This window comes from Alkalicoccobacillus gibsonii (assembly GCF_016798245.1).
Classification (GTDB): Bacteria; Bacillota; Bacilli; order Bacillales; family Bacillaceae_D; genus Alkalicoccobacillus; species Alkalicoccobacillus gibsonii.
Genome location: NZ_JAEUZA010000001.1, coordinates 1 through 46,125 on the forward strand (window position 1 = coordinate 1; position 46,125 = coordinate 46,125).

37 protein-coding genes, 17 tRNA genes, 2 pseudogenes and 1 riboswitch are annotated in these 46,125 nt (G+C 39.6%); of the genes and pseudogenes, 44 read left to right on the plus strand and 12 right to left on the minus strand.

The genetic code is table 11. From position 1 onward, the window contains the following. Position 1: 1 nt before the first annotated feature. The 24 genes and pseudogenes from JNO66_RS00005 to JNO66_RS00115 all read left to right on the plus strand — a co-directional run bounded on the left by JNO66_RS00005 (position 2) and on the right by JNO66_RS00115 (position 9,985). Positions 2-76 (plus strand) — tRNA-Asn (locus JNO66_RS00005). A 7-nt stretch (positions 77-83) separates the two neighbouring features. Then, positions 84-178: transfer RNA gene (locus JNO66_RS00010), tRNA-Ser, on the plus strand. A 23-nt stretch (positions 179-201) separates the two neighbouring features. Next, a tRNA-Glu gene (locus tag JNO66_RS00015) sits at positions 202-276 on the plus strand. A gap of 26 nt (positions 277-302) precedes the next feature. After that, positions 303-378, plus strand: a tRNA-Val gene (locus tag JNO66_RS00020). 20 nt (positions 379-398) lie between these two features. Then, a tRNA-Met gene (locus JNO66_RS00025) sits at positions 399-472 on the plus strand. Positions 473-480: 8 nt separating this feature from the next. Beyond that, positions 481-557 (plus strand) — tRNA-Asp (locus JNO66_RS00030). A gap of 20 nt (positions 558-577) precedes the next feature. After that, positions 578-653, plus strand: a tRNA-Phe gene (locus JNO66_RS00035). Positions 654-656: 3 nt separating this feature from the next. Beyond that, positions 657-732 (plus strand) — tRNA-Thr (locus JNO66_RS00040). A 63-nt stretch (positions 733-795) separates the two neighbouring features. Then, a tRNA-Tyr gene (locus JNO66_RS00045) sits at positions 796-880 on the plus strand. 3 nt (positions 881-883) lie between these two features. After that, positions 884-957 (plus strand) — tRNA-Trp (locus JNO66_RS00050). 30 nt (positions 958-987) lie between these two features. Continuing rightward, positions 988-1,060, plus strand: a tRNA-His gene (locus tag JNO66_RS00055). A 5-nt stretch (positions 1,061-1,065) separates the two neighbouring features. After that, positions 1,066-1,140 (plus strand) — tRNA-Gln (locus tag JNO66_RS00060). Between the two features lie 6 nt (positions 1,141-1,146). Then, positions 1,147-1,218: transfer RNA gene (locus JNO66_RS00065), tRNA-Gly, on the plus strand. 7 nt (positions 1,219-1,225) lie between these two features. Further along, a tRNA-Cys gene (locus tag JNO66_RS00070) sits at positions 1,226-1,296 on the plus strand. Positions 1,297-1,318: 22 nt separating this feature from the next. Beyond that, positions 1,319-1,404, plus strand: a tRNA-Leu gene (locus JNO66_RS00075). A gap of 24 nt (positions 1,405-1,428) precedes the next feature. Continuing rightward, a tRNA-Arg gene (locus JNO66_RS00080) sits at positions 1,429-1,505 on the plus strand. A 3-nt stretch (positions 1,506-1,508) separates the two neighbouring features. Continuing rightward, positions 1,509-1,590: transfer RNA gene (locus tag JNO66_RS00085), tRNA-Leu, on the plus strand. A gap of 143 nt (positions 1,591-1,733) precedes the next feature. Further along, positions 1,734-1,919, plus strand: a pseudogene (locus JNO66_RS20965) (tyrosine-type recombinase/integrase); the annotation flags it as partial. A 213-nt stretch (positions 1,920-2,132) separates the two neighbouring features. Continuing rightward, entirely contained in the window at positions 2,133-3,101 is a 969-nt protein-coding gene (locus tag JNO66_RS00090) for a GIY-YIG nuclease family protein (RefSeq protein WP_203086188.1), read from the plus strand. A gap of 384 nt (positions 3,102-3,485) precedes the next feature. Further along, complete coding sequence (locus JNO66_RS00095) at positions 3,486-7,454, plus strand: P-loop NTPase (protein WP_203086189.1); 3,969 nt, start codon at positions 3,486-3,488, stop codon at positions 7,452-7,454. Positions 7,455-7,664: 210 nt separating this feature from the next. After that, complete coding sequence (locus JNO66_RS20970; protein ID WP_373367157.1) at positions 7,665-8,102, plus strand: HNH endonuclease; 438 nt, start codon at positions 7,665-7,667, stop codon at positions 8,100-8,102. Between the two features lie 113 nt (positions 8,103-8,215). Then, positions 8,216-9,090: pseudogene (locus JNO66_RS00105) on the plus strand (phosphorothioated DNA-binding restriction endonuclease). A gap of 133 nt (positions 9,091-9,223) precedes the next feature. Beyond that, positions 9,224-9,439, plus strand: a complete 216-nt coding sequence (locus JNO66_RS00110) for a hypothetical protein (protein WP_203086190.1) — start codon at positions 9,224-9,226, stop codon at positions 9,437-9,439. Then, entirely contained in the window at positions 9,440-9,985 is a 546-nt protein-coding gene (locus JNO66_RS00115; protein ID WP_203086191.1) for a DUF6241 domain-containing protein, read from the plus strand. Between the two features lie 62 nt (positions 9,986-10,047). On the opposite strand, the gene JNO66_RS20730 is transcribed toward JNO66_RS00115, so the two are convergent. Beyond that, positions 10,048-10,182, minus strand: a complete 135-nt coding sequence (locus JNO66_RS20730; RefSeq protein ID WP_273753080.1) for a hypothetical protein — start codon at positions 10,180-10,182, stop codon at positions 10,048-10,050. Between the two features lie 166 nt (positions 10,183-10,348). Here JNO66_RS20730 and JNO66_RS00120 point away from each other — a divergent pair, with 166 nt between their 5' ends. After that, on the plus strand, positions 10,349-11,059 hold the full coding sequence (locus JNO66_RS00120; protein ID WP_203086192.1) for an alpha/beta fold hydrolase: 711 nt from the start codon (positions 10,349-10,351) through the stop codon (positions 11,057-11,059). Positions 11,060-11,101: 42 nt separating this feature from the next. Here JNO66_RS00120 and JNO66_RS00125 read toward each other — a convergent pair whose 3' ends face one another. Continuing rightward, positions 11,102-14,110, minus strand: coding sequence for a 5'-nucleotidase C-terminal domain-containing protein (locus JNO66_RS00125; protein ID WP_246483138.1), 3,009 nt, complete (start codon positions 14,108-14,110; stop codon positions 11,102-11,104). A gap of 254 nt (positions 14,111-14,364) precedes the next feature. Between JNO66_RS00125 and JNO66_RS00130 the strand changes: the two genes are divergently transcribed. From JNO66_RS00130 to JNO66_RS00140, 3 genes are all read left to right on the plus strand, one after another. Then, positions 14,365-14,754, plus strand: a complete 390-nt coding sequence (locus JNO66_RS00130) for a DoxX family protein (RefSeq protein WP_369875111.1) — start codon at positions 14,365-14,367, stop codon at positions 14,752-14,754. 129 nt (positions 14,755-14,883) lie between these two features. After that, complete coding sequence (ggt, locus tag JNO66_RS00135) at positions 14,884-16,500, plus strand: gamma-glutamyltransferase (protein WP_373367144.1); 1,617 nt, start codon at positions 14,884-14,886, stop codon at positions 16,498-16,500. Between the two features lie 127 nt (positions 16,501-16,627). Continuing rightward, positions 16,628-17,242 carry a flavodoxin family protein gene (locus JNO66_RS00140; RefSeq protein WP_210340730.1) on the plus strand — a complete coding sequence of 205 codons (615 nt, stop codon included), beginning with the start codon at positions 16,628-16,630 and terminating at the stop codon, positions 17,240-17,242. Between the two features lie 49 nt (positions 17,243-17,291). Here the strand turns inward: JNO66_RS00140 and JNO66_RS00145 are convergent, their stop codons facing one another. Then, positions 17,292-18,761 carry an SLC13 family permease gene (locus JNO66_RS00145; protein WP_203086194.1) on the minus strand — a complete coding sequence of 490 codons (1,470 nt, stop codon included), beginning with the start codon at positions 18,759-18,761 and terminating at the stop codon, positions 17,292-17,294. Positions 18,762-18,924: 163 nt separating this feature from the next. After that, positions 18,925-19,031: riboswitch (SAM riboswitch) on the plus strand. 136 nt (positions 19,032-19,167) lie between these two features. Between JNO66_RS00145 and metE the strand changes: the two genes are divergently transcribed. From metE to JNO66_RS00165, 4 genes are all read left to right on the plus strand, one after another. Further along, positions 19,168-21,459 carry a 5-methyltetrahydropteroyltriglutamate--homocysteine S-methyltransferase gene (gene metE / locus JNO66_RS00150; RefSeq protein WP_203086195.1) on the plus strand — a complete coding sequence of 764 codons (2,292 nt, stop codon included), beginning with the start codon at positions 19,168-19,170 and terminating at the stop codon, positions 21,457-21,459. Positions 21,460-21,534: 75 nt separating this feature from the next. Continuing rightward, a complete protein-coding gene (locus JNO66_RS00155; RefSeq protein WP_203086196.1) occupies positions 21,535-22,146 on the plus strand; it encodes a DUF3298 and DUF4163 domain-containing protein in 612 nt (203 codons plus the stop codon). A gap of 74 nt (positions 22,147-22,220) precedes the next feature. Beyond that, on the plus strand, positions 22,221-23,633 hold the full coding sequence (locus JNO66_RS00160; RefSeq protein ID WP_203086197.1) for an NAD-dependent succinate-semialdehyde dehydrogenase: 1,413 nt from the start codon (positions 22,221-22,223) through the stop codon (positions 23,631-23,633). 106 nt (positions 23,634-23,739) lie between these two features. Further along, positions 23,740-24,789, plus strand: coding sequence for a M42 family metallopeptidase (locus tag JNO66_RS00165; RefSeq protein ID WP_203086198.1), 1,050 nt, complete (start codon positions 23,740-23,742; stop codon positions 24,787-24,789). Between the two features lie 38 nt (positions 24,790-24,827). Here the strand turns inward: JNO66_RS00165 and JNO66_RS00170 are convergent, their stop codons facing one another. Together JNO66_RS00170 and JNO66_RS00175 are read right to left on the minus strand one after the other, a co-directional pair. Further along, positions 24,828-25,268 (minus strand): Dps family protein, encoded by a 441-nt coding sequence (locus tag JNO66_RS00170; protein WP_203086199.1) that lies wholly within the window; start codon positions 25,266-25,268, stop codon positions 24,828-24,830. Between the two features lie 73 nt (positions 25,269-25,341). Next, a complete protein-coding gene (locus tag JNO66_RS00175; protein WP_273753087.1) occupies positions 25,342-26,010 on the minus strand; it encodes a B3/B4 domain-containing protein in 669 nt (222 codons plus the stop codon). 98 nt (positions 26,011-26,108) lie between these two features. On the opposite strand from JNO66_RS00175, the gene queG reads away from it, so the two are divergent. Both queG and JNO66_RS00185 read left to right on the plus strand, forming a co-directional pair. Next, positions 26,109-27,260: a tRNA epoxyqueuosine(34) reductase QueG gene (gene queG / locus JNO66_RS00180; RefSeq protein WP_203086200.1), complete on the plus strand. Its 1,152-nt coding sequence runs from the start codon at positions 26,109-26,111 to the stop codon at positions 27,258-27,260. A 63-nt stretch (positions 27,261-27,323) separates the two neighbouring features. Continuing rightward, positions 27,324-27,860 (plus strand): methylated-DNA--[protein]-cysteine S-methyltransferase, encoded by a 537-nt coding sequence (locus tag JNO66_RS00185; RefSeq protein WP_203086201.1) that lies wholly within the window; start codon positions 27,324-27,326, stop codon positions 27,858-27,860. Positions 27,861-27,875: 15 nt separating this feature from the next. Here the strand turns inward: JNO66_RS00185 and JNO66_RS00190 are convergent, their stop codons facing one another. Beyond that, complete coding sequence (locus tag JNO66_RS00190; protein ID WP_203086202.1) at positions 27,876-28,388, minus strand: GNAT family N-acetyltransferase; 513 nt, start codon at positions 28,386-28,388, stop codon at positions 27,876-27,878. Between the two features lie 114 nt (positions 28,389-28,502). Here JNO66_RS00190 and JNO66_RS00195 point away from each other — a divergent pair, with 114 nt between their 5' ends. Both JNO66_RS00195 and trmL read left to right on the plus strand, forming a co-directional pair. After that, on the plus strand, positions 28,503-29,387 hold the full coding sequence (locus JNO66_RS00195; RefSeq protein WP_203086203.1) for an amidase domain-containing protein: 885 nt from the start codon (positions 28,503-28,505) through the stop codon (positions 29,385-29,387). 58 nt (positions 29,388-29,445) lie between these two features. Further along, complete coding sequence (trmL, locus tag JNO66_RS00200) at positions 29,446-29,916, plus strand: tRNA (uridine(34)/cytosine(34)/5-carboxymethylaminomethyluridine(34)-2'-O)-methyltransferase TrmL (protein ID WP_203086204.1); 471 nt, start codon at positions 29,446-29,448, stop codon at positions 29,914-29,916. A gap of 74 nt (positions 29,917-29,990) precedes the next feature. On the opposite strand, the gene JNO66_RS00205 is transcribed toward trmL, so the two are convergent. Beyond that, a complete protein-coding gene (locus tag JNO66_RS00205; RefSeq protein ID WP_203086205.1) occupies positions 29,991-30,548 on the minus strand; it encodes a DUF5366 family protein in 558 nt (185 codons plus the stop codon). Between the two features lie 346 nt (positions 30,549-30,894). Continuing rightward, entirely contained in the window at positions 30,895-32,781 is a 1,887-nt protein-coding gene (locus JNO66_RS00210) for a transglycosylase domain-containing protein (protein WP_203086206.1), read from the minus strand. 195 nt (positions 32,782-32,976) lie between these two features. Between JNO66_RS00210 and JNO66_RS00215 the strand changes: the two genes are divergently transcribed. Both JNO66_RS00215 and lepB read left to right on the plus strand, forming a co-directional pair. Then, entirely contained in the window at positions 32,977-34,872 is a 1,896-nt protein-coding gene (locus JNO66_RS00215; RefSeq protein WP_203086207.1) for a PrkA family serine protein kinase, read from the plus strand. 216 nt (positions 34,873-35,088) lie between these two features. Further along, positions 35,089-35,622: a signal peptidase I gene (gene lepB / locus JNO66_RS00220; protein ID WP_273753098.1), complete on the plus strand. Its 534-nt coding sequence runs from the start codon at positions 35,089-35,091 to the stop codon at positions 35,620-35,622. 34 nt (positions 35,623-35,656) lie between these two features. On the opposite strand, the gene yidD is transcribed toward lepB, so the two are convergent. The 3 genes from yidD to JNO66_RS00235 form a co-directional block, all read right to left on the minus strand. Next, positions 35,657-35,911 carry a membrane protein insertion efficiency factor YidD gene (gene yidD / locus JNO66_RS00225; RefSeq protein ID WP_203086209.1) on the minus strand — a complete coding sequence of 85 codons (255 nt, stop codon included), beginning with the start codon at positions 35,909-35,911 and terminating at the stop codon, positions 35,657-35,659. A 52-nt stretch (positions 35,912-35,963) separates the two neighbouring features. Beyond that, positions 35,964-36,815, minus strand: a complete 852-nt coding sequence (locus JNO66_RS00230) for a M15 family metallopeptidase (RefSeq protein WP_203086210.1) — start codon at positions 36,813-36,815, stop codon at positions 35,964-35,966. 108 nt (positions 36,816-36,923) lie between these two features. Beyond that, entirely contained in the window at positions 36,924-37,148 is a 225-nt protein-coding gene (locus JNO66_RS00235; protein ID WP_203086211.1) for a WYL domain-containing protein, read from the minus strand. A 146-nt stretch (positions 37,149-37,294) separates the two neighbouring features. On the opposite strand from JNO66_RS00235, the gene JNO66_RS00240 reads away from it, so the two are divergent. From JNO66_RS00240 to JNO66_RS00265, 6 genes are all read left to right on the plus strand, one after another. Next, positions 37,295-39,070 carry a right-handed parallel beta-helix repeat-containing protein gene (locus JNO66_RS00240; protein ID WP_203086212.1) on the plus strand — a complete coding sequence of 592 codons (1,776 nt, stop codon included), beginning with the start codon at positions 37,295-37,297 and terminating at the stop codon, positions 39,068-39,070. 254 nt (positions 39,071-39,324) lie between these two features. Then, on the plus strand, positions 39,325-40,497 hold the full coding sequence (yhbH, locus tag JNO66_RS00245) for a sporulation protein YhbH (protein WP_203086213.1): 1,173 nt from the start codon (positions 39,325-39,327) through the stop codon (positions 40,495-40,497). Positions 40,498-40,784: 287 nt separating this feature from the next. Next, a complete protein-coding gene (locus JNO66_RS00250) occupies positions 40,785-41,660 on the plus strand; it encodes a 6TM ABC transporter family protein (RefSeq protein WP_203086214.1) in 876 nt (291 codons plus the stop codon). A 326-nt stretch (positions 41,661-41,986) separates the two neighbouring features. Next, complete coding sequence (locus JNO66_RS00255) at positions 41,987-43,216, plus strand: serpin family protein (RefSeq protein ID WP_203086215.1); 1,230 nt, start codon at positions 41,987-41,989, stop codon at positions 43,214-43,216. Further along, entirely contained in the window at positions 43,213-43,701 is a 489-nt protein-coding gene (locus JNO66_RS00260) for a hypothetical protein (protein ID WP_203086216.1), read from the plus strand. Before JNO66_RS00255 ends, JNO66_RS00260 begins: the two co-directional genes overlap by 4 nt. 120 nt (positions 43,702-43,821) lie before the next feature. Beyond that, a complete protein-coding gene (locus JNO66_RS00265) occupies positions 43,822-44,433 on the plus strand; it encodes a DedA family protein (RefSeq protein ID WP_203086217.1) in 612 nt (203 codons plus the stop codon). 28 nt (positions 44,434-44,461) lie between these two features. On the opposite strand, the gene exaC is transcribed toward JNO66_RS00265, so the two are convergent. Beyond that, the gene (gene exaC, locus JNO66_RS00270) at positions 44,462-45,979 is read right to left on the minus strand and encodes an acetaldehyde dehydrogenase ExaC (protein ID WP_203087450.1); all 1,518 of its coding nucleotides are present in this window, start codon (positions 45,977-45,979) and stop codon (positions 44,462-44,464) included. Positions 45,980-46,125 lie beyond the last annotated feature (146 nt).

Genomic DNA, 46,125 nt, shown 5'->3' on the forward strand with positions numbered 1-46,125 from the left:
TTCCACAGTAGCTCAGTGGTAGAGCAATCGGCTGTTAACCGATCGGTCGTAGGTTCGAGTCCTACCTGTGGAGCCATTATTCTGGAGAGCTGTCCGAGTTTGGCCGAAGGAGCACGATTGGAAATCGTGTAGGCGGTGTAGAACCGTCTCGAGGGTTCGAATCCCTCGCTCTCCGCCAGCTAATCTCTTACTTATATAAATGGCCCGTTGGTCAAGCGGTTAAGACACCGCCCTTTCACGGCGGTATCACGGGTTCGAGTCCCGTACGGGTCACCATTGATTTCATACATAATTATTACCCAGGAGGATTAGCTCAGCTGGGAGAGCATCTGCCTTACAAGCAGAGGGTCGGCGGTTCGAGCCCGTCATCCTCCACCATTTAAGAAATTTGATAACGTCGCGGGATGGAGCAGTCTGGTAGCTCGTCGGGCTCATAACCCGAAGGTCGGAGGTTCAAATCCTCCTCCCGCAATTACCATTGGTCTGGTAGTTCAGTTGGTTAGAATGCCTGCCTGTCACGCAGGAGGTCGCGGGTTCGAGTCCCGTCCAGACCGCCATTATATTTTTAAAGCAATATGGCTCAGTAGCTCAGTTGGTAGAGCAACGGACTGAAAATCCGTGTGTCGGCAGTTCGATTCTGTCCTGAGCCACCATTTGCCGGCCTAGCTCAATTGGTAGAGCAACTGACTTGTAATCAGTAGGTTGGGGGTTCAAGTCCTCTGGCCGGCACCACTTATTCTTTGAAAAGTGGCTGTTGACTAACAGAATGGAATTGTGTATCATTGTTATTGCTTTGGAGGGGTAGCGAAGTGGCTAAACGCGGCGGACTGTAAATCCGCTCCCTACGGGTTCGGCAGTTCGAATCTGCCCCCCTCCACCATTTAGGGGCATAGTTTAAAGGTAGAACAGAGGTCTCCAAAACCTCCGGTGTGGGTTCAATTCCTACTGCCCCTGCCAATTTAAAACTTAAACGATTTGCAAAATATGGCGGTTGTGGCGAAGTGGTTAACGCACCGGATTGTGATTCCGGCATTCGTGGGTTCAATTCCCATCAGCCGCCCTTTTTGGGCTATAGCCAAGCGGTAAGGCAACGGATTTTGATTCCGTCATTCCCTGGTTCGATCCCAGGTAGCCCAGCCATTATTTGCGGAAGTAGTTCAGTGGTAGAACACCACCTTGCCAAGGTGGGGGTCGCGAGTTCGAATCTCGTCTTCCGCTTTTCTACGGCGGTATAGCCAAGTGGTAAGGCACGGGTCTGCAAAACCCTTATCCCCGGTTCAAATCCGGGTACCGCCTTTTTTTTGTTTTTTATCTGCCTGCCGGGGTGGTGGAATTGGCAGACACACAGGACTTAAAATCCTGCGGTAAGTGATTACCGTGCCGGTTCAAGTCCGGCCCTCGGCATCAACTTAATTTTAAATGTCTCATGCGCCCGTAGCTCAATTGGATAGAGTACTTGACTACGAATCAAGAGGTTAGAGGTTCGAGTCCTCTCGGGCGTGCCATTTGCCGGTGTGGCGGAATTGGCAGACGCGCACGACTCAAAATCGTGTTCCTTCTGGAGTGCCGGTTCGACCCCGGCCACCGGTATTTATTTTTTAAAACGTCAATTACAGAAGAATTAAATATTATCAGCGTTTAACGTCTTTCTACAGTTTTGTAGGAGGGCGTTTTTTATTGTTTTAATGACTTATATTCACATGACATTTTAACTTCAAATCGTGTTCACTTTAAATTTTTTATATAAACAGAAATAAATCGCTAAAAAGCCTTTTGAAAACAATAAGCTATTTAAAGATCGCAAAACTATAATAGCTACCTTTACTAAAGATCAGTTAATGAAGCTGTTCAAACAATCAGATTTAAGAACTTTTACAGGGAATAGGGATTACACAATCATTGTGTTGATGCTTGAGACTGCGAAGTGATCTAATGGTTACAAAATATAAAAGATATTTTTTAATGTTTCTGTGGTAAGATTTTGTAATAGTGACTGTTAGATTCTGTTATTATTAAACTGGAAGAATAGTTAAAAAGAGCGTGAGTGAAAATGAATTTAGCTAATATCGTTTCTTTATTGTTAATAATCTATATTAAAGAAATACATAAAGCTTTATGATAGGAGAATAAATATGAATCTTTCTCAAACTACTAACCAGCAGGAGCCTTTAGAACTTAGATCTGACTTCTTTTATGTATATGAGTATTACATTACAGATTCAGGAGATGTGTTTTATGTTGGAAAAGGTGCTACTAAACGTGCTTGGAAAGATACTCGAAATGCTGCCTGTGAACAAATAAAAAAAGATTATAAATGGGATGTCCGAATAGTCCAAGAAAATTTAACTGAAGAAGCTGCTTTAGCGATGGAAAAAGGCCTTATATTAAAATATAGAGAAGAAGGTGATCTGCTAACAAATATACTTCCAGGTGGAATAAAAGCAACTGATACCGAAATTGTAGCAAATTTAAAGTATTTACTCTTCCTTTTAGAAAAAAAAGTTATTAACGTTAGTTTAAGCGAACTCGCCAATTTCTTCTTAATGAGTAGTTCTACTGTTTGGCACATTGCAAATGAGGGACATTATAGAGAAGTCGAACCAACAATACCAGAAAGTATAAACGAGATTATCAAACAATTTCATTCTAATGCTTATAATGAAGATCGCACACGTGCAGGTAATGCAAAGTATGTATTATCACTTCTTGAAAAAGGTGTAATTAGATGTAGTCAAGCTAAGATTGCAGAACATTATGGTATGACTCCATCAAATATTAGTAGTATAAAAAAGGGGCAGACATATAATGATGTTCCACCTCTCATACCTGACGATATAGGTATTATTTTAGAAAAATTTAACCCATTTTATTTATCGGAAGAAGAAAAACTAAAAGGTAGAATAGCTTTTATAGTTAGATTAAGAAATGAAGGTATTATCTCAATAACTAACACAGATATAGCAACACTCCTTAGCACTACTTCCTATTTAGTTGCAGAATTCACTCGTACCAACGAAGATCGAAAATATATTTATAAAGAAGTACGGCCAACTAATGAGATAATGCAAAAGCTGATACCGTACTTTGTGTTAAAATCTTAAAAAGTTGCAATATCCTTTCTAAAGGTCCGTTTTGACCTTTCCATCGGTATTAGATTGCTAAGTGTAGTTGTTTTTTAATTTTTTTGCTTGTAATTCTTGATATGTTAAGATTTATGAGCTTTTTCTATTTATAGTATGAATTAATTGTTTCTTTTTCATCATTCTATAGTTATTTTATAATAAGTTAAAATCAATTAAGTCTAATTTACTTAATTATTTATTTAATAGAAATGTGTGTTCTATCAGGATAATGTAAGAGTGCATTGTGAATTAAACCCAAAAGGGTTTGAGAGATTAAAAGCAGAGAATATTAAAAAGGAAGAAGAAGATAGGATAAGAGCAAAGAAGGAAAAAATATCACAAACTTGATAGTGAGGTAATAGAATGGCAAGGAAGACAAAAAAGAAACAGAATAAGAAAAGAAGAACAGGAGCAGAGATAGAAAGAGCAAGAACAGGTGGACAAATAGCTTTATTGGGATATGATTATCAATTAGTTTATTCTTGCTATAGAGCTTTAGAATTTTTGGATAATGAAGAAAAGAGTTTAAAACTAGAGGGCATTGAGGATGTGGATACTTTTAGCTCAATGCTTAATGACCAATTGATTGTTGAACATGTACAATTAAAGCATTCAAAAGAAAAGCAAGATGCTAGTTTTTTTGATAGTATCTTATCGAATTTTTTAGAGGTTTATTTAACAGATAAACATAATACTAATAGATATTTTAAATTAGTATATGACATGCAAATTGCAAAAGGTAATCTTTCAAAGTTAATAGCTAACAAGTTAGATGAAACAGTCATCCAATTCTGGACAAAAAAAATTGATAAAATTAAAGGAGAGAATCCCCAATGGGATTGGAACAATTTTAATTTTCAAGTTTTTTGTAATCAATTAAAATTTGAGAAAGTAACACAGAATGAACTAGAACAAAAAATTATCTGTCTTATGATTGATAAATATAAAATTAGCACAGGTAATGAACAGCTATTTATAAACTCTTTGTTTTACAGTATATTCCAAAATGCAAAGAATAGAAGAAAGATAACGTATCCAGTGTTATGTGAAATTGTTCAAAGCGTAAAAGATGATGTAGCAAAAGGGTTCCAAAATCCAGCCTTTCATTGGTTTGAAAAGATAGACTTTAATAAATTAAAAGCAGCAAAGGAAAATATGGAATATTACGAGGGGAAAAAAGCATCTCCTGCTGATATTATAAATGGTTTGCCTATTAGAAGAGAAAATTTAGAAAAAGAAATAGAAGAGTCTATTTTAGAAAATAAAATTACGGTAATAAAATCATCTAGTGGTCAAGGAAAAACCACTCTAGCTTGGCAAGCAGCATATAATTTATCTAAAGAATTTACAGTCTATAAACTGAATTGGTGTAAGGAAACTAAAGAGATTGATAATATTATTGAATTTATAAATTCAAGGTCAAAGCTTGGGGAGAAAACATTAATTGTTCTCGACAATTTAGATGTTGATTTAAAAGAGTGGAACAAACTTGCCCAACTGTTAGAAGAAAAGATTACTTTAAACTATCGTTTATTAGTTACTACAAGAGAAGATGATTGGTACACATTCGCTGGTGACCAAAGTAACTTAGTAAAATTAAAAATAATAAATATAAGCTTAAACAGAGACCAGGCAAAAAAAATATATAAAAATTTAAAAGAAAGAAATAAAATACATGATGAGATAAGAAATTGGCAATCTGCTTGGGAGCTAGTTGAGGAGAAACAAATTTTAATTGAATATATTTATCTGTTAACACATGGTGAAATGTTAGAAGACCGTCTTTCTCAACAATTGAAAAACATAATTACTGATAAATCCAATATTAAACTAGAAGTATTAAGGCTAATTTCATTAGCCGATGTTATAGGTATTCCATTACGAAGTGATAAATTAATAAATGAAATTACTAGCGAAGCAGGCTTTAATGCCGATACAAATGGAATTCTCGAAAGCTTAGAAAATGAATTTTTCTTAAAAGCGGAGGTAGGATCTTATGTTGAAGGTTTGCATCCAGTACGATCTCAACATATATCGGATATGCTTCACGTATATTTACCGACTTCAAGGACACTTTCCAAATTATTAAGCATCGTAGATGAAAGTTATATAGCAAAACTTTTTTCGCAAATTCCACTTCATGTAGATATAGAACAAGATGAGTTTTATTCTTCATTATCTAAGAAAATGAAACTTAAATCTTATGCCTTTATTGTAAGTACTATAGAAGGTTTACTTTCTGGCTCAGTATTAAAATATTTTAAAGAAAATAAAACATACTTTGATAATGCAAATGAACGTGGTGGTTTAGTACTTTTTTTAATGGAAATCGGCCCGTGGAATTCTAGAAGTGAAATAGATTTTGAACTTAAAACATTAAAAAGAATGAACGAGATAGTGCCGGAAAATGAAAATATCAAGTATTTACTGAACATGGCCGAGGAAATCAAAAAACTTGATATAGAAAAATCTGATTTATATATATACGCTTATTATCTATTTAATGAATTAAATAGTGGAATTCTAAAAAGGGATATAAGCAGTTATAGTATTCTAGCTAGTTGGCTGTCTCGATTAAATAAGAAGTTTGATATCGTGACCTCACTGAATTATGAGGAAATTTGGATGAACAGAGAGAAATGGAATTTAGATGAACTATCTTTATTAATGCATGAATTTCATTCTCTTGATCCGTATAAGTACAAAGAATTTATAGAAAAGAACAAGGATTCAATATTTAGATTTTTAAAAGTAAAAACAAATTCAATCAAAATTTTTGAGTTGGAAGGGGATTTGTGTATTGAATACATTCTACTACCTCAAGATGTAGGTAAAGCTAATGACTATAGCGTGAAGCGCATTAACGAAGTTTGTCGTTTTTTGCCTATTTATGACAAATACATTACTACTGGTATTAAACCAGAAATAGAGTTATATAGTGGGTTTAATTTTCCTGATGAATCCAATAAAGCTATGCCTATTGATAATATAAAATTAGGATTCAACACAGACCTGACTGTGTTATGGAAAAAAAGTATTTTATCACATTATGAGTTTCCGTCTATTTATGAGTGGCAGGAACACTGGATGAATATTCGTTCCAGCATAATTACTTTTATAAAATTAAATAGTCGTGTTTTAGAATATGTTCTTAAACAAACTAAGTTAACTCCAGAAGTCAGAATGATAGATAAAGTTAGAATGGAGATACTTCAATCATTGCTAAAAGAAAAATTATTTCCTCAAGAGAATAGACCTTTTGAAAATCCTATATTCCTAAAGAAGGATATTTCTAAGGTACAGCAAGGATATTTCGTCGGAATAAGAAATTATATAGTAAATTATCTAAATGTTATAAGTAGGAAAAAAGAGAACAACGCTAATGATATAGCTATGTATAATTTAAGAGATGCTAAATACAAATTACGTGAGATGCAACTAGGATTTCGTCATATTTTCGATCGTACAACATGTTATTTTGACCTAGATGAAATCGAGGAACAAGAAACTTTGTGGTTAGATAGATTGATAAATATGAATGAATTTTACTTGAACCACTTGCCAAGAGAAGGAGGCTTTACTCGTTCGGCTATTAAAGAATGGAACAAGGAAAAAGAAATTGCTAAAATGAGAAAAATCATTAATAGAATAAAAAAAATAGCTGACGAGAGTAATTTTAGTTTTTTGAATACAAAAAGTTTTTATTGTGAGAACAATATGAATTACTTACCTCTTGGTGTGACTAATGTTGATGTTAATAATGAAGCTGAAATGGGGAAATTGATTTTTAATATTACTAATTTAACTGATGTATTAGGATCAGATGTACATTATATTGAATTAATTTTTCTAAATAGTAATTTTGAAATTGTTGGCAATGGTTTAAGAGTTTCTATACCTTACTTAAAACATCTCAAGGAAAGTATTGTGAATGGCAAGGATTTAACTGCTGATAATTTCCTTCAACCTCTTCCAATTGTGATTAATCAGCAGCAATTAGACTGTTTTGAGGAAAAAATTAAGGTTCTAGTATCTCCAAATGAATACTCTTATGAAAATGTAGATATATTTTTAACTCTTCTATGGGACTATTCTCAATACCAAATTTATTTTGATATAACGGATGACACTGAAAGGAATTTTTTATTAATTGAGAATCGAAGAAAGAGTTTGAAGTTAGATCAGTTATTAAATGAACTACAACAGAACTGCGGTCCACAATTATTTGACAGGTTAACCAGACTTAAAAATGACGTTCTTGAAAATAAAGCCGAATTTAATGACACCCAATTAAATGATTGGATAAATGAACTTACTCTAATGTTAAAATAATCATTTATGAAGCAGATGAAAAACGAACACTTCACCTGTGCTTGAAAGATTTGCTTATTATTACTTCTTTGCACAACACGTCACTCTCACAAATCCTTATTAAATAAATATCTTTTAATTTATTTTGATACAGGTTGATAAGTTTAGTATGAATTCATCCTAGATCCATAACTTTCATAAGTCGAAAAAAATTTTAGGAGGGAGATTACTTTGGAATCTTATAATAAACAAGATAATTTAATTAGAGCAGCATTATTTTTAGAATACAAAGGGGAATGCTTTTATGAGGGAAAGACTTTAAGGTTTAATAAGATGCATATAGATCATATTATACCCGAAGCAACAAGTGAACAAAGGTTGAAAGAAATAATAAATATTTTAGGACTTCCGGATGACTTTAATATAAATAGTCTATATAATCTCGTACCATGTAACCCTAATATTAATCAAATTAAAAACAAGAACGAGTATCCTATTAAATTTTTAGGTCATTGTATTCATGATGGCACTTATAAAAACGTATCAAAGCAGAATGACGTCGTTTTAATAGCAGGAAAAGGGCATGAGACGTATCAAATTTTTAAAGATGAAACCATTCACTTTGACGACAAGGAAGTGGCACAAGCAGCAATCTCATATTACAAATAGAATGAAAATACAAAGCTTTAGCAACGGGCGTTGTTATAGGTGTTACAAGCGCGAATAAACCGAAATGATTAAAATACAATTGTATTTTGCGCTAGAACTGAGAGGATACGTCTATGAATCAAGATGAACTACTCGAAAAGATCAAACGACTAACCATCTGGAAACAAGGGAATGTAAGAGCACCGCATAAGCCGCTCTTGATTTTATATGCATTAGGCCAGCTTCAAACAAGTCAAACTCAATTGCTTCCATATAGTCAGGTAAAAACGGATCTAACGAATCTTTTAAGGGAGTTTGGTCCCCAACGTAAGTCATACCATCCAGAACAACCATTTGTTCGACTTTCAAATGATGGGATCTGGGATATAACACTTCCTTTCGAGAAGAATCAATTTACAAGTAGTTTATTACTTAAGCATGATATTAAAGGTGGATTTAAAAAGGATATTATCAATCTTTTTAATTCAAATCATTACTTAATACAGCAAGTATCTGATTTTCTTTTGCATGAGCACTTTGCTGAGTCTCTACATGAAGATATCTTACAGGCTGTAGGTTTAACTTCTCTTTATGTGAAACGAAAGCAAAGGGATCCTAGATTAAGAGAGAGAATCCTGCAGGCTTATGAGTATAGCTGTGCTATTTGCGGATTTAATGTGCGCCATGGACATCGATTAGTTGGAGTAGAAGCAGCTCACATAAAGTGGCATCAAGCAGGGGGACCCGATATTGAAGAGAACGGGCTAGCACTCTGTACGATGCACCACAAGTTATTTGATCAAGGGGTGTTCACTTTTTCTGACCAGAAAGAGATTCTTGTTTCGACGTTAGCTCATGGTACTCATGGCTTCCACGACTGGCTCTTGAGATATCATGGAAAAAAATAAAGTCTCCAATCGACCCGCACTATCAGTCAAACGAATTCTATCTACATTGGCATGTAAAAGAAGTATTTAAAGGCCCAGCCCGATATATCGTAGCTCATTAACCTAATCACACACTTTCACACATTCACTCGACACAAACTGACAGAAACCTGCTAATGACCTAGATATAATGGGTGTTTAAAGTCCCTTGTTTGACTTACATAGCTTCAAAGATTGGAAAAGGTGTGATGTGGAATGTACGGTAAATCAGCGAATGAATTAGGTGTAAAGTCCCCTGGAAAGAAGAATATTTATAAGAAATCTCTTGCCATCGATCTAATTAAATGTGGGCATGACTTTTTACATACGATGAGGAATAAGCACAATCAACGCTATCAAATTTACGTATTCACGGAGACACCTGAACTGATTCAAGACATGCAACGTCTAACGAAAAGAGAGGATTCTTAAATGAAGAAGCTACTTACGATCAGTGGAATTACGGTCGGTACTTTAGCTCTGACTGCGGCTCTGGTTTTTGGTTTACTTGAATTTGCAAATAAACCGGTTAACACGAAAACCGCTGAGGCAGAGGAAGTTGACCAGGTTGAGGCTGAAGAGGTTGATGATATTGATGTACCTGAAGTTATATTAAAAGAAACAGCGAATGAAGATTTGGAAGAGTTATTTCCAGACTCAATGACGGAGTCTACTATGCAAACGACGATCCATCACATGGCACATGGGCTCATCTACGCGGAACAGAAGTGGGGAAAGATTGAGATTACAGAAGACCGGTTAGAACGACTGCTACAGGTTGCAGAGCAGAAAGAGAGTTCTTACAAGGAAGGTTCCTTATATGTATCAATTCTTACTTATTGGAACGATGGTGACTTTTCAAACGCAGTAGCAGATCATAACTCCATTTGGAAGCTACAAAACGGAACGGTAGGGAAAGCCACACGTTTATTAACGGCTGACGAAATAAACGAGTATAATGAAAAGCATTTTGAATAATAAGTTGGAAGAGCTCACTTATGAAAGTGGCTCTTCTTTTTTAGGTAACGTTGTTCATAAAGTTAAAGGTTTAATAATACTGTTACAACACTGGTTGCCGCAGCAGCTACAGCAATGATAAATGGAGCAGGTATTTCGATCATTGTTTCTTTTTTACGATTTGAACTACCATCCTCCTTTTTAATGTAAAACTTCATAAGAGTCCCTCCTTTCTTATGAAATACGTGCGTATTTGTAGCTTTTCCAAAAGTATGGTTGTCCTATGATGAAATTAATAAATTATTTATTTTCCCAAGTAAATCTAACAAATCTTTTTTATTCGTTATAATAAAAGTAGTAAATGATATGAAGGCGCGGTGACATATGGAATCGAAACAAGCTTTAATTGTATTTATCCATGGAGCTGGGGTAGGTGGATGGATGTGGGATAAGCAGGTGGACCATTTTAGCCAGTCATTTGATTGTTTTGTGCCTACTTACACCTTCTCAAAAGATCAATTAGTAAATGAGTGGGCAGACCTTTTTCTTACTGAGTTACAAGAACGCATGCAAAAGGATCAACACGTGATTCTTATCGGGTTCTCTATGGGGTCACAGATCGCGCTTGAAATGTGTGCTCGTAAGCCAGATTGGTTCCATCTTGTCATGTTTAATAGTGGATATATAGAACCGAGACGCTTTCTTAGAAAAATGGTTGTGCCGCTTATGCTATTATTTAATATCCTCCCTAAAAGCAGAGCATTCTCGCAAAAGCAGGCGAAAGAGTTATATATTCCTGATGAACATTTTGAAGCGTATTTTGCTGGGGCTAAAAACGTAACAAATGCTGAACTACAACTGATTATGAATGAAAATCTAAGCTATGATCTTCCGGATGGGTTGGATCGGTATAAGGGGAAATTCTTGATTACGATAGGAGAGAAGGAGGAGAAGCTTCTCGCAAACTCTGTTCAAAAAATTCAACAGGCAGTATCTCAGTCTGAGCTCAGATCAATTCCTAATGTCAAACATGGTTTCCCACTTGCAAAGCCAGATGAATTTAACACAATTCTCGAAGAATGGATTAATAAATAAAAGCCAGCACATTTTACTTTCATGTGCTGGCTTTTCGTTTTACTACTTAATCTTTTTCCACACGTCCCAGTTCCCTGAGTTGTTGTGTGGGCTTTGGTTTTGAGTCCACCATTTGGCTTCGTAAAGCTTTCCTTTGTGTGTTACTCTGTCACCTTCTGTATAAACGGCTTCAGCATTCCACTCTTGGGGGCCTTCTGGCTCTGAATCGTTAATCTTTTTCCAAACATCCCACTGACCAGAGTGATCAGCTGGATTTTGTCCTTGCGTCCACCATTTCGCTTCGTACACTTGACCATCAACAATGACTTGATGGCCAGTGTCGTAAATCGTGTTCGCATTCCATTCTTGTGGACCGTCTGGAATCTCGTAGCAATCCATTACCTTTTGCCAAACTTCCCAGTTTCCTGAGTTGTCTGCAGGGTTCTGGTTTTGAGTCCACCATTGTGCTACGTAGAAATCACCATTATGTTCTACTTTATCACCGGCTACATATGTTTTCGCTGCATCCCATGCTGCAAATTCACAAGCGGGCGCTTCAGGCTCTTCAGGAACCTCTGGCTCTTCGGGTTCACCTGGAACTTCAGGTTCTTCCGGAACTTCAGGCTCTTCAGGTTCAGGCTCTTCTTCAAACGTAAATGTTGTTGGAGCTCTCATTCCAGGTGTTGAAAAGTATGCTTCAAGTGAACCTGTTACTGTAATTAGTTTTCCAAGGTTCTCTGGATGTGAAGGCAGGTTTAATCCGTTACGGACAGCCGTTCCATTCACAAGCTGTACAGGAAGCATTTTTGAACGATCGGTTTCATCAGGCGAATCAGCTAGTAGAAGGTTCGAAGGTGCGTGTGTACCTTCTCCAAGAACAGGAGAAGAGTTCACGATCGATCCAACGATATAGCCTTTTACTTTCGCTGTTCCACTATTGTTTGCAATGGCTTGTGCTACTGTTCGCAATCCAGATGGATCATCCTCAGAACCTTTACCATTAATTGTTACACGACTTCCTTCTTCATGGTTAATCGGTGCTTCTTGTGCTGCAACATAGTCTACGACTGAAGTCCAGACAGGACCTAAATCTGATTCAATTGTTTCTGAATTCAGATTATAGAATGCTGCACCATGCATGTAATCGTTATAAGCCACAGTGTAACTAGCATTTACGTCAAATGCATCGCCATTTTCATGTGTGATTTCAACGTCAGTGATCGCTCCACTTTCGTTAGTAACTAGGTTATAAGCGAGTCCAGAGACTTGAACATCTACACCACGACGGTATTTTGCTTGCTCTAAAATAACATCCTTAATTTTTGATCCAGTTGTTTCAACGGAGACAATGACGTTTCCAAATCCATCTAAAGATTCGATTTGTTGATCGGTAATGGGTCCAGGTTGAATCTCTCCAGTTACAGATGATCCATTAAGAAGACCGATATCTGTTCCTGCTTTTGCGCGAATAGAGTCAGTGTAAAGATTCCCTATTCCAACGTCGTTTCTGTTTTTGTTTGCAGAGTAAAGTCCAGTTTCAGTTGATCCGATAATTTCACCTGGCACAGGTGCAGTAGGGTCAACTGAAAGCTTAATGCGACCTTCTCTTGCATAATCAAGCGTTTTTCCTTCAGCAGTAAGCTTATAAGCAAAATTTTTCATTGCTTCTGTCATAAGTCCAACGGTTTCAGAAAGGACCGTTCCTTCAAAGTTATATCCAGAACCACCCGTTCCAATATAATCGGCAACAGCAACAGTATACGTTTCTTCTAAATTAAGTGGTTGATTATCTTTTGTAAGTGTGACATCTTGATAACTACCTGTAGGGCCAGTTAAGATGTTGTAATGTAAACCAGATACCTGTAAGTCAATTTCATTACGGTTGTCGCGCGAATAAGAATAAGCAAGTACATCTTTAATTGCTTGTCCCGTCATTTCAATAACCATAACCTCATTGGCAAATGGCTCAATTTGATAGATATCTCCGAGTGTTACTTCTCCAGCTCCAATGCTTGCACGGATCCCGCCATTGTTTGTGAAAGCAAAATCACTGTCTGCCATATCACGCATGGCGTCTGTCCAGAAATTACCAAGTGGTGCATCTCCGTTAAAGCGTCCATCTCGTGTTAAGCCATTGTTAGACGTACCAATAACTTCTCCTAATAAATCTTCCATTTCTGCATTATATCCATCAATTACAGCTTGAACTTCCGCGTCAACAGCTGTTAATGAGGAAACAGAAACAAGGCCACCTGTTGTATTTACAACAGAGTCAGTAGCTTCGTCGTACGTAAGCGTTACTTTCCCAACATTATTTAAATTTGAGCCTGTTTGAACGATTGGTGTACCATTCACTATGTTTGGTGCATTTAACGTTGTATGTGAATGTGCCCCAACAATAAGATCAAAGTAATCTACTTGTTCTGCAAGACGTCTGTCATTATCAAATCCAATGTGAGTCATAGCAATAATGATATCTGCTTGTTCTTCAAGTTCAGTTTGATAGCTTTTAGCAACCTCTGCGTAGTTCCCGTCAAACGTCATTCCAACCGTATTTGCTGGAGCCGTTGCAGGTGGTGCTTGCGTAACTGTAAAGACAGCAACAGAAAGTCCATCTACATCAAAAATTTCGTATGGCTTCGTTTGTTCGACCCCGGTATCACCAACATCAAGGTTAGCTGCTAACCAAGGGAACTCAGAAATATTCATATTTTCAATTATTGCTTCTTGTCCAAAATCAAATTCGTGATTCCCAATTGCTAAGGCATCAACTCCTGCTAGGTTGAAAACTTCGTAAATTGGCTTTCCTAGATTTAAGTCAACAACCGGATTCCCACTCACTGCATCTCCAGCATCTAAATAAAGAAGATGATCAGCCACTGCACGTTGCTCCTTAACATAGGCTGAAACCTTTGCATATTCATCAAACGTTGCATGAATATCGTTGGTATGTAGAATGGTTAAATCAATTTCTTCGTTTGCCTGCGCTTGATTCAAAAAAGAAAAAAGAAGAAACAACACAGCAACCATTGAAAAGACTCTTGGAATTCGCCAAGATAATGCGCTATCCATAAACTACCTCCATTGGGTTTTATTATAGTAGACAAATAGAAATTCTATCTGTCTCTCGTATAATGGTATCAAAATTTGAAGTGATATCTACTAAAATTCTATAAAAATTATGTAAAGATTTCTGACTGACTATGTAAGCCTAATATTATCAATTAGTATCAAATCTATACTATGTTACACAAAGGTGCGTACTTTTCATTTGTAGCTCAATATAGGAAACTAGCAGATATTATTGCTAGAAAGGAATGTGGATAATGAAAACAGAAATAGGTTTACTCATTTTACGAGTGGTAGTAGGTATTACATTTCTAATTCATGGAATGGACAAATTTAACGGTGGAATTGATGGGACTGTCACGATGTTTGAAGGAATGGGGTTCCCTGGATTTCTAGCTTACCTTGTCACTTTTGCTGAAATTTTAGGCGGACTTGCGTTAATTCTTGGGTTGTTCACCCGTGTTGTAAGCATCATCTTTGCTGCTATTATGGTAACGGCGATTTTTCAAGTGAAAGCGGATGGAGGATTTTTAGGTGGGTTTGAATTAGATCTTGTTCTTCTGGCATGCTCAATTCTTCTCGCTTTATCAAGCAGCCGCCTGGTCGCACTAAACAGAGTATTACCTGGAGCACTAAAAAATATGTAATGGAAATAAACCAGTGGCTATTGCTGCTGGTTTTCTTTTTAATCGGAACTGTTTCGCAATTTGGACAAATGTCCGATTTACCACTATACTTAAAAGATACATACTATTAGAATCAATTAATCTATTGGAGTGAAGAACGTGACAGATTTAGCTTATCCTTACGCATCAAAACGAAATGTTGTATATGGAAAAAAAGGGATGGTAGCAACATCTCAGCCTTTAGCCGCTCAGGCAGGTCTTGATATCATTAAAGCAGGAGGGAACGCAATTGATGCAGCGATTGCGACAGCTGCCTGTTTAACAGTGGTAGAGCCAACGTCGAATGGAATCGGCTCAGATGCATTCGCTCTCGTATGGACAGACGGTAAGCTTCACGGGCTGAATGCAAGTGGGCAAGCGCCGATGGGGTTAACACCAGAAGCTGTGAAGGCAGCGGGGTATACGGAAGAGCTTCCAACTTACGGAGTATTACCAGTAACAGTTCCAGGAACGCCACGCGGTTGGGCTGAGCTCTCTAAAAAATTTGGTAAGCTATCACTGAAAGAGGTATTAAAGCCAGCAATTGATTACGCGGAAAATGGCTATCCTGTCTCACCTACACTTGCTAAGTATTGGGCAAAGGCGGCAAAAAGCTTCCGCACAAAGCTAACAGGCGACGAGTTTAAGCATTGGTTTGAAACCTTTACACCAGACGGTCGTGCCCCTCGTGAAGGAGAGGTTTGGAAGTCTCCTGGTCATGCTGAAACCTTACGTCAAATTGCAGAGACAAACGCGGAGTCCTTTTATACTGGGGAAATTGCCGATAAAATTGATGCCTTTTTCGCCAAGCATAACGGACACTTAACGAAAGAGGATCTACAAGCCTACCAGCCTGAATGGGTTGAGCCTATTAAGTCAGAGTATCGAGGCTACGATGTATGGGAGATCCCGCCAAATGGTCAAGGTCTGATTGCTCTAGAAGCTCTTAATATTTTAAAAGGGTTTGATTTTGCAGTCAAAGATTCAGTCGATACGTATCATAAACAAATTGAAGCAATGAAGCTGGCTTTTGTTGACGGTATGGCATTTATTACAGATTCAAGAGAAATGCAGGTATCTAAGGAAGAGCTTTTATCCGATGAATACGCAGCACAGAGAAGAGCATTAATTGGTGAGGAAGCGATCATGCCTGAGCCAGGAACACCGCCTTCTGGTGGAACGGTTTATTTGGCTGCAGCTGATGGGGATGGCAACATGGTTTCATTTATCCAAAGTAACTATATGGGCTTTGGATCAGGAATTGTGGTTCCTGGAACAGGAATTGCTATGCAAAATAGGGGACATAACTTCTCACTAGATGAGAAGCATCATAATTATTTAAAACCAGGTCGGAGAACGTATCATACGATTATTCCTGGATTCTTAACGAAGGGCGATGAAGCAGTTGGTCCATTTGGTGTAATGGGTGGTTTCATGCAGCCTCAAGGGCATGTTCAGGTTGTGATGAATACGATTGATTTTGGATTAAATCCACAGGCTGCACTTGATGCTCCTAGGTGGCTTTGGACGAAGGAGAAAACGGTACAAGTGGAAGCGAGCTTTCCTATTGAGATGACTAGAGCACTTGCAGCGAAAGGACATCAAGTGGAAATTGCCGTTGATGAAGGTGGGTTTGGACGAGGTCAGATTATTTGGCGGGATCCAGTAACCGGCGTTTTATCAGGAGGAACCGAGCATCGATCCGATGGAGAAGTTGCAGCCTGGTAAAGAAATAGAGTTTAAGACCTCTTACGTGGTGATTTAGCCGCATAAGGGGTCTTGTTTTATTTAAACGATGTTTTAGGTTCCTTTTGAATGGTAATAGAAGACTAGTCAAACAAAAGGAGACCTGAATATGTCTATTCACGCATTATTTTTAAATTGCTCTTTAAAAAAGAGTAGCGAGGACGAGTCGAATACTGAAGCATTAATCAAAGAAGTATCAAGTCGACTTGAAGAAAAGAAGGTCACAACGGAAGTGGTAAGGATAGCAGATTATCAAATAGGCTATGGAATCGTTGATGATGCTGGAGATGGCGATCAGTGGCCAACGATTATTGAGAAGATAAAAGCAGCAGACATTGTTGTGATTGGAACACCGCTTTGGCTAGGAGAGAAATCGAGCATTGCTACGAAGGTGATGGAGCGATTATACGGAAGCACAGGTATTACTAATGAAAAGGGACAACCATTTTTATATAACAAGGTGGGAGGAGTCGTTGTAACAGGAAATGAGGATGGGGCTAAAAATGCTATTTCATCCATTGTATTTGGACTCTCTCACATCGGATTAACGATTCCACCAGCTACAGCGGCGTACTGGTTAGGAGAGGCAGGTCCAGGTCCATCATTTATTGAAGCGGAAGGACACAAGCATGAATTCACGATGAATCAAGTCCAAACCATGGTACACCACCTACACTATTTTGCGAGTCTGCATCAGCAGCATGAGATTCCAGTACAAGAATAAAATGAAATGGCGAACGCTACCCGTTGGAAGGGACGTTCGCCATTTTTTATTATAATCCAAAAACAATCGGCATCCAAAAGTAAACGGCAAGTGTAATAACAATGATAGAAAAAAGATTCAGCCATACACCTGCTTTGGCCATGTCTGCTACATCTAATACGCCTGCACTAAATACCGCTGTATTAGGCGGAGTTGCAACAGGTAACATGTAGCATGAACCAGCAGATAAAGCAGCTGCTGCCATCAATAGAAGCGGATCCATACCTACAGCAATTCCAAGTCCCACACAGAGTGGAAGAACCAGATTCGCAACAGCAGTATTCGATAGAATTTCAGTAATAGATAGAACAATAACAACTAGAAGCAAGATAATAATGAATGGAGTAAAGGCCTCTAACAATTGTAATGTTTCGCCAATCCAGTCGTTTAACCCAGATGCTCCAAAGCTTGAGGCAAGGGCGAGTCCTCCACCAAATAAAATCAAGACATTCCAAGGTAGCTCTTTAAGATCTCTCCATTCTAAGATGCGTTCACCCTTTTTACTACTAGGAATAAAGAAGAGTGATACGGCTCCAAAGACAGAGATTGCACCATCATGCATATTCGCTGCGATATTATCAGGGAATACGAGTGATTTAAAGACCCATAGGAAGACAGTGATTCCAAAGATAATTGCAACCCAGATCTCATCACGAGACATCTTGCCTAATTTTTTCTTATCTTCCTTTATGAAATTAATGGTTTGATCCTGATTTTCAGTTTCTACTTTAAATTTCATTTTTGTTAAATAGAAATAAAGAAATACTAGAATAAGAAGAGCAACCGGGCCGGCAAACAGTAGCCATTCATAAAAGGCAACCGTTCGATCTAGCTGTGTTCTAGCAATTTCAGCAAACACGGCATTTGGTACAGCAGCGACAAGCGTTGCTAGACCACCGATGGTTGCGGCATATGCAACGGCTAATAAAATACTTTTTGAGAAATGGCTTAAGCTTTTTCCTTTAAGAATTTCTTTTTCCTTTACCTCTGAAATCAAGGCTAGCGCCACCGGTAACATCATTAAAGCGGTTGCAGCATTTGAAACAAAGAGGGATAAAAATGCTGTTGAAATAATAATTCCGAGCACAATTCGCTGACTTTCTGTTCCAATCATATCAATGATATTAAGCGCAATTCTTCTATGTAGATTCCATTTCTGTAAAGCGATCGCAATGACAAAACCTCCACCATACATAAAAATGGTTGGACTACTGTACGATGCGGCAATCGTATCAATATCAGCTGCCCCAACCAGTGGTATGACTACCAATGGAATAAGGGAGGTCACAGCCATCGGAATGGCTTCTGTCACCCAGAAGGTTGCAATCAAAAGTGTGATTGCAAGTACAAATCTTGGTGCATGGTCCAATTGGCTTGATGGAATGAGAAAATAGGCCAATAAAAATAGCAAAGGTCCTAAAATAATTCCAACGATAGCTCTCTTCGGATAAGTCGGTTCAACCGTTTGTTCCTCAGTCATATGTTCACACCTTTCAAAGATTAATAGACAATCAAGATAATTTTCCCACACATCATTCCTCTAATGCAAATATTGACGAATAATCGCAAACTTTCAAAATTGTTTTGACAGTTTACTTTTCTCGTGCTAAAGTAAATTCAATTCAACATAACATAATGAAATGCTCTTATAACGAGAAGCGGAGGGACTGGCCCGGCGAAGCTTCAGCAACCATTCTGAATTGAAAAGGTGCTAAATCCAGCAAGGTGGAAACACTTTGAAAGATAAGGGGAACGTTTATTGAGATATTCAATGCCTCTTTCTTTTATTAGAAGGAGGCATTTTTTATTCCCTTGGAGTGATCTGCTTAGATGGTTTGTAATTAGAGTTTGTTAGGTTGAGAGACAAAAAAGAGGAGTGAGCGAAGATGCCAAAGGTGAGAAGTTCAAACATTGGATATCCGAGAATTGGGGAAAAGAGAGAATGGAAAAAAAGTCTTGAAAGCTATTGGGCGAATACCACTTCCCAAGAAGAACTACTAGCGTCTCTGAAAGAAATTCGTCTAACAAATATTCAAAAGCAGAAGGATGCAGGGATTGATTTGATTCCTGTGGGAGATTTCAGTTTATATGATCACGTTCTAGACACTGCAGTTTCATTTGGCTTAGTTCCTGATCGTTTTGAGTATAACGGTGGTAAGGTAGATCTCGACACATACTTTGCAGTGGCACGTGGTACGGATTCGGCTGTTGCCTCTGAAATGACAAAATGGTACAACACGAACTACCATTACATCGTTCCTGAGATCACAAAGGCACCGACAACACTCGTACATAACCGTGTTTTGGAATTATATAACGAAGCAAAAGCAGAGCTTGATATTGAAACAAAACCAGTCATCTTAGGTCCTGTTAGCTTTGTAAAATTATCAAAAAACCAAACGGGACTATCTGAAAAAGACTTAATTCGCTCATTTGTACCTTTGTATGCAGAATTATTGAAAGAACTTGAGGCAAGTCATGTAGCTTGGGTTCAAGTAGATGAGCCATTTTTAAATGGTGAAGTGACAGATACAGACCTGGACTTGTTGCAAGAAGTATATGCACAGCTTGATGTAGCAGCACCTAAGGTGAATTTGTTGCTCCAAACCTATTTTGAAGCAGTAGATGATTATGAAGCCATCGTTAATTTACCAGTACAAGGAATTGGCTTAGATTTTGTACATGACGAAGGAAAGTCCCTACAGCAAGTAGCAAAGTACGGATTACCGTCTGGTAAAATTCTAGCTGCTGGTATTATTGATGGACGTAATATCTGGAAGGCAGATCTTCAAGAAGTGAAGCACATTGTTGATCAGCTGAGTGTATTAGTTGGTGAAGGGCAACTGATTCTTCAACCATCATGTAGCTTACTTCATGTACCGGTAACTGTGTCATTAGAAGAAGAGCTTCCTGAGTTCTTAAAAGCTGGAATTTCCTTTGCGGATGAAAAGCTTGAGGAGCTTGTTGCTTTAGCTGATGTGGCGAATGATGTACGTGATGAAGAGATCCTTGAAGCAAGTGCTGAAGCTGTAAGAACACTTAACGAGTCTTCAAGCCGTAACAACGAAGACGTACGCGCATTGCTTGAAGAAATTGGAGCTTCTGTGCCAACTCGTGCGGTGGAGGCAACTGAGCGTCTGCGCTTACAACAAGAGAAGTATCAATTCCCGCTACTTCCAACAACAACAATTGGGAGCTTTCCACAAACAAAAGAAGTGCGTCAAAAGCGCTTGAAGTGGAGAAAAGGAGAGCTTGAATCAGCTCAGTACGAACAGTTTATTCGTGATGAAATTGATAAGTGGATTAAGATTCAAGAGGATCTTGATATCGATGTTCTTGTTCACGGTGAGTTTGAGCGTACGGATATGGTTGAGTTCTTTGGTGAAAAGCTTGCTGGTTTTCAATTCACCAAATTTGGCTGGGTACAATCGTACGGCTCACGTTGCGTAAAGCCACCAGTAATTTATGGAGATGTTGCATTTATTGAGCCAATGACTGTGAAGGAAACGGCATATGCACAAAGACAGACAAACCGCCCTGTTAAAGGAATGCTTACAGGTCCGGTGACGATCTTTAACTGGTCCTTCCCGCGTACTGATATTTCTGAAGGTCAGGTTGTTAATCAAATTGCTCTGGCTCTTCGCAAAGAAGTGGAAGAACTCGAGAAGGAAGGAATTAACCTAATCCAAGTGGATGAGCCAGCGATCCGTGAAGGACTTCCTTTGAAAAAGGAAAAAACAGAAGCGTATCTTAAACAGTCAGTAGAGGCGTTCCGTTTATCTACGATTACGGTTCAACCAGAGACGCAAATTCACACGCATATGTGCTACTCGGATTTCGAGGCAATCATTGAATCAATTGATGCATTAGATGCAGATGTCATCTCAATTGAAACATCAAGAAGTCATGGAGAGCTAATCTCCGCATTTGAAGACTTTACGTACAATAAAGGAATTGGCCTTGGTGTATATGACATTCATAGCCCACGTGTTCCGGCTCAAGAAGAAATTGACCGCAACATTAGTCGCGCCCTTTCTGTACTTGATCCAACGTTATTCTGGATTAATCCAGACTGCGGACTCAAAACACGCAAAGAGAAGGAAACAGTTGAAGCACTAAGAGTAATGGTAGCTGCTGCCAAACAAGCTCGTGAGCAACTTGTGACTTCACCTGAATAAGAAGATTTTAGAAACCCGCTGCTATCAGCGGGTTTCTTTGCATACACTTCTAAAAACATAAAAGGAAGTGAATGCATGAATACATCTGTTCTCCCTGCTCAAGTGGTTACGCGGCATATGCTATCTAGTAGGCTGGATATCTATTATCCTGAGATTATTCAATTACCAACCCCACGTTTGCAGCATGAGCTGAATCAAGCTGTTAACCAACAAGTGCACCAAATGATCCATGATTCAGGATATAACGATCCTCCAAGAGATACGACATTGACCGGAGGGTATGAAATGAAAAACAATCAACGCACTATTTTAAGCCTAATGAACCGGTTGTATTATTATAGTGGTGGCGCCCATGGCATGACGGTTCAAGAAACATTAACTATGAATATTGATACAGGACAAATCTATACACTTAGTGACTTGTTTAAACCTGGTTCTTCCTATGAGTCGACATTAAATCGTATCATTGAAGCGCAAATCAAAATGAGAGATCTTGATCTCTTAAATCCATTCACGGGTATTACCAAAAATCAAAAGTGGTACATTGCAGATAAATCACTTGTCCTGTTTTTTGATCTATATGAGCTGCAAGCTTACGTGTATGGGTTCACCTATTTTCCGATTTCTGTTTATGACCTGCAATCCATCATTCGAGAGGATGGTCCACTCGGCGAAATGATCTATTAACCTTTGTTTAAGATCTCACTGAAACAGGAATAGTGAGGTAGTGAGGTAGAGATGAACAAAGGAGGCAACATCAAATGAACTTTTATATAAACGGTGAATGGATCGGAGAAGAGCTTGAAAAGACAGATGTCTATAATCCTGCTACGGGAGAGGTAGTAGACCAGGTACCGAAGGGCGGAGAGCGCGAAGCAAGGGCGGCCGTTGATGCGGCGCACGGAGCATTCCCTGACTGGGCAGCAAAAACGGCGTATGAACGCAGTGAGCTGTTAGAGAAATGGTATGCCTTAATTGAAGAGCATCAAGATGAGCTTGCACGTACGATGACTGAGGAGCAAGGGAAGCCATTAAAAGAAGCGTCTGGAGAGATCGCCTACTCTAATTCCTTTATTAAGTGGTATGCAGAGGAAGGCAAGCGTGTATACGGAGAAACGATTCCTGCATCAGCTACAGACAAACGATTATTTGTCATCAAGCAGCCAGTCGGAGTGGTCGCAGCGATTACGCCATGGAACTTCCCGGCGGCAATGATTACTCGAAAGATAGCACCAGCCCTTGCAGTAGGATGTACAACAGTGCTAAAGCCATCAAGCCAAACACCACTTACAGCATTAAAGCTTGTTGAGTTAGCTGAGCAAGCTGGTATCCCTAAGGGTGTGATAAATGTCGTAACGGGAAGTTCAAGTGAAATTTCTGAAGCGTGGCAATCAGATAGTCGAGTTCGCAAGCTGACATTCACCGGTTCCACCGAAATCGGAAAGCAGCTGATGAGTGGAGCATCTGAAACAATGAAGAAGCTGTCGCTTGAACTTGGTGGACATGCACCGTTAATTGTGACGAGTGATGCTGATCTAGATCTCGCTGCGGAACAGGCCGTTGCTTCTAAGTTTAGAAATGGTGGACAAACGTGCGTATGTGCTAATCGTATCTTTGTAGCCGAAGAAATTGAAGAAGCCTTCACAGAGAAATTCGCGGATGCTGTTTCCAAGCTTGTTGTAGGTGAGGGATTAAATGAAGAGACAGATATTGGACCATTAATCGATGAAGACGCTGTTGAGAAAGTCATGGAGCATATTAAAGATGCAACCGAAAAAGGGGCAAAAGTTGTAGTTGGCGGTAATCGCAAAGATGGGCAATTTATTGAGCCAACAGTGATCTCTGGTGTAACAGACAATATGGTTTGCATGAAGGAAGAAACGTTTGGACCACTTGCTCCAATCTCAACATTTAAAACAGAAGACGAAGCGATTGAACGTGCGAATGCAACGCCATACGGACTTGCTGCTTATTTATTTACTCAGAACTTAACAAGAGCAATTAAACTAGCTGAAAAGCTCGACTACGGAATTGTGGGCGTAAACGATGGCGGTCCATCTGCTGCTCAAGCACCATTTGGTGGCTGGAAAGAAAGTGGACTTGGACGCGAAGGTGGTCATCAAGGAATTGAAGAATATCTTGAAACCAAATATGTGTCTGTGAAACTAACGTAAGAGAGTGTACTCCAAAGCTTAGTCGCTTTGGAGTATTTTTTGTGATAGTTGAAACTTCTTTTTTAAAGCGGTATCGTATACATATGTCCATACAGGGGGAATGAATATGACGGAAGATCGTGTCACGGAAACAGTAAAGTTAATTAAAGAGCTTGTGCAGATCCCAAGCCCAACAGGGAATACATATGAAGTCATTCAATTTGTAAAATCATATTTAGACGAATTAGGGATCCATAATAAGCTTAATCGTAAAGGTGGACTTTTGGCAACAATCCCTGGAGAGGATACAAGCCAGCATCGGATGCTTACAGCGCATGTCGATACATTAGGTGCGATCGTAAAAGAGATTAAGCCGAGTGGACGCTTACGTATGGATTTGATCGGAGGCTTTCGCTATAACGCCATTGAAGGAGAGTACTGTCAAATTGAGACCTCATCAGGGGAGACGTTTACAGGAACCATTCTCATGCACCAGACTTCCGTTCACGTCTACAAGGAAGCAGGTACAGCTGAGCGCAATCAAAAGAATATGGAAATTCGTTTAGATGAACGTGTTCACTCAGCTGATGATGTACGAAAACTAGGGATTGAAGTGGGGGACTTTATTTCATTTGACCCTCGTGTAGAGGAAACAGAAAGTGGCTATATTAAATCGAGACATCTTGATGACAAAGCAAGCGTTGCTCTGTTGCTTCAGTTAATGAAACGAGTAAAAGAAGAAGGTCTTACCCTTCCTTACACAACTCATTTCTTAATTTCAAACAATGAGGAAATCGGATATGGAGGAAATGCAAGCATTTCACCGGAGACGGTCGAATATCTTGCGGTGGATATGGGAGCAATGGGAGATGGTCAATCAACCGATGAATACTCCGCCTCGATCTGTGTGAAGGATGCAAGTGGGCCATATCATTATTTGCTACGTAAGCATCTTGTTAGGTTAGCCGAAACACATGGAATTGACTATAAGCTTGATATTTATCCATACTACGGTTCAGATGCATCTGCTGCCATCCGTTCCGGTCATGATATCGTCCATGGACTGGTGGGACCAGGTATTGATTCCTCGCACGCGTATGAGCGTACTCATCGAGATTCCTTAGATCATACAGGAACTCTGCTTTATCATTATGTTCAATCCAAATTAGTGATCTAAAAAAGCTGGCCCGCTTGTGCGGGTCAGCTTTTGTGTCATTAACGTAAGAATGAACGAAGCATCCAGTTGTGCTTCTCAAGCGATTGGTGAATCGCAAGCAGCATGTCAGCAGTTGTTTGGTCGCCAAGGTTCTCGGCCGCTTCCATACCTTCCTTCAGCTCATCAATTAAGATCGTAAAATCGTGAACGATATCTTCTACCATTGATTCTGCAGACAGATCATTTTCAGCTTCCTTCACTGTTGCTGTTTCAAGATGTTCTTTCATTGTTGCAAGTGGTTTTCCTTTTAGAGCGAGTAAACGCTCAGCTAGTTCATCAATATAGCCAGACGCTTCATTATATAATTCCTCGAATTTTTCATGTAGAGTAAAGAATTGAGGTCCTTTTACATACCAGTGATAGTTATGAAGTTTGGTAAAAAGAACGCTCCAGTTCGATACTTGATTGTTTAGAATGTGTGCAATTTTTTCTTGTGACATGATGATGGCCTCCTATTATGATTTCTCTATAATAGTTTCCCTCAAAACGCGTTTTTTAAACTTAATGTCTATCTCATTGGACTATGATCCACTCAGCTTCTCCACCGTGAACCTGAGTGAACATTTGAGCAGCACGACTTAAAAGCTGCCCTGCTTCGTCAGCGGATAACGCAGGATTTAAATAAAAAATCTGGATTGCTTCAGTTGTTGTTGTCTGTACAGAAGACTGCACGGAATCAACAATTGGACTTCCAAACGGACCTTGCTGATCAGCGCTGATTAACTTTCCTTCAACTTGGAACACTCGTCCATTTAATCCTTCGTACGTTTCTCCTGCTTTTCCTAAACGAAAGCTTATCGGACCAGACAACTTAGACGCATCATAAATGCCAACAGGAATCTGATATTCTAATGAAAAAAAGTTATTGAGATCAATGGCGGAATGAGGAGCTTCAAGAAATTCTCCTTTTTTCACCCGACGGTAAAGTGCTTCATGCGAAGGACGATACCGAGAAGCCGGAATGCCAAATGCTTTAAACACTTCTCGCCAAGCAGCGATGCCTTCAATGTCAGTTAGGTCACCCTCTTCTAAAGAAACAGAAAGTACCTCTTGAAAATACCTAATACGACCTTGTATCATTTGAGGTGAAGTACTTATGGCAATTGATTTGTAGGATATGATTCCAAATGTTAAGGTTGGATATGTATTTGTAATAGTTGAGTCAATTGTAGCTTCTAGCACGGGACAAACCCTCCTTTAAGAATAAAGCATAGCATGATTATTGTTGGATATTAACTGAAATGCACTATGAAAAAAGTGTAGGAAAAGGTGAGTAGGGCATGACGTACGCCCAGTTAAAAGAAGAACTGATCGCATACAGTAAAACAATTGGAATCGATAAAATTGGGTTCGCTTCGGCGGATGCATTCTTAACATTAAAGGATCGACTTTTAGTTCAACAGGAGCTCGGATACCAATCGGGCTTTGAAGAACCAGATATAGATAAACGAGTGAATCCAGAACTTAGCTTACCCAAAGCAAGATCTATTATCTCAATCGCGCTTGCTTATCCGTCGCGCATGAAGGATCCGCCCAAAAGTACAAAAGGGGACCGAAGAGGCGTTTTCTGCCGGGCTTCATGGGGTAAAGATTATCACCATATTCTAAGAGATCGCCTAAAAAAGCTAGAGGATTTTTTAAATGAAAAGGTCCCAGAAGCAAAGACACTATCAATGGTTGATACGGGTGCTCTTTCGGACAGGGCCGTTGCAGAGAGAGCCGGTATTGGCTGGAGTGCCAAGAACTGTGCCATCATTACACCGGAATTTGGCAGTTATGTGTACTTAGGCGATTTGCTTACTACATTGCCATTTGAACCGGATACGCCAATCACAGATCAATGCGGTACATGTAATAAATGCGTAGATGCCTGTCCAACTGGCGCCTTAATTCAAGGTGGTCAGCTTGATTCGCACAAGTGTATCGCCTTTTTAACGCAAACAAAAGGATTTCTGCCTGAACAATATCGCAAGAAGCTTGGAAATCGCATTTATGGCTGTGATACGTGCCAGCAGGTTTGCCCTAAAAATAAAGGGATCGATGTGCATAATCATCCTGAGATGGAGCCGGATCCGGAAATCGCTAAACCACGGCTGATTCCTTTACTGACGATGAGTAATCGTGAATTTAAAGAGAGATTTGGCGATATTTCAGGCTCATGGCGTGGAAAGAAACCTATCCAACGAAATGCGATTATTGCTCTAGCTCATTTTAAAGAAGAAAGTGCACTACCTGTTTTAAAAACATTGCTTACCTCTGATCCTCGCCCAGTGATTCGGGGAACAGCAGCATGGGCAATCGGCAAAATCGGTCGGACGGATGAAGAAGAAATGATCCTGAAACATGCAGAAAAACTCGAAAAAGATGAAGATGTGTTGAACGAGATCAAGAAAGGTCTGGATTTGTTGGAAACAAACGTAACAAGGAACTAGCTTGTCTTGGGAACCTGGGTTAGAATGATAGGGACCTAAGGAAAGTGAGAGGAGGAATCTGATATGAACCAACGCTCAGCTTGTTTTGTAGACGAAATGACAAGTCCCATTGGCCCATTAACGATTGTTGCATCCGAGCAAGGAGTATGTCATCTCCACTTTGGAACCATTGAAAGTATCCACTCAACCCTTAGAGCAAAGCTCTTGAAACTTGGAATGAGCGGGGAATGGCAGCAGTGTTCAGATACGTTATCATCTGCAATTGAACAGTTGTCCGAGTATTTTTCCGGTAAACGTCAAGCGTTTGATCTGCCCCTTGACTTATGTGGGACACAATTTCAAAAGCGAGTTTGGAAAGAATTAAGTGTGATTGAATTTGGGCAAACAAGGTCCTATAAGGAGATTGCTGAAGCAATTGGCGCACCGAAGGCCGTACGGGCAATAGGAGGCGCGAATAACCGTAACCCCGTTCCTATTATAGTGCCGTGTCATCGTGTAATTGGTAGTAACGGTTCAATGGTCGGTTATGGTGGAGGACTTGATAAAAAGGAAATGTTATTAATTCATGAAGGTTCAAGAGAAGAAGTGTTAGCACTTTAAGTAGATTAGACAGCATCACCTCAGGACAAAAGAGGCAATGCTCGTCTTTTTTTTGTCCATTTTTACAAGCTCTTTTTCTAACAGAAGAACGGGTGTGGAATGGTTTTGATCAGGGATAAACTGTTGATCCATTTGATACCCGTTTTTTTGATAAAAAGAGATGTTTTGCTGGAGATTCTTTCTAACCTTACACGTCGTATGCGTTAAGCCTCTCTCAAGTGCGTAGGCTTCAAGCCTTTGAAGGAATACACTGCCAAGACCTGTGCCCTGCAAGTCTGATTTAACCGCAAATCGGAAAAAGTATAAGCTGCTTTCATTTTCTATAAACCTGCACATAGCAAGTAATTGTTGATTCTGATCAAAAAGTAAAGCGGCATATTCTCCTGTCTGAAGTGCCTTTTTTAAGGTGTCTTCGGTTTCAAGCAATGCACTTGACGGTGGATCCGTGTAAATAGAAAACGCTTCATGCATGAGCTGGCACATGGCTTGCGCATTCTCGATGGTCGCAAGTTGAAAGGTAAAAGTCATCAAAGACACCTCTTTGTATATTTATAATATTATATGTATTAATATACGTTATCTCTACTGAATGAGTCAAGCCTTTCTCGAATAGCCTGTATAAGATATAGGAGGAGGGTGCGAATGGACCAATCTATTGTAAACGCCATTCATCAACTGGCAAAAAATCGAAATCAATCGTTTATTGATCCGGCTTTGTATCAGCCTACAGATTTAATGAGAGGGAGGGATGCGCTTGACCGTCGCCAAGTCAGGCTAGTTCATTCAAAGGCTGCTGGAGACATCGTAAGGGTGCAGCGCATTGCTGATCAAACCATCGTTGATTACGTTGTACAGTACGAATGGTTAATTAAACAAAAGGATCAGCTTTACGTAGAGGAAAGACAGGAGAGAAGAAGAGCTCAACTACGCGCGGGAGATGTAGAAATAGATGAAGAGATGATGCTAGATGAACAAGAGCTTGAGCCTACAAGTCCACTCCTGCCTAACGTAGTGGAGGAACTGGATGAGTCCAGACAAAAGAGTCGTTACAATCGCCGAACAGCCGTTCGTTATGCCGAGCGTTGGTGGAATGACTATAATCCTGAGTACAACCGGTTCACAGACAATTGTACAAACTTCATTTCCCAGTGTCTTTACGCGGGAGGAGCACCCATGAATAGAACGGGACAGAAGAGTAAGGGATGGTGGACAGATGGGGCAAGCTGGAGCTTAAGCTGGACCGTCGCTCATTCCTTGAGGTGGTATTTAAGCGGATCTTCAAAAGGCCTTAAAGGAGAAGAGAAGGAGACAGCTTCAGAGCTTGAACCAGGTGATGTCATTTGTTATGACTTTACTGGAGATGGACGGTGGCAGCACACAACCATTGTTGTAGCAAAAGATGAAAACAACGAACCACTTGTGAATGCACAAACGGTGAACAGTCGAATGCGTTATTGGACCTATGAGGATTCAACGGCCTGGACACCGGAGATTAAATATAAGTTTTTTAAGATTGTCGTTATTTAGGAAAACCGATGATTCGTGGTATACTACAATCTGAACTTATCAGAACGAGGTGTACCAATTGGGCTTAAATATTGTTTTATATCAACCTGAAATTCCTGCAAACACAGGGAATATTGCTAGAACATGTGCTGGTACGAATACATCCCTGCATTTAATTCGTCCGTTAGGTTTTTCAACAGATGACCGCATGCTTAAACGGGCGGGCTGTGATTACTGGCCAAATGTTAAGATCCATTACTATGATTCATTTAAGGAACTGACTGATCGCTTTCCAGAGGCATCCGTATATTTAATTGAAACGGTTGGCACAAAGAATTATTGTGATTATGATTACTCAGATGTTGATGAAGAGATCTTCTTTGTATTCGGACGTGAAACAACTGGTTTGCCAGATGACATTATTGAAGCGTACAAAGATAACTGCTTGCGGATTCCGCAAACAGATAAAGTGAGATCGTTAAACTTATCAAACACTGCGGCTATTGTTATCTATGAAGCCATTAGACAACAAGGGTTTAAGGGGATTTAATGGCTCCGGTTTTAGTGTATGTAAAAAGCCTAATGACTCTAAACGGAGTCATTAGGCTTTAATCATATGTACAATTAAAACGGTATACTTTGAATAAAACTATTGTATAAGCGTAAGCTCGTATAGCCTACTAATAAAATAAAGGCTCCCCAGAACACAACATGGAAGAAGATAAATCCTATTAAGCTTAATACACTAAGAGAATCATAGATTTTGTAGATAAAGAACATAAAATAAACGAGGCAGGCTGCAATAAAGAGAACAGCGATAAAAAAGATCTCCTGCATCAGTAAAAGAGAAAGTAAACTGGCCACGAGGAAAATCCACGATCCTGCTCGGACTTTATTTAATTCAGATCCATCTTCGTCCTTCGAGAAAAAAAGCATGGAGAGCTGAACGGTAGTATCAGAAATGAGTTTAAGAGCAGAAAAAACCATGAAGAAGATTAGTAAAAAGACAAATAGAATGGCAAGTTTGATTCCACCTTCAGTAAAAAACTCAAGCATTCCTTCATACACACCTAAGTCCTCAAGTTGATCTAAAACAAAGGATTGGGCATAAAAAGACAAAGATAAACTAAACAAAATGATAGAGATTAGTGCAAAGTGCCCTGTTAAATATCGGTTTGACATTAGTAAAAAACTCCTGTTCTATACGCTGTAAATCGAATCTTATCTAGTTTAGATTGTACAGAGATTGGTAGTATTAGGCAAGATAATCTTTCCTTTGGCTGACGCGGTATAACATGTTTGATAGAGTAAGCCTTTTCAATCCTCCCAGAATTCAGTATAATAAACCGTAAGCAATGGGTTTTCCGTTAAGGAGGAAGAAAAACATGGGAACAGCATTAATTTTAGGTGTATGTGCCGTTTTTTTAGTGGCAATCTTCACAGCGGGCTACGATAGTAACCCTCACAAAAAGTAAAGGCATGAAAGAAAGTGGCGAGCGTTCCAATCTAATGGAGCGCTCGCCATTTTTTAGTTCATAATATCATTAAAAATTCGTTGATGAGGATTTGACTTTGCGAAGCTTTCAATGCTTTTAGGTCCTTCCTGCCCCTGATCGCGGCCAATTAAAATACCCGCTGTATATTGATCGGTTAAACCAACAAACCAAATCTCATGGTAGCTATTTGAAGTACCGGTCTTACCTCCAACATATGGAGCATTGACATTAATCGTACGCCCCGTTCCGCTTTTAACAACATTGGCAAGCATTTGTCTCATCTTATCATTTGTCGATTGACTCCATACTTGCGTTTCCGACTCGTCCCAGCTATACAACACATTTCCACCACCGTCTACGACTTCAGTGATTCCATGTGCAGGAGAGTATACTCCATTATGTGCAAAGGTCGTGTAGGCACGGGTTAACTCAAGAGGGGAGACCCCTTTACTAAACCCTCCTAATGCGGTAGGCAAGTAATTTCTATCTGAATCCTCGACCTTTTCAAATTGGAACGCATCAAGATAAGAATACGCTTTTTCTAACCCTACACTATTTAGTAATGCTACTGCCGTCGTATTATACGAGCTTGCCAATGCTTGGTTTAACGTGACAGAGCCAATTTCTTTATCGTTATAGTTTTTAGGACAATATCCTTCACTCGTTCCATCAGGGTAACACTTATTCTTAGAATCGATTTTTGCAGATGGTCCAACCCCGGTTGTGTCAATATACGGGGCGAAGGAAAGTAACGGCTTAATGGATGATCCTGGCTGTCTAAAATCTTGATAGCCTCGGTTAAAGTTAAATTTCTCATAGCCTTTTCCACCTGTTATGGCGATAAGCTTGTTCGACTCATTATCGATAACTGCAAGAGATCCTTGAATGTCCTCGTTGGGAATGCGGCTAACTACTGATTGGACAGCTTTTTTCTGCATTAAAGGCTTTAAGGCCGTATGAATAGCGATGCCTTCTTCGTAAAGTCTCTGAATCCGTGCATCCAGCTCCGCGTTAATGTCTTCTTTTTGTTCTGGTGTTGTTGCATTCTTCAGTTGATCCGCAAAGCCCTCTTTCTCAGCTACAAGATCTCTAAATTCATCACGCACATATGTCACATAATCCGGAAACATATCGGTCCGAGTCTGAACGGCTAGTTCGATCGTTTCCTCGGTCGCTTCAATGTATTCTTCTTCTGTGATGGTTTCTTCTTCAAGCATCTTTTTTAATACCCACTGTTTTCGCTCTTCCGTACGATCCTGGTGGTTAACGGGATCATAGAAGCTTGGGTTATTTGGAATGGCTGTAATAAAAGCAACCTGTGCAAGGGAGAGGTCATTGCTGCTTTTACTAAAATAATATTGGCTTGCTGCTTCAATACCATAGGCCTGATGACCAAAAAAAATGGAATTTAAGTAGAGTTCAAGAATATCATCTTTCGTATAACGTTTTTCAAGCTCACGCGAGTACAAGATCTCGCTTAACTTTCGTTGATACGTTTGTTCATGGCTTAAGTAAATGTTACGAACCAGCTGCTGCGTAATGGTACTTCCGCCTTGCTCTGTTTCGCTACTAGATGTGTTCGCTACAAATGCACGAGCGATCCCAGCCGTATCATACCCTTCGTGTTCATAAAAACGACGATCTTCGGTTGATACAAATGAATCAATAAATAACTGAGGAATCTGATCAAATGGTTTATAAATTCGGTTGGTATCCTTATAGATCTCAGACACTAAGCGACCTTCAGAATCAAGGATGTAGCTATTAGATGAAAGAAACAACTCACCTAATTCGATATTCGTATCAAACGCCTCTGATAGTGTTTCTACTTCATTTACTTCTGCACCAACGCGGGTTAACAGCAGGACAAATGAAGCACACAGTACGACGATGATAATCCAGCCTGTACTTTGTCTCATACTAATCTCACTTTCTTTAAGTCTACTTTTGCTAAAGTATACCATTGATTTGATGGAATTTACAGTTCACTAGGCGAATTTACTGCGACTTTATATGGGTTCGTTTTATGAGTGGGTTTACGAAAAAGGGGCATGTTCAACTAGGCTAATGCATAGAATACATTAATCTCGGATTCACGAGGATGGAGGGGTATTATGAGTATACTAAAAAAGATTGAGCGCTTTCGTGAAGAAGAAGAACGGTTGAAGTGGGAAGGAACATTTGAAGATTATTTAGAGCTAATTAAAGAAAAACCTTATGTGACGCAGACCGCTCATTCCAGAGTGTTTAATATGATTGAAGATGCTGGAGTGGAGGAGAAAGACGGCAAAAAGACATTTTCCTTTTTTAAAGAGCAAATCTATGGGTTAGAAGAGTCAATTGAACAGTTAGTAGAAGAGTACTTTCACTCGGCGGCAAAACGATTGGATGTACGAAAGCGAATTCTGTTACTCATGGGACCAGTAAGTGGAGGTAAATCGACTCTTGTCACGATGTTAAAAAGAGGATTGGAGCAATATTCCAGAACAGATCGTGGAGCCGTTTATGCCATTAAAGGCTGCCCAATGCATGAGGACCCGCTTCATTTGATTCCTCAACACCTTCGTGCCGAGTTTCAAGAAGAATACGGTGTAAAGGTTGAAGGTCACCTATCTCCATTAAATATGATGCGACTTCAGGAAGAGTATGGAGGAAGAATAGAAGATGTACTCATTGAGCGTATTTTCTTCTCCGAGGATAAGCGGACCGGGATTGGAACATTCAGTCCATCAGATCCTAAGTCACAGGATATCGCTGATCTCACTGGAAGCATCGACTTTTCAACGATTGCCGAGTATGGCTCTGAATCAGACCCTCGTGCCTATCGTTTTGATGGAGAATTAAATAAAGCAAACCGTGGAATGATGGAGTTCCAAGAGATGCTGAAGTGTGATGAGAAATTCTTGTGGCATCTTCTGTCTCTTACGCAGGAGGGGAATTTTAAAGCAGGAAGATTTGCTCTCATCTCAGCGGATGAGCTAATCGTAGCCCATACCAACGAATCAGAGTACAAAACCTTTATATCCAACAAGAAAAACGAGGCGCTTCACTCACGGATCATCGTGATGAAGATTCCATATAATTTGAAGGTTAGTGAAGAAGAGCGCATTTATAAAAAGATGATTGATGATAGTGATCTATCACACGTCCACATCGCCCCGCATGCTCTTAAAGTAGCAGCGATCTTTACGATCCTTACTAGATTAAAGGATACAACGAAGTCTGGTGTCGATTTGATTAAAAAGCTGCGCTTGTATGATGGAGAAAGTGTAGAGGGCTTTAACTCACAGGATTTGGCTGAACTGAAAAACGAGCACACAGATGAGGGAATGAGCGGAATTGATCCACGATATGTCATTAACCGAATTTCTTCGGCCATTATTCGTAAGCAGTTAACGTCTATTAATGCATTAGATGTCCTGCGTTCTATTAAAGAAGGCTTGGATGCGCATGCATCGATCTCGAAGGAAGAACGAGAGCGCTATATGGACTTTATCTCCATTGCACGAAAAGAATACGATACGATTGCGAAAAAAGAAGTCCAAAAGGCATTTGTGTATTCATATGATGAGTCTGCCAAAACACTTATGGACAATTATTTAGATAATGTGGAAGCGTACTGCAATAAGAATAAATTACGCGATCCTTTAACTGGTGAAGAGATGACGCCAGATGAGAAGCTTATGCGTTCAATTGAAGAGCAGATCGGAATTTCTGAAAATGCAAAAAAAGCATTCAGGGAAGAGATCCTAATTCGCATCTCGGCCTATGCAAGGAAAGGCAAAAAGTTTGACTACAACTCTCACGAACGCCTGCGCGAAGCGATTCAGAAGAAGCTATTTGCTGACTTAAAAGACATTGTTAAAATCACTACATCTGTTAAAACACCGGATGAATCCCAGCTTAAGAAGGTGAACGAGGTCATTGCCCGTTTAATTGATGAGCATGGATACAATTCTACCTCGGCCAACGAACTTCTACGTTATGTAGGTAGCTTGTTGAATCGTTAAACGCATGGAACCGATGAAGCATCTGGCTCATCGGTTCTTTTTGGTGCAGAAAGTACGATAAAAAACGTTAATTTTACAAATGCTTGAATGAAGCTTGGTTTAAGGGTGTTGACCGCTCGTGCTGGTATACATAAAGGCAAGATAAGCGGTACAGTAAGGTTGTCGTCTTTGTTTAAAAGTGGTAAATTGAAAAGAAAAGAATGGCGGAGGAACAGTGTGAGTACAACGAAAAGTGAGATCTTTGGCTGGGTAAAAGCGATCATTATTGCAATTCTACTAGCAGTGATCATACGTGCCTTCTTATTCACGAGTTACGAAGTAAGAGGTGAATCAATGCTTCCAACGGCTCATGAAGGAGAGCTGTTTATTGTGAATAAGTTAAATTATCAATTTGGCGAACCGAAGCATGATGATTTAATTGTTTTTCATGCGACAGAAGAGGAAGATTACATTAAACGTGTGATTGGTTTGCCAGGTGACACAATTCGGGTGGAGAATGACATCCTCTATATTAATGGTGAAGAAGTAGCGGAGCCTTATTTAGATGAAGTTAAACCAGGACCTGGAAAGTATACAGAGGACTTTGATGAGATTGTTGTACCTGAGGGACATGTTTTTGTGATGGGAGACAATCGTCCAAGTAGCCTCGATAGTCGCAGGATTGGGCCAGTAAGTGAAGATCAAATTGTTGGGAAGGTTGATTTACGTTTTTGGCCATTACCTGAGTTTTCATTTATGGGAAATAAATAAGCAAAAGCCGGAATCTCCTAAGATTCCGGCTTTTTTAATGATGGTGCTGACAATTTCTGGAAGCTGGTTCCTCTTCCTCACCAGGAGGCATGTCAATTCCACCAGGGTGAAAAGGATGACATTTCGCCAAACGTTTTAGGAGGAGCCATGAACCTTTGGCTGCACCAAACCTTGTCACAACCGTTGCCCCGTATTGCGAGCAAGTGGGGTAAAACCGGCACGTTGGTGGAGTGTAGCGGGAGATAAACCGCCGATAAAACCGAATGATCGCTAAGATGAGCTGTTTCAAATGAGCACGCCCTCCTAATGAGTAAAGGCTCGCGTCAAGCGAGCCACACAGGTTAGATTTCTTTTACTAAATCAAAAAATTCCTCAAGAGCCAATTGATTCTCGTAAATCTCAATAGCTGCTTCCCCTACATATCGAAGATGCCAAGGCTCATATCCGTAACCGGTAATATCTTCTTTATCCTTTTGGTATCGAATAATAAACCCAAAATGATGCGCATTCTCTGAAAGCCATTGACCTTCTTCTGTATCTTCATATTCTTGAACAAGACTATAGTTCACACTTGCACTTGAAACATCCATCGCAAGGCCTGATTGATGTTCACTGCTTCCAGGGTTTGCAACAAACTCTTGATCAGGGCCAGACTTAGACACTGCTTGATCATACAGCTCCTGTTGACGATCATAGGAACGATACCCGGAAACGGCAGCTAGTTCAATATCTTCCTCATTAGCAGCTGCGAACAATGCTTCAAGCGCACCGGCTGCTTCTTCGCGCATATAGCTCTTAGGAATATCCTGATGACCATAAGAGAATTTCACATCAGGAATCACAAGATCCTCTGGCTCGTAGTCACTAGGTAACAAAAAGTCGTGATTTACGAAGGTCAATATATTATCAGGGTTTTGAATGATTGCTTGTCCATCAACTTCTTCAATTTCATTAAAATATTCAGTAGGAAGAGACATGGTTTCTTCGTCAAACGGTTCTTCCTCTTCTTCAGCCGGTTCATCTTCATTCTCGGCTTGATTCGAATCATCAGGTGCTGATTGATCTTCTGTTTGTTCTTGTTGTTCATTTGATGGGTTTGAATCGTCAGGTGACGACTGCTGGTCATCCTGTTGGCACGCACTAACCATAATCGTACTTAGTGCGACAATGAATAACCATTTATTCTTCTTCATAAGTACATACCTGCCTAACTTAGTTTCTTTCATCTATATATGAGAGTATACCACATGGCTTATTTGTTCAAAAGCCAGCTACATAAGGATAGCCAGCTTTTTGCATGTTTATCCTGATTTTGAGTAACGTTGTGTAACTGGTGCGTAGGAAAGAATGCGGTCTAAGGAAAAACGCCTCATTTGCTTCTTTTGATGGCAATACCCAGAGAGAATACCATTTGAAATGGATTCTGGTGTGATGACTCGATGACTGATTTCATTTGACTTTGAGTGGTATATAAGCGCAATACGTGTTTTAGTTAAACACATTTTTGTTAGCTGAGACGTATACACGTCATCACCTCCTTTAGCAAATTATATGCGAACGTAAGTTCTTATACAACTAATTTTGCTTAATTGGAATTCATTTCTTTAAACATTTCAATTTGGACAGCAAAAAGGTATTTGCCTTATAATGAAGGCTAAGCGAGGTGGATTGTATGGAAGCCATAACCGTGTCTCAAAAAATCCTGTCAAAATATAAAAATGTCAAACAAGCACTTGAGCTTGTTGAAGAGGGTGGAACGATTCACCTGGATAAAGCAACTTATAAAGGAAAGTTTTTTATACATAAATCAGTAACGATTTGCGGTGCACATGCGAAGGATTCCGTTGTTCTAGAAGGGTCCTTTGTCATAAAAGATGGTGCTCGGGTGACAATTAAAAATATGACGCTCCAGGATGATGAAGTTGGTGTATTTGTCCAGGAGGGCTCTCTTACACTTGAAAACTGTGATATCAATCGCATGAGTGAAACAGCCCTTATGGTGAAGAAAGGGAGCCATGCTACATTACGTGATGTGATTATCCAAAATAATCAGCACGCTATTCTTTCCCAAGGGAAGGTGCAGATGCATTTTTGTGCGCTATCAAATCAACAAGCCACCCAGGTCATTCTCTACCCAGGTGCTAACTTAAAATCAAAGCATACACATATTCTTCAAGGGAAAAAGGAAGCCATTCTTTTAAAGGGGCAAACAAATGGTACGCTTGAGGATTGTTCCATCTTTGGTCATTCTGGTGAGTACGCTCAAGTTCGTGTGCAAAAGGATGCAGAGCTCCATATTAAGTCCAGTCGAATATATGAGGGCACTAGTGGGGGACTTGATGCTCAAGGAGGCCGTCTACTTTTAAATGATGTGGAACTGTATCGAAATGTAGGCACGCAAGTTAAGCTTGAAGACAGCACAGCAACGATTAGCCATTCGTCTATACATAGCGCAGATATAGGTTGTGTGGTCTCTAACGGCTCCACTCTTCAGCTTGAGCAATCGCAGCTTACCGCTCATCTGCAAGCCCAGCTTCACGTAAGCGGTGGTGCCCTTCATGCGAACCACTGCTCTATTCGAGGTGGAAAAAGTAACGCCATCCTGGTTACAGAATGCGGAGAAGCAGATATTGCTGATAGTGAAATTGCCGATCATTTTCTTCCTCAAATCTGCGTCTCTGAACAAGGGCATGCAAGAATCGAGCGTTCCTCCATACATCATGGAGAGCATTATGGAGTTTGGTTAACCGAGCAATCCTCAGCAAATATTGTTCAATCAAACATCTATGGCCACCAGCAAATTCAAGTGGTTGTAGCAGAACAGAGCTATTTAGAGATGGATACTAGCTCAGTGTACGAAGGCTATGAGAATGGAATGCATTTTCTTGAAGAAAGCAAAGGGCTCATTTCTCATTGCGAAGTGTACCGTCATGGAGCTGAGTTCCCCCAAGTGATTGTACGAGAGGGTGCTGATCCTCACTTTAAACAGTGCACCATTTCAGAAAGTCCATCGAATGCAGTTTGGTTTTTGGAGCATGCAAAAGGACAAGTTGAACAGTGTACAATTGTAGGACATGGACTCGCACAAATCGAAATAACGGGAGAAAGCACCCCTCGTGTATCTCGGACAACCATTACAGAAGGTGGACATTGTGCGATACACATTCATGAATCAGCGCCGGTGATTGAAGAGTGTCTTTTTCCAGATCATATTGAAACGATTATCTTAGAAGGAAACTGCGCAGCTGAGATTGTGGGTCAAGGAGCAGAGGTTTTGGCTGATTATGCAGCGTTTAAGCGTCACGAAGAAGAGCGTCTTTCGAATCTTGATGAGAAAACGCTTGAACGAATCCAAAAAGCAGAGGACCTTGCTGAAAAAGAAGCACGAACCGCTGAAATTGTTGGTTTAGTTGAAGAACTGGAGCGAAGACTTGGAACAAATTCATAACACAACAAAAGGGACGATCCTTAGATGATGAGGGTCGTCCCTTTTTAAATGGAAGAAAGGATGGATAAGGCTTTTTTAGGTTGATCAGAATTTTTTGGCAACTCTTTCACTTGTCTGCATAAGATAAGGTAATCACTAAAAAAATGACCTACTTTTAAACTTTGGACTGATTCCATCTTACTATATGCTGAAACGCCTGAATGTGTGCATAAAAAGGCAGATCTGTTTATTGATATATTTAAGGAGGGAAACATGTGAAAAAAGATGACTATCAAGGGTTCGCTGTGTCTCAGGAGAATTGGTCCCTCCACCGAAAAGGCTATCAGGATCAACGAAGACACCAAGAAAAGGTGCAGGAAGCCATTAAACGTAATCTGCCTGATCTAGTAAGTGAAGAAAGCATCGTGATGTCAAATGGGAAAGATGTCATTCGTATTCCCATTCGTTCATTAGATGAATACAAAATTCGTTATAACTATGATAAAAACAAACATGTCGGTCAAGGGCAAGGCGATTCAAAAGTTGGAGATGTTGTCGCGAAGGATCCTAATGCGCAAAAGCAAGCAGGAGCCGGGAAGGGTCAAGGAGCGGGTGACAAAGCTGGTGAAGACTATTATGAAGCAGAAGTCTCAATAGCCGAGCTGCAGGATCTTTTATTCTCTGAACTTGAGCTTCCTAACTTACAGAAAAAAGAAGAAGACGAAATCATTATTGAAGACATCTCATTTAATGACATCCGTAAAAAAGGATTAATGGGTAACGTCGATAAGCGCAGAACGATTCTTTCAGCCATTAAACGAAACGCTCTTAGTGGAAAACCAGGGATTAATCCGATTTCGAACGACGACCTCCGCTTTAAAACGTGGACAGAAGTCACAAGGCCAGAATCCAAAGCCGTTGTGATCGCGATGATGGATACAAGTGGATCGATGGGTCGATTTGAAAAATACATGGCACGAAGCTTTTTCTTTTGGATGTCAAGATTTTTGCGGACCAAATATGAAACGGTTGATATTGAGTTCATTGCGCACCATACCGAGGCTAAACAAGTAACAGAAGAAGACTTTTTCTCAAAAGGAGAAAGTGGAGGAACCATTTGCTCCTCTGCCTATCGTAAAGCTCTCGAGATCATTGACTCCAAATATGATCCGAGCCGCTATAATATTTATCCATTTCATTTTTCAGACGGAGACAATCTCACAAGCGACAATGCCCGCTGCGTGAAGCTAGTGAATCAACTTATGGATGTATCCAGTATGTTTGGATATGGTGAGGTGAATCAATACTCTCGCCATTCGACTCTCATGAGCGCTTACAAAAACATCGACGACCCACGCTTTAGACACTACATCTTAAAAGAACAAGGCGACGTGTATCATGCGATGAAGGAATTTTTCAAAAAGGAATACGAAGAAGTGAGTGTATAGGAGGGGACCCGGCTTTGGCCGGGTTTTTTGTGTTAGTTTCTTTGTCTCCTATGCATGAACAAGTAAATATTGTAAACTACAAAACAAATGGTGAATGTAATAGACGAAACCCAAAGTAACATCATCAAGAAAAGATGATCTTTAATGAGCCAGACTAAGAACCAGACCAAATAAAGTCCAATACCGAAAATAGATAATCTCTTAAAGAAAGACATACAGACCTCCAAACTATAGGTTGTGTGTAGTGTAACGTACATTTGATAAAAAAAGTAGAAGGTGCATGAACTTTGATACGAAAACTAAAGTCTTCAATCGCTATAACAATCTTTTTAATGATCCTTTTATCGCCACTCATCATCATAGACGTATTAATTATTTATTTGCTTAGCGGGTCTGTTTTTAGCGTGACAAAGCTTTTCCTCTTGCTACTGATATTTTACGTTGTAAGTTTTGTTATAAGTATCATTGTTGATGGAATAATCGATGTTTTAGGTGATGTATTCGATTTGAAGGCTCCAAAGATCTTGTCATCCTGTTTAGATTTACTTGTTAGCCTAGGGGTTTTAATCTTAGTACATTCTTACTTTACTACTATAAATCTCTCCATTTTAATTATGGTTTTGATTGTAATCGTTCATGCTCTTGCAGGCCATTTTATCAATACATTACCTGGAAATGAAGAAGTAAAAGATGAGTTAGATCCTAGCATTGAGTACGAAATTAAGCAACTTTTACATGAGAAAAATAGTGTGGAGTGTATTGAGCAGGTAAGTGAAAATCACCCAGAACTATCAAAGAAAAAGGTCATAAAAGCAGTGCGTAGAATATCTATAGAAGTTAAAGGGGATGAGATGATGGCAGATTATAGAGATTCTGATTACTTTAACCGCTTGACTGACAATCTAAAACAAAATGAAAACATTAGTTATGATCATCTCATGTTCTTATTACATCAAGGCAGAGAGATTGATTTTACATACAATGGTGTAGATTATTTTATCGCTCATGTGAAGGAAGGTAGAGTACTTTGGCATCAAGAACATCAACTCAGTGACTATTATGATGAACGGAATGAGGCATTTGTTGAAGAGACAAAGATTAATCAAGTGAGCCTTGCAGATATTTTTAGACAGAGGAAAGCAATGATCGTTACCATTTGGTAGTTTATTAGAACCTTATCCAATCACGAAGCAGTCTCGTTAAAACATATGCGATTAAAAAGAAAAAAGGTAATACAAACAGTTGTAAGGGCGCATTAATTGAAAAAGGAATGAAGGAATTCCATAAATAGTTTATGCTCGTCACTAAAAAAAGCAAACAAATGATATAGATTGTCAAATCAAACAGCCACTTTTTCAATTGTTGAATCAAATACTCACCCCTTCTCATGGTATTTTCCTATTCTACTAGTTCTTTCTAAAAAAAGAATAAAGATTGTAGGGGAACGACGATTGTCTGTAGAAAGTATGGTAATGAGGAGGTGCGATACATGTCGAGAGTTTTACCCTTTGGAATCGGTGTAATGGTTGTACTGCTTTCTGGTTGTGGTGGGTCAAGTCAGAATGACGATCCAACATCTCCAGCAGCTAGTCCGCCTAGAGACTCAGTAAATATTGATTCTGAAATATCTTCAGCCCATTTCGCAACATCGGATGCGTTTTTTAAGGCGATCATTCAAGAACATTCGGATCAAAATGTGTTGATTTCCCCTTACAGTTTGCAGGTGCTTTTGTATATGTTAGCGAATGGACTTGGTGATTCAAATCGTGAGGAGCTTCTTGAGGCGTTACATGTAAATGCCATTGATTTAGAAGCACTTAATCAGTCTGTTCAACAAACCATTCAATCCTTTGACGATTTACCTTTTTCAGATGTAAAGACCGCGAATTCAATTTGGCATCGAGACCATTTAGCCGTAGAGGAAGACTTTAAAGAAATGATTGGCACCTATTATAACGGCGAAGCGCATGAGCTAAGAGAACTGAATCCAGCTGAGGAGTTAAATGATTGGGTTCATGAGAAAACAAATGGACTCATTGAGAAGCTTGTAGAAGAAGTTCCATCCAACGTAATTGCATATCTTATAAATGCCGTTTATCTAGATGCAGATTGGGAGAAGCCTTTTGAGAAACACCTTACGATTCCAGGTTCATTTTATTTATTAGATGGGGAAGACATTCAACATCCGATGATGAAGCAAACAGAGACTTTTCAATATATGGAGGAATCTTCGTTTGAAGCGGTCAAGCTACCTTATCAAGATGAGGGTTTATCAATGATTGTAGTGTTACCTGACACGGGTGCATATGAAGAAGTAGCATTCGATTTGGATTTTTCAATGTTTGTAAACGGAGATTGGAGTCGTACAGAAATGGACCTTCAATTGCCCGCTTTTACGTTTAAAAGTGAGTATGATTTAGAAGATCGTTTAACAGAGATGGGCATGGGAGTGTTATTCAATCAAGGCTTGGATACGTCCACGCTATTTGGTGAAGGGTCCACTCATGAAATTGATGAAGTGCTTCAGAAAACGTATATCAACGTAGATGAAGAAGGAACAGAGGCTGCGGCTGTTACTGGTGCTGCATTGAATGAATCAGCTACTCTCGTTGAAAAGCGTTTTATTGTTGATCGGCCGTTTTTATTCTCCATTATTGATGAAGAAACAGAAACGATTTTGTTTATGGGATCGGTGGTGCGGCCTGTGATTGAGCCATGAGACTGAGGATCGCGCGCATATTTCTTGGAAGTGGTCTTCTATTATCTGCAATCGGCTTTACGTTTTGTCATATGCTTGCGAACCCGAGGCCGCCTTATTCGTCGATGGGTAATGTAGCGATCTTTTTTGTTGGTATGCTTGTGCCGATTACAGGTGTAATTGTTTATGGATGGGTAAGGTTACTAGGTAGTGCTTTATTTCATAAATGGAGTAAATGGTTTCTTGTTCTTTTACCAATTCATATAGTTGCGGCTATTTTGTGGCAGGTATATTCGCTAGATAGCTATCGGGAGATGCTCGGTAATCATTTAGAAGCATACTATGGATCTAGGGATGATCAATATATTCTTGATATTACACAAGGTTTTGACAATCAGATGAATAGTCAGTTTTTCAACTTAAACACTTGGTTGGCTTATGTGTCTATGACGCTGTGGGTAGCTTTGATGATCTCGTTCGTTATGAAACTCCGTAAAGTCACATAAACAATTTACATTAAATTAATAATCGTTGTATATAATTTAAAATTAAGTGTTAAGGAGGATTGTCACTGATGAAATGCGAATGACAATCGTTTTGAGAGAGAGAAAAGGAAGGGCTCATTCATGCTAACAGAGTATATTATGGCATTTGTAGAATTCTTAAAAGGATTTTCTTATTTTGGTATTATGCTAGCGCTATGTTTTGAATTTGTTCCGGCAGAAGTGGTTTTGCCTTTAGCGGGATTTTGGGTGTATGAAGGGGATTTTAACTACTATCTAGTTGTTATAGCGGGAGCAGTAGGAGGAACGATTGGTCCGCTGACCCTTTACTATCTAGGTAAGTGGGGTGGTCGCCCAATGGTCATAAAATACGGGAAATATTTTTTAGTTTCAAAAAAACAAATCGATGCATCTGATCGATTCTTTGACAAATACGGTGCAGGAGTAGCCTTTTTTGGACGATTTTTACCTGTTGTTCGTACCGCCATATCTGTTCCCTGCGGAATAAGTGAAATGAATGTAATTAAGTTTTGTGTGTACACGTTTATTGCCATCCTACCTATAACTGCTTTATATGTATATATAGGTTTTACATTGGGGGAGAATTGGGAACAGGCAGGTCCAATCTTCAAGCAATATACGATGCCTATTGTCTACGTGATTATATCCGGACTAGCCATCTATATTATCTACAGAATCATAAAGAATAGAAGACTAAAAAAAGACAACATCTGAGTATAAGATGTTGTCTTTTTGATCTCGTTTAGAAGAATCCTTGTGCGTCTTCACTATAGCTAACGAGTAGATTTTTTGTTTGTTGATAGTGTTCAAGCATCATTTTATGATTCTCACGGCCGATTCCAGATTGCTTGTATCCTCCGAAGGCTGCATGTGCCGGATAGACGTGGTAGCAGTTTGTCCAGACTCGTCCTGCTTGAATTTCTCTTCCAAATTTGTAGGCAGTATTGATGTTACGAGACCAAATTCCAGCTCCAAGTCCATAGAGTGTATCGTTTGCAATGGCTAGTGCTTCATCTTCATCCGTAAAGGTCGTGACAGATAAAACGGGACCAAAAATTTCTTCTTGGAAAATTCTCATCTCGTTGTTCCCTTTAAAAATGGTTGGCTCAACGTAGAAACCTTTTTCCATGCCATCAACCTGGCGTGTACCGCCCCCAATGAGACATTCGGCTCCTTCGTTTTTCCCGATTTCAAGGTAGGATGTGATTTTCTCAAGCTGCTCTTGTGAGGCTTGAGCTCCAATCATTGTATTTGGATCGAGTGGATTTCCAGATGTAATTTCCTTCACTCGCTTAAGCGCTCTTTCTATAAATTGATCGTATATGGATTCATGTATGAGTGTTCGTGATGGGCACGTGCAAACTTCCCCTTGGTTTAACGCAAACATCACAAACCCTTCAATCGCCTTATCAAGATACGCATCATCTTGATCCATGACGTCTTTAAAGAAGATGTTTGGAGATTTACCACCAAGCTCTAGGGTGACTGGAATGAGGTTCTCTGAGGCATATTGCATGATCAGACGTCCCGTTGTTGTTTCTCCAGTAAAGGCAATTTTGGCAATTCGTTTGTTAGAAGCGAGAGGTTTTCCGGCTTCTTCTCCAAAGCCGTTTACAATGTTAACTACTCCAGCCGGAAGAAGATCCACAATTAGTTCCATTAATACAAGGATGGATGCTGGCGTTTGCTCAGCTGGTTTTAACACCACGCAGTTTCCAGCAGCGAGTGCTGGTGCAAGCTTCCAGACAGCCATAAGAATAGGGAAATTCCAAGGAATAATTTGACCAACCACACCAAGTGGCTCATGAAAATGATAGGCGACCGTCTGCTCATCAATTTGGCTGAGAGACCCTTCTTGTGCACGAATCACCCCGGCAAAATAACGAAAATGATCCACTGCTAAAGGAATATCCGCATTCAGTGTTTCTCGTACGGCTTTTCCGTTATCCCAGGTTTCAGCAACGGCTAGTTTTTCAAGATTCTCTTCAATTCGATCTGCGATTTTGTTTAATAGAATCGCACGTTCAGTTGGAGTGGTTTTCCCCCAGCTTGACTTCGCTTCATGTGCGGCATCAAGTGCTAACTCAATGTCTTCAGAAGTAGACCTGGCCACCTTACAAAATACTTCTCCATTAACGGGAGACACATTGTCGAAGTATCGACCATTCGCAGGGGCTGTCCATTTTCCACCGATAAAATTGTCATACTGTTCTTTAAACGTCACCACAGAGTCGGTCGTTCCAGGCTGCATATAAACCATAAGAAATCCCTCCAACGTCATTTATTTGAACCACCTCCATTGTATACCCTTTTGGCGAATTTTGTAAGCGCTTTATTTCGATTGGGGAGGATTAATTTTTTGTAAAGTTAATGCGGAGCTGAAGGGAATCGACGAAGAGAGGGCTG

What these genes read in the sequence shown, in the direction of transcription:
- JNO66_RS00090 (WP_203086188.1), top strand. Translation starts at nt 2,133, where the DNA reads ATGAATCTTTCTCAAACTACTAACCAGCAGGAGCCTTTAGAACTTAGA.
- JNO66_RS00095 (WP_203086189.1), top strand. Translation starts at nt 3,486, where the DNA reads ATGGCAAGGAAGACAAAAAAGAAACAGAATAAGAAAAGAAGAACAGGA.
- JNO66_RS00110 (WP_203086190.1), top strand. Translation starts at nt 9,224, where the DNA reads ATGTACGGTAAATCAGCGAATGAATTAGGTGTAAAGTCCCCTGGAAAG.
- JNO66_RS00115 (WP_203086191.1), top strand. Translation starts at nt 9,440, where the DNA reads ATGAAGAAGCTACTTACGATCAGTGGAATTACGGTCGGTACTTTAGCT.
- JNO66_RS20730 (WP_273753080.1), bottom strand. Translation starts at nt 10,182, where the DNA reads ATGAAGTTTTACATTAAAAAGGAGGATGGTAGTTCAAATCGTAAAAAA.
- JNO66_RS00120 (WP_203086192.1), top strand. Translation starts at nt 10,349, where the DNA reads ATGGAATCGAAACAAGCTTTAATTGTATTTATCCATGGAGCTGGGGTA.
- JNO66_RS00125 (WP_246483138.1), bottom strand. Translation starts at nt 14,110, where the DNA reads ATGGATAGCGCATTATCTTGGCGAATTCCAAGAGTCTTTTCAATGGTT.
- JNO66_RS00130 (WP_369875111.1), top strand. Translation starts at nt 14,365, where the DNA reads ATGAAAACAGAAATAGGTTTACTCATTTTACGAGTGGTAGTAGGTATT.
- JNO66_RS00140 (WP_210340730.1), top strand. Translation starts at nt 16,628, where the DNA reads ATGTCTATTCACGCATTATTTTTAAATTGCTCTTTAAAAAAGAGTAGC.
- JNO66_RS00145 (WP_203086194.1), bottom strand. Translation starts at nt 18,761, where the DNA reads ATGACTGAGGAACAAACGGTTGAACCGACTTATCCGAAGAGAGCTATC.
- metE (WP_203086195.1), top strand. Translation starts at nt 19,168, where the DNA reads ATGCCAAAGGTGAGAAGTTCAAACATTGGATATCCGAGAATTGGGGAA.
- JNO66_RS00155 (WP_203086196.1), top strand. Translation starts at nt 21,535, where the DNA reads ATGAATACATCTGTTCTCCCTGCTCAAGTGGTTACGCGGCATATGCTA.
- JNO66_RS00160 (WP_203086197.1), top strand. Translation starts at nt 22,221, where the DNA reads ATGAACTTTTATATAAACGGTGAATGGATCGGAGAAGAGCTTGAAAAG.
- JNO66_RS00165 (WP_203086198.1), top strand. Translation starts at nt 23,740, where the DNA reads ATGACGGAAGATCGTGTCACGGAAACAGTAAAGTTAATTAAAGAGCTT.
- JNO66_RS00170 (WP_203086199.1), bottom strand. Translation starts at nt 25,268, where the DNA reads ATGTCACAAGAAAAAATTGCACACATTCTAAACAATCAAGTATCGAAC.
- queG (WP_203086200.1), top strand. Translation starts at nt 26,109, where the DNA reads ATGACGTACGCCCAGTTAAAAGAAGAACTGATCGCATACAGTAAAACA.
- JNO66_RS00185 (WP_203086201.1), top strand. Translation starts at nt 27,324, where the DNA reads ATGAACCAACGCTCAGCTTGTTTTGTAGACGAAATGACAAGTCCCATT.
- JNO66_RS00190 (WP_203086202.1), bottom strand. Translation starts at nt 28,388, where the DNA reads ATGACTTTTACCTTTCAACTTGCGACCATCGAGAATGCGCAAGCCATG.
- JNO66_RS00195 (WP_203086203.1), top strand. Translation starts at nt 28,503, where the DNA reads ATGGACCAATCTATTGTAAACGCCATTCATCAACTGGCAAAAAATCGA.
- JNO66_RS00205 (WP_203086205.1), bottom strand. Translation starts at nt 30,548, where the DNA reads ATGTCAAACCGATATTTAACAGGGCACTTTGCACTAATCTCTATCATT.
- JNO66_RS00210 (WP_203086206.1), bottom strand. Translation starts at nt 32,781, where the DNA reads ATGAGACAAAGTACAGGCTGGATTATCATCGTCGTACTGTGTGCTTCA.
- JNO66_RS00215 (WP_203086207.1), top strand. Translation starts at nt 32,977, where the DNA reads ATGAGTATACTAAAAAAGATTGAGCGCTTTCGTGAAGAAGAAGAACGG.
- JNO66_RS00230 (WP_203086210.1), bottom strand. Translation starts at nt 36,815, where the DNA reads ATGAAGAAGAATAAATGGTTATTCATTGTCGCACTAAGTACGATTATG.
- JNO66_RS00240 (WP_203086212.1), top strand. Translation starts at nt 37,295, where the DNA reads ATGGAAGCCATAACCGTGTCTCAAAAAATCCTGTCAAAATATAAAAAT.
- JNO66_RS00255 (WP_203086215.1), top strand. Translation starts at nt 41,987, where the DNA reads ATGTCGAGAGTTTTACCCTTTGGAATCGGTGTAATGGTTGTACTGCTT.
- JNO66_RS00260 (WP_203086216.1), top strand. Translation starts at nt 43,213, where the DNA reads ATGAGACTGAGGATCGCGCGCATATTTCTTGGAAGTGGTCTTCTATTA.
- JNO66_RS00265 (WP_203086217.1), top strand. Translation starts at nt 43,822, where the DNA reads ATGCTAACAGAGTATATTATGGCATTTGTAGAATTCTTAAAAGGATTT.
- exaC (WP_203087450.1), bottom strand. Translation starts at nt 45,979, where the DNA reads ATGGTTTATATGCAGCCTGGAACGACCGACTCTGTGGTGACGTTTAAA.